11 protein-coding genes and 2 pseudogenes are annotated in these 46674 nt (G+C 68.7%); 7 read left to right on the top strand and 6 right to left on the bottom strand.

Annotated elements, in window-relative coordinates:
- Positions 1–279: 279 nt before the first annotated feature.
- On the bottom strand, positions 280–37392 hold the full coding sequence (locus ABEB12_RS16000; RefSeq protein ID WP_185065993.1) for a preprotein translocase subunit SecA: 37113 nt from the start codon (positions 37390–37392) through the stop codon (positions 280–282).
- 154 nt (positions 37393–37546) lie between these two features.
- Here ABEB12_RS16000 and ABEB12_RS16005 point away from each other — a divergent pair, with 154 nt between their 5' ends.
- The 7 genes and pseudogenes from ABEB12_RS16005 to ABEB12_RS16035 form a co-directional block, all read left to right on the top strand.
- Positions 37547–37705, top strand: coding sequence for a hypothetical protein (locus ABEB12_RS16005; protein ID WP_185065992.1), 159 nt, complete (start codon positions 37547–37549; stop codon positions 37703–37705).
- A gap of 1176 nt (positions 37706–38881) precedes the next feature.
- Positions 38882–39409 carry a TetR family transcriptional regulator C-terminal domain-containing protein gene (locus ABEB12_RS16010; RefSeq protein WP_221498813.1) on the top strand — a complete coding sequence of 176 codons (528 nt, stop codon included), beginning with the start codon at positions 38882–38884 and terminating at the stop codon, positions 39407–39409.
- 77 nt (positions 39410–39486) lie between these two features.
- Positions 39487–40017 (top strand): SDR family NAD(P)-dependent oxidoreductase, encoded by a 531-nt coding sequence (locus ABEB12_RS16015; RefSeq protein ID WP_345702864.1) that lies wholly within the window; start codon positions 39487–39489, stop codon positions 40015–40017.
- Between the two features lie 102 nt (positions 40018–40119).
- A pseudogene (locus ABEB12_RS16020) lies at positions 40120–40389 on the top strand (transposase); the annotation flags it as partial.
- Between the two features lie 32 nt (positions 40390–40421).
- Positions 40422–40562: an SDR family oxidoreductase gene (locus ABEB12_RS16025; protein ID WP_345702865.1), complete on the top strand. Its 141-nt coding sequence runs from the start codon at positions 40422–40424 to the stop codon at positions 40560–40562.
- Between the two features lie 41 nt (positions 40563–40603).
- Positions 40604–40978, top strand: coding sequence for a hypothetical protein (locus ABEB12_RS16030; protein WP_221498812.1), 375 nt, complete (start codon positions 40604–40606; stop codon positions 40976–40978).
- A pseudogene (locus ABEB12_RS16035) lies at positions 40935–41529 on the top strand (integrase core domain-containing protein); the annotation flags it as partial. The gene ABEB12_RS16030 and the pseudogene ABEB12_RS16035, both read left to right, overlap by 44 nt.
- A 665-nt stretch (positions 41530–42194) precedes the next feature.
- Here ABEB12_RS16035 and ABEB12_RS16040 read toward each other — a convergent pair.
- From ABEB12_RS16040 to ABEB12_RS16060, 5 genes are all read right to left on the bottom strand, one after another.
- Positions 42195–42926, bottom strand: coding sequence for a winged helix-turn-helix domain-containing protein (locus ABEB12_RS16040; protein ID WP_185065990.1), 732 nt, complete (start codon positions 42924–42926; stop codon positions 42195–42197).
- Positions 42927–43535: 609 nt separating this feature from the next.
- The gene (locus ABEB12_RS16045) at positions 43536–44912 is read right to left on the bottom strand and encodes a cytochrome P450 (protein WP_185065989.1); all 1377 of its coding nucleotides are present in this window, start codon (positions 44910–44912) and stop codon (positions 43536–43538) included.
- A complete protein-coding gene (locus ABEB12_RS16050; RefSeq protein WP_185065988.1) occupies positions 44909–45982 on the bottom strand; it encodes a terpene synthase family protein in 1074 nt (357 codons plus the stop codon). The genes ABEB12_RS16045 and ABEB12_RS16050 overlap by 4 nt, the downstream gene beginning before the upstream one ends.
- Positions 45979–46323: a hypothetical protein gene (locus tag ABEB12_RS16055; protein ID WP_185065987.1), complete on the bottom strand. Its 345-nt coding sequence runs from the start codon at positions 46321–46323 to the stop codon at positions 45979–45981. Before ABEB12_RS16055 ends, ABEB12_RS16050 begins: the two co-directional genes overlap by 4 nt.
- 142 nt (positions 46324–46465) lie before the next feature.
- On the bottom strand, positions 46466–46674 hold a 209-nt coding region (locus tag ABEB12_RS16060; RefSeq protein ID WP_425572252.1), incomplete at its 5' end, for an elongation factor 1-alpha C-terminal domain-related protein.

Genomic DNA, 46674 nt, shown 5'->3' on the forward strand with positions numbered 1-46674 from the left:
CTCCACCACCACAAGATCGAGACCCTACCACGAAAGATCACGAAGTGCGGCTGGAGTACTAGTCAGGCCGATTGGTCAGCGGCGGCCTGGGCGCCGGGACGGCCGGGCGGACAACGGGTCCTGCGGTCAGTCGTGCTTCGGGTACTCGCTGCGCAACGCGCCGATCTGGTACAACACCTCGTCGGCCAGCTCAACCGGCCTGGTAGTCGGGGTGGTCGGATCGGCGGATCAACTGGTCGCCCGGTCCCCGCACGGGTCGACACCCGTTACTTGCCGTGATCAACGGTCGGTCAGCAGGTGGGTAGCTTCCTCGCGCAGCCGCTCCTCCGCATCCTGGTTTCGAGACGCCCAGACCTTCAGCAGCTTGGCGATCTCGGGCCGCACCGTCCCCACCCGCAACGGTTCGACCGGGCGGCTCGGCAGGTCGAAGAGACCGGCGAACAAGCGCGCGGGAGCGGCGATTACCGGCAACAACTCCTCCGGATCGGCAGTCGTAGCCGTCTCCGGCTGCGCCGTCGGTATACGCAGGTGCAGTTTCGTCTCGTCACGCAGCACGAACCGATCACGGTTCTCAACCGCGTCGACCACTCTGCGCACCGCCTCCGGTGTCACACCAAGCAGCCGAGCTAGCCGGTCCAGCTCCGCCGCACGGCCGGGAATGAGTGTCAGCAGTGCCGTGAGCCGGGCCACCAGCGGCTGCCCGGCGGTCGGGTCGAGCCGCTGATAGAGCGCGGCGATCCGGGCCACCAGCATCTCGATCTGGCGCATCAGCGGGGAGTCGTCGCCGTGGTGCGCATGCAGCCGCCGCGCGGCGGCCCAGATCCGGTGCGCCTGGATATAGACCGACCTCGGCGCGGTGTCGGCGCTGTTTTCCAGGCCGGGTAGGTCGAGCCAGACCCGCGAGACCAACCGGACACCGAGCGGTGTGGCATCCGTGGGGTCGGCCGGGCTGACCACTGCGTTGGCGAGCTGCTGCCAGCGGTCTACCCGCAGATCCAGCTCGCGGCGCAGTTCCCGCAGTGACCGGACCGCGTGGTCGATCTCGCCGCCCAGGATGTCGAGCTCCGGCGCTGCCGCCCGCGCCGAGTCAACCTGCTCGGCCAGCTCGATCGTGCGGTGCACACGCGCGGTGATGTCAATCACCAAGTCGTCCAGCGGGACCGCCCGGCCGGCTTGGGTCGCGATGTCCAGAAGTTCGGCCAGGTCCTGCTCGCGGATCTTGCGGATCTCGGTCGAACGTGGCGACTCCGTCCAGGATCGATCGGTGACGAGCCAGGTCCAGAACTGAGCAGCGATCGAGTCGCCGAGCTGGGGCGTGGACTTAACCAGCAGGACCTGTAGGTCGCCGACCCCGGTGGAGCGGCTCGGCAGCGCGAACTCGGTCCAGAGAGACCGAGCCGCCGCGACCAACAGGGCGCGGTGTTGCGCCCACAACCGGTCCAGCGCCCGGATCGCTCGCTTCCGGGCCGCCTTCTCCCCCGCGATGTGCCCGTCGACCCGATAGGTCCGCTCAAAGGCCAGCCCCCGCTTCCAGAACGCATGCACCTGGGCGGTCGCGTTGGCCAGCGTGGTCGGGCCTAGCAGCATGGCGAGCTGCCTGATCCGCTGGGTCTCCTCCAGCACGGGCTGGGCAACCCCGATCAACACACGCCCCGACGCCGCCTCATCGACCCAGGTGTAGAGGAGCACCTCATGTACCGGCTCGCCGAACTCACCAGCGGCCAGCCGCTCCAGCAGCTCAGTGGGTAGCAGCCGCAGCCCCGCGTCGTCGCTGCCCACGGACTCACGCTGCGGCTGGCTCAGATCGCGCAGTGATCCGACCGCTTGCGCGTGCCGCAGCATCGCATCGACCGCGGCCACCTGGTCGGGATTCAGCGCTCCTGTCCGGGACAATGCACCGGATCGGCCGGATGGTCGGTCGGTGATCTGGCGCGCAAGCCCCCACACCAGCCGAGCCCGGTCTCGGCGCAGCTCGGCTTCCTCCCAGATGACCCGGGTGACCTCAGCGAACAGCTCGATGCGGCGATGTTGCCCCGGGAGGAACCAGTAGGTGTGGGCGAGCTCCATCAGCTCCGTAAACAGTCCCTCGACCTGCCCAACGTGCTCCTCGGCCGACGCCGAGGCGGCCCGCAGGGCTTCGAGTCCTTCCTGAGCCGAGGTAGACGTCTCGACCGCCAACCGGACCGCGAGCAGCTGCCGCGTCCACCACCGAATGTCCTTGATCCGGTCGCTTCGGAGGCCTGTGTATACCGCGCGGGCGAACGATTCCTGTTTCTCACTCCGACCGAACCGGTGCGCGTTCGCGGCGGGCAGGTCCTCAGCATCCTGCAACCACGCCAGCAGGTCGACGGCGCGGTCTTCGGTGCCGGAGGCGGTCCGCAGCTGGTCGGTGGAGATGATAGGCAGACCAGCACCGCCCGCCCCGGCCGCGACCCGCCGACCGAGCTCGCCTACCCGCGCCACAAGGTCTCTGACCGCCCACTCGCGCGCCCACCCCAGCTCCACGGCGGGCGCGACCGGCTCTACGCCGCCGCCAAGCATCCGGTGCCACCATTCCTTGTCCAGCGAACCGCGGTTGATCAGCGCCAGCGACAGCAAGAGCGCGGTTTCGAAGACGAACACGTCGCGGCCGCCTTCCCAACCCACCAGGACGACCTCCGCCGGGCTGGATCCCGTTTCGACCGCCATCTGGTCAACTACCGAGGAAGGCACGACCCACACTCGCGGCCCGCTAGGCATCGCCCGCCGCTCGGCACCGGTCAGAGGGCGCGCGAGGCGGACCAGCCGGGGCAACCAGCCTCGAATCGTGCCCGTCAGGTGGCTATCGTTGACTAGGGCCACGACCCGCAACCGCGCGTCCGCAGGTGGCGCCCTCGGCGCCCGAGTCCCGCGAGCCTTGATCACGATCAGCACGGCGATCGCCATGACCACCGAAACAACGGCGAGGCCGGCCAGCACCGGGTGCGAGCCGACCAGGTCGGCGACCCAGTTGTGTCCGACGAATGCGGCCCCGACCAGTGACGTGGCGTTGTCGCGCCTGTCGGCGGCGTCGTACTCGCCTACCGCCTTTACCTCGACTAGATGTGTATCCAGCAGCCGCACCGTGCGTTCGGTATGGAAGGATATCTGATGATCGCCGGCTCTGATCGGCTCACCGCCTCGCAAGAAGCCCGCGACATTAAACAGCCTTGGGCCCTGTACCCAGTCGAACGTGTGGACCAGGCCTGACTGACGCATAGTGCGCACGAATTCCTGATAGTCACTGGTTGCCGCGTGGAACGTCTTCCCGGACAACGCGCTCAGCCTGGATCCACCGACGAAATGATTGCCGGATGTGTGTCGTGAGGACGGGAGTGTCCTTTGACCTGGGCTATTGCGGGTTGCTGCTGGGCTCAAGCCTTGCGGCGAGGAGACACTTCCCAAGTACGGTTGTGCCTGGGCAGCAGCGCTCTCCAGCCCGCCGACCAAGGGCGACATAGCGGCAATGACCGGCGGCTCGGAATCCTTGGGGTGTTGGTGTCCTCGACTGCCAGCCATCAGGCTGTAGACCCTGAATCGAAGGGGTCGGGCCTGCTGCTCGTGCCGCTTGGGGTCTAGGGGCTCGTGTCCGGGGTGGGCGTGGACCTCGTGAAGGACGAGCCCACGCTGAAGATCAGCGGGAAGGACTTCCCACCATTCAATGGACAGGTACTTTGTGGGGTTGATCGAGTAGCCGAGCACGATGCTGGCCAGCTCATCGGGATCGATGTTGATGTCCGGGTGGTTTCTGACGTACTCGGCGAGATCGCGCCGCAGCTGCGCGGTGAAGAACCATACAAACTCCCCGGGCTCTCCGGCCGCCCGCGAAGAGCGAAGCCCCACGGTCAGCCCAGGCAGCACGGCCTGCAGGGCGTGTTGTTCGAGTCTGGTGAGCTCACGCAGCGCAAACGCACCATCATCGCCAGAGGACTGGTCGGTATCACTATCCCGACCCGCCAGGTCTTGCTCGAAAGACTCACGGATGCCGGGCTCGTGCGGCTGATCCGTGAGACCCCCGGCCTTCGTACCTGAACCGGTTGACAGTTCAGTCGGCGGTGTCTCTCCGAAGGTGGCGATGAGCTGGTCGAGCAGTTCGTCTTGCCGCATCGCTGCGGCCTCTAGCGGGGCGAGCTGGTGAATCTCTCGGTGGACCGAGAAATACGGCAGTTCACGGTTGTGACGCACTATCTGCTTGATCTCATCGACCTTCTCATCAACGGCCCGAGCCGCAGTGCGCAGCGCCAGCAGGTGTTTCACCGCGTCCCGTTCGCTCGGCAGGCCGGCTCGGCGGAGGCTGTGCTTGCCTTCGATGCGGAAGGCGATTTCGAACGCGATGACCTTTGCCAACCACCATGGTCCGAGGTGGAACCGGTCAAGTGCCTCTCGCCAGGCGCTTTCCACGATGACGACATAGCCGCCACCCGGCGCGTTCTTGTCCGGCCAACTGAAGGCGACCAAGCCCGTCAACTCGCCGGTCAACCCCGTCGCTGCCAGCTCGGCGGCGGCCTGATCAGTCAGAAGCCGGACCATGCGCAGATCGGCCTTCAACCCCGCGATTGGCTCCGAGCTCAGCGGCATGCGGTACTGGCGGCCCTGATCCAACCAGTCACTACCCGGCTGTGGCAGCCGGCCGACCCTGGCGGCCAGCGAGATTTGCAGCTTACGTAGCTGCCGGGCGCGCAGCTTCTGTTCCGACAATGTGCCGCCCAACGGGTCTTCACCCTGGTCACGCCGATCTGGGTTGGCGAGGTCCTCGGTGAGCGAGGTAAACGTGACGAGTCGCTCGAGTCCCCCGACCTCTTCCCGCACCCCCCTCGCGTGCTGTCGGCTTTCTGCCAACAGCTCATCGCGGGGGCGGCCAGTCCTTGCCTCCGTGCTCGGGGAACGATTGTGTTCCAACCACCACAGCACAGAAGTAACGACCGAGCCCGCAGGCATGGTGAACCGGATGCTGAGGTCGAGGTTGTTTGCTGCCACCAGCGCGGCCAGTAGCGCGTCGTGTGCCTCGTTCAGCCGAAGCTGGTCGAGCATGTTGGCGGCATGCCGCAACAGATCGATGATCGGCCGCACTGCGTTGACGAGGGTGGCCGGGTCTATCGGCCCATAGCCAAGCTGGTCGAGCAGCCGCAACCGGCCGTTCTCGGCAGTATCGGCCACGGTTCGCGCCAGGGCACGTTCCGCATCGGTCAGGGTGGGGTCGGACGCCGCGCCGTGCAGCTCGGCGATGGCGTGAGCCAGCGAGCGGAGACGCTCTTGAGCCTCCCGGTACTGGTCGGTCCTCGAAGGCGTCGCGGCCGGGTTGGTCAGATAGCCCGCGAGCGCCTCCTCGGCCTCGGCCATTCGAGCAACTGCCTGTTCGATCAGCCGCTCAAGACCCTCGCCCAGCCGCGCTGGGAAGTCCTCATCCACCTGCCGCGCGGCATCCTCACCCGAGTGTTGGAGCGCCCGTTCCGCGGTGTTCACCGCTGGGTCCTCGCCGAGCATTTCCCTGGCCAGGGCTACCACCGCCTCGTTGTCACCGGCGGCGGTAGCGGCGGCAAGGCGGTTGAGCAGCTCGCTGATCAGGTAATCGCCTTCTTGCGCGGCCTTTTCGGCGTGATCAGAAAGCTCTCGCTCGAGGCGCGCGCGCGAGCCGTCGTGGCTGTCGGCAGTGTCCCGGGGGCTGTGGAAGTCCGCTGACTCGTGGCTCATCAGCTGTTTCCACGGTCCTGGGGCAGCGGATCGCAGTGGCGAAGCACCGAACCAGTCCTGCTCACCGTCGGCCCGGCCACCAGAGCCCACGCCTTGGGTGGCGCTGGCGGCGGTGACCGCGTCGGCCAGCTGCGCTGGCCACTCGCTCGGCAACGGCGCCGCTGCCACCGGCTCACCGGTTGCCGAGGTGACGACCTCGTCGCCGGGCAGCCGGAAACGGTGCATTCGGAGCGGACCCGTCTCACCGGTCGCGTCCGAGCTGGCTGCCACCCCGGTGGCGATCGTCCGCAGTGCCCACTCGACCCGCTGTCCGGCGTCCCAGGTTTCGGCGCCGGGGACAAACCGGGCGACGAGACCAGACAGCAAAGCAAGCACCTGCAGAGCGTCGGGACCGTAGGCGTCTCGCATCAGCTCGCCGCTCACCACGAACAGACCAGCCGGACCGGAGAGCTCCAGGGCCAGGTCGCGCCAAGTGAGCGCGGTGAACCCGAACTCCGCCGCGGCCGCCGCTTGGAAGCCGGCAAGACCCTTCCGCAGCTCAGACTCTGTCGAGCGAATCTTCGTCCACAGCTCCAAAGACACCGTGCCGAGGGGCAGCTCGGAGAGCCCCCGGTGCACGTCCCGCAATCGCGCCCAGGCGTCGTCCAGCTGGGAGATCCCGCTGCGCCACTGCTCGCTGGGCAGGCCCCGGGCGTCCCGAACCAACCCGCCGATCAGGTCCAGCCGCTCGACCTCCTCAGCCGGATCGGATACAGCAGCCCGACCGACGGCCAGCAGCCGGTCCAAGTCAAAGGACAACCAAGAGCCAGTGTCAGGTGCCGGGGAAGACCCCTGCGCGGGGGGCGGTGTCGCGGCGGCCTTCGCCCGACCGAACAGGCCGCTGAGCAGCCCACGCGGCCGGGTCGGCCGCTGCGTTTTCCGCAGAATGCGGGCCAGTACCGACCACGCGAGCACACCGAGCACGACCGCGCCCAGTGCCACGATCGCGGTGATCTCCCAGCCCGGGGGCGCTTTGGTCCACTTCGCCGACCCGTCACGCGGGAATATCGCGTGCCCGCTGTGCCCGGTGGCCCAGCTGGTGAATCGGTGACCACCGAGGACCAGGCCCGCCAGCGACATCGACGCCGTTGACCGGTGGCCGGGACCGTCTGACGGACCGGCCCGGCCGAATAGCGGGCGCGGCGACTGCAGGCCTCCGGCAATCGGCGACGGGATCAGCTCGTCGGGGCGGATGCCGAGTTGCTCGGCCATCTCCAGCGGGAAGCCGGAGAAGGTCGCTCCCGTGTCGACCAGGACGGAGACCGGTTCGTTGGACTCGCCCAGGGCCAGGTCCACCATGGGTGCCGCCGGGCGGTCCCCGATGTCGCGGTAAGGGAAGATCACACCAGCCGCGCCGGGGTTGGCCGCGCGGAGCCGGATCAGCGCCACCCGTAGCTCGGTTTCGGTGTCCACACCAGGCGCTGCGGCCTCCGTCTTGCGCAGCCGGTGGACGAGGGTGCGCATCTGCTCGTCGTGCTCGGGGCCGTGGTGCCGGTTGCCGTCGATGTGCTCGTCCCTCTCGTGGCGCAGGACGTCCAGCCACCAGTCCACGAACGTGGGGTCGAACTCGATCAACAGGTCGGCCAGCTCGACCAGCCACATCGGCACCAGGATTTGACGGGTCGGCTTCCAGCCAAAGCTGAACAGCCGGCCGTTCAGCGGCGCCTCGTTGGTGACCCGCAGCATCGCCACCAGCTCGGCCAGCTCCCGAGCCCTGTCCGCATCCAGACCCGGCGGACCCCGCGTCACCCGGGTGAACCGTTCGCCATCGAGCGCTACCGAGGTCCTCAACAGGTTGGGCATCCGCGGGTCCATCTCCTGCTGCGCCTGCATGCTGTCCATGTCCGCGACCAGCGAGCCACCCCGGTCGCCTGCCGCGCCCCCGAGCCCGTTGTCGCCGAGGGCCTGTACGGCGGCTCGGACGTACGGTTCGAGATCGGTGGTCTGCTCGCCGCTCGCCCGGAGTATCTGCGCGCGGCTCATCAGGCCGAGCAACAGCTCGACGGCGAGTCGGGCGTCGGTACCGGGGACCGACTCGGGCCGGGCGAGCGCCTCGGCCAGCCGGCGCCCCTCGTCGGTGACGGAGTACTGCAAGACCTTCTGGTCGGTGGGGTCGTTTGCGGCGTCGGCCAGACCCCACAGCTTGAACACGACCAGCAGGAGCCTGGTGTCGGGCAGAGACACCGAGTCGAGCCACGTTTGGAACTCGGCGGCGATGATGCTGTGGCGGACGCCACCCGTGGCCCTGGCGATCGCGTCGACGGCGTTGACGAACGTGTGCAGCAGGGCCACAGGCGTTTCGGCGGTCGGGGCGTCGGCGAAGGTGATCGTGGGACGCAGGGTGTCGAACGCGGCCCCCAGCTCCGATGCGCCGAGGTCGGGGTGTTCGCCGGCGGGCTGGAAGAACACCGGGGCGAACTCGCGAACCTTGTCCTGGTAGTCGGGGTCGTTGATGCCGCCCGGGCTGGCGGTGTCGCGCAGCAGCTCCCGGGCGTTCGCGGTGGCCAGGTAGCGTTCGTCGCGCCCGCCGTCGGCCGGTTCCCGGGTGAGCAGGTCCAGCTCCTCGAGCACGGTGAGTGCGAGTCCGGCCCACGCGGCGTCCAGACCGGGAACCTCCGAGGCCAGTGCGGCGGCCAGCTCGGTGGCGGTGATGCCCGGGGGCGCCACGGTGGGACGCAGCACCGCCCACCACGAGTCAGCCGGCACGCCCTCGGGCCGGGCCGGCACCTGGGCGTCCAAGACCTCCCGCACCCGGTCGGCCGCGTCGACCACCTGTCCGTGCGACTCGGAGTATGTGCCGTGGGCTTCCTTGTGGCCGAGATCCAGGTTGGGGCTCAGCGCGAGCTGTACCGCCAGCTCCGACAGCGCCTTGCGGCTGTCGGGGTTCAGGTGCCGGTCGTGGTCAGCCAGCGCCGCCAACACCGCGAGACCGAGATCGGTCAGCGCATAGGCGGGCACGCGGTGATCTTGGCCGGGCCGCGTGGTGACCAGGCCCATGCCCGGCTCCTCACCCAGGGCACGCAGGCGCCGGCCCAGCACGGTGGGCGATACCCTGGGCGGCCGTCGCCGAAGCGCAGGTGAGGTGATCCCCGTTGCGCCGGCCTCGCGGAGGGCGATCAACGTGTCGCCGACCGAGCCGGGCGGGAACAGCGTGATCGTGTCGGCCAGCGGGCCACCCCGGATGATGCGGATCAGGGTCAGCAACGGCCCGAGCCCGTCCTCGATCCCCTCCACACGCGCTGGCACACGGGTGCCGTCGTCGGACCGGCGACTGAGCATGGGTTCGAGCAACAGGGCGTAGAACGCCCGTGCCAGCCGCAGTTCGTGGTCACCCCGGTAGTGGCGGCTCGGATCGGCGACCGTGGCCAGCAACAGCTGGATGTGATCCGGTACGACGTAGGCCAACTCCTTGGTGCCGCCGCCCGGCCGGCGGGCCGGGAGGGGCCACAGCAGGCCCAGCCTGACCAGTTGCGGCAACGCCAGGCGCAGCGTCGCCAGGTCGATGCCCGACACGTCCGCCATCTCGTGGCTGGTCAACCCCGGCTGTGCCGCGTCCGGCTCGTACGGGTACTCACCCACCTCTTCGAACAAGGTCCACAGCGACTTGGCCGGCCCGTTGCGCAATGCCGGGGCGGAAATCCCCAGCAGGGTGTGCAGCGCCGAGGCCAACCGCTGCGTCGACTCGGCGCTCGGGGCGAACACCGCCTCTGGCGCCAGCCATTCGCGCACCGCCCGGATATCCAGGTCGGGCCGGTCGGCGGGTGACGGCGTGAGGTAGCCGATCAGCCGGGGAAGGTCCACCTCGGTCGAAAGCCGGTAAGCCCACTCGAGCCCGCTCGCCCCGGGCCGCGGGGTGCGGACGACCAGGCCAACCTTCCGCAGCACCAACAGCCGGGCACGGATCGCATTGCGACGAATGGTGGTGATGCGCTCGGTCAGCCCCAGCTCGGTGATCCCGGCCGTGCCGGCGAGGGCTACCAGGCCGAGGACCGTGCGCAGAGAGTCCTCCCCCGGACCACCGGCGAGCTGGCTAGCCGTCTGCCGGGTCAGCCAGTGCTCGAGCAGCAGCTGGTTGAGGGTCAGGTGCATGCGCAGGTAACCGGGGGGGCCGCGTACGCGGATGGTGGCGGCGTCGGTGAACGCCGCTGAGGTGTGTGGTCCGGCCACGGCGACGGACACGATGTCGTCGCTGCTGGCCCAACGGCCGACCACGGCGTCGAACAGGTGCGGCAGGTGGGCGAGGCTGGCGGGGATTTGACCGGCGGCGATGGTCAGGGCGTCGGAGATGGCGTTGTAGTCGCTGCCGGAGTCGCCTCCGTAGATCAGCAGCGGGCGCACGTTCTCGGGCAGGTCGTTCACCAGTTGTGCGAATCCGGTGATCTTCGACGCCGGGACCTGGGGGTGGGTCAGGTCGAACACGTCGGCGCCGGCTTGGACGTTGAAGCGGAGGTCGTTCTCGCCGGCGGCCCGTAGCGCGAGGCCGAGTTCGTTGGCGCGAGCCTTGGTTTCGGCCGGGGCGTGGATCCAGTCGTAGGCGCGCATCAACAGCTCACCGTTCGGGCCGAGCTTGTCGATGGGTTCGATGCCAGCGGCGGCGTGCTCGTCGGTGAAGTGCTCGTTGTGGAAGCTCTCCAGCGCGGCCGGCCAGGCCGGATCCGTCAGCTTCTCGGCTGTTTCCGGCTCGAGTGCGCCCGGCCACCGGATTTGGGCGCCGAACAGACCAACCACGCTGAGTCGGTCTCCGGGGCGGGCGCCGAACAGGCTCATCAGTTGCGACGCCGCGCGGCCGGAGTTCAGGCCGGCCAGCGCGCCCAGCAAGGTGTGGCCGTGGAAGGTGGCGGCCGCGCCCGGAAGCAACTGGGGGTACGACATAGAAGACTCGGGGTCGGTCAATGCCTCGTCCACGTCGGACAAGATCATCAGCGCTGTGCTCGGGTCCATCCGGGCCACCAACGCTTCGAGCACGGCGCGGATCTCCGCGTCGGTGGAGAACGCATAGTCCGGCGCCCAGCCCGGGTAGACCCAACCATCCAGACCGGTCAACAGGCCCGACAGGCGTTGCTGCGCTCCGACCAGGCCGGTGACGGCGGTGCCGGTACCGTCGCCGGAGTCGATGGCGGTTACGAGGGTGTCGTATGCGGTGCTCAGCTGTTCGCTGGCCTGGGCCAGCCACGTGCGGAGCTGGATGCTGAGGCACTCGACCAGCTGGTCGTTGTCGTGGTCGTGCTCGCGGCCGGTGTGCTGGTTGCCGTTGATGTGGAAGTCGCGTTCGTGACGCAGCATCTTCAGCCACCAGCGGGCGAACCGCAGGTCCAGGCCGATCAGCTGGTTGACCAGGCCTGCGGCCCCCACCGGGACCAGGATCACAGGGCTGCCGTCGCCGCGACGGCCGCCGTGGCCGAGCAGCCGCCCGCCCAGCGGTGCCTCGTCGGTGATGACAACCCAGCCGGCGAGCTCGGCCAGCTCGGCGAGCTCGGCGTCGGTGAACACGCCCGGCGGGCCCCGCGCCAGATGCGGGAACCGTTCTCCGTCCAGCGCGGTCGCGCCCGCCACCAAGCGGGTCACCTCACCGGCTGGTAGCAGTTGCTGTATCTGCTCACCCGGTAGACCGATCACCAGGCCATCGCCAGGCCCGTCCTCGCCAGCGGCGAAGGCGAAGGCGTATGCCTTCGGCCCGCCGAGGCTGATCCGGTCGCCGTCCGCCAGGGTGTGTTCGGTGGTGCGTTTCCCGTTGACGAACGTGCCGTAGCTGGAGCCGATGTCGCGCAGTACCCAGCCGCCCTTGCCGTCGGGCTCGATCTCGCCGTGTCGGCGGGAGGCCTGCCCGTGGCTGACCAGGATGTCGTTGCCGTTGGTGTGCTCGGGTGCGCCCCGCCCGACACGCAGCGCCTGGCCCCCGGTGAGCACGACCCGTTCCCCACCACCGACCGGGTCCAGGCCGGTCGGGCCGAACCGCGCGGCGCCGTTGATCACGGTTTGCCCGGCGGCCAGCGCGGCCACCCGTGCGTCGAGCACCGGGATGGCGAGTTCCAGGAACGCGTTGATCAGCGACCCGGTGACGGCGTAGAGAGTGTCGAAACCGGCGCTGGTGATGCCGGTGAGCAGACCCGCCATGGTGACGGCAGGGCCACCGGACAGGCCGCCGCCGCCCAGCGCCTCGACGTTCAGGTGCCCGGGCAGCCGCTCGCCGATCGGGCCGGGGATGGTGAGCCGGTGGCCCTGCGGGTTGCCGATGAAGGCGACCCAATCCACGGCCTCGACCGCGGGCAGCCCGACGGCGGGCTCGGTGATGTTGTAGACGGCGACCAGCGCCAGGTCGATGTTCGGTGTGCCTGCTTCGGGGGTGCGGACGTGGTTGAGCGCCGCGTTGCCCTCGCTGGAGAGGTCGGCCAGCTCGCCGTAGTCGCGGTCGCGCAGCGTCACCCAGTTGGCGATGGGCTGATGGTTGACGCTGTGCACCCTGGGGTCGGACGCGACGTGCCAGGCGGTCAGTACGTACGCCGGCGTGCCCGGGCCGGCGGCCCGGATCACCACACCGCTGCCGATCCGTTTGCCGTCCCGGTCGTAGAAGTCCACCACCGAGGCCCCGGCGTCGGTCAGCGGGGTACCGGTGTCGGTGAGCTCGAGCGGCGCGCCCGGGGTGACCCCTCGCAGGCCCAGCAACAGCGGCCGGCCGGGTTCGACCTCGTAGGTGATCAGGCTGACCTGGCTGGTCACACCGGAGTCAGCGAGGAGCACCGGCTCGCCCAGATCGACCCGGCGGATCTCCAGCGCGCCGTCGCGCTGGATGACCGGGTTCGGCGTGGCGGCCGCGCGCGCGATCAGGTCCAGCAGCCACCGCGCCCGGTCCGCCTGGTCGAGCACCGTGGGCAGCCCGACGGCGTTGTGCTGGATCAACGCGGAGATGGCGGCCCCCAGGTGGGACTGGGAGACCCAGGAGCTGCGCGCCGCCTGGCGGCCGTCGAACACCAACGTGCCGCCGCCAGCCAGCGGGGTCTCCAGCACCAGCTTGCCGTCCACCAGGCCGGTGGACATGCCGGCCTCCAGCGCGCCCGGCGGCGCCAAGCGCACCACCGGCTCCCCGGAAGCCTCGCCCCGGAGCAGCATCGGCGAGGAATCCACCGCCGCCCACAGCTCCTCCAGGGTGCCGCCGAGCATGTCCATGACCTCGCTGGGCAACTCCACATCGCGGGACAGGCCCAGCCAGTCCACGATCTGGTCGGCCAGCGACAGCCGCTCCCCGTCCGCGCCCTCCCGCCGGACCTGGTCCGCCTCGCGCAGCTCGGCCAGCGCGTCCGACCCGTCGGCCAGCGCGGCCTCCAGGACCGGGTCGGACAAGCCCTGCAGCCACAGCTCCGCACGCCCGAACGCGGCAGCCGCCCTGACCAGCAGCTCCTTGCCCATCCACCACTGCTCGGCCGACAGATCCCGGAGCTCGGCGAGCAGCGTCAGGGCGTCCAGCAGTTCGAGCGTGGCGCGCGCGTGCCGGTCGTGCTGCTCGCCGTCCCCGTGCAGCTCATGGTTGATCACCAGGGCCAACGCGTGGCCGTGTGCGGACGCCAAGTCCTTCTGGCCCAGCCAGTGCTCGAGCAGGAGCTGGTTGAGGATCAGGTGCATCCGCAGGTAGCCGGGTGGACCGCGCACGCGGATAGTGGCTGCGTCAGTGAAGGCAGCGGAGGTGTGTGGTCCGGCCACGGCGACGGAGATGATGTCGTCGGCCGCTGCCCAGCGGTCGACGACGGCGTCGAACAGGTGCGGCAGGTGCTCCAGGCTGTCCGGCATCTGGCCGTTGGCGATCCGCAACGCATCCTTGATGGCGTTGTAGTCGCTGCCGGAGTCCCCGCCATAGATGATGACCGGCCGCACATTCTCGGGCAGGTCGTTCACCAGTTGCGCGAATCCGGTGATCTTGGAGGCCGGGACCTGGGGGTGGGTCAGGTCGAACACGTCGGCGCCAGCCTGCACGACGAAGCGTGGATCGGTTTCAGCGGCGGCCTTCAGCGCGGCGCCTAGTTCCTTGGCCCGCGTCTTAGTTTCGGCGGGCGCGTGGATCCAGTCGTAGGCGCGCATCAGCAGCTCGCCGTTCGGGCCCAGCTTGTTGATGGGTTCGATGCCGACGGCGGCATGCTCATCGCCGAAGTGCTCGTTGTGGAAGGCCTCCAGAGCCGCGACCCAAGCCGGGTCGAGCAGCGGCGCCTGGGTGTCCGGCTGTGTCTCGCCCGGGCGGCGCAGTTGGGCGCCGAACAGGCCGGTCACGCTCAGCGCGTCGCCCGGCTGGGCGCCGAACAAGCCCATCAGCTGGGAAGCGGCGCGGCCGGAGTTCAGCCCGGCCAGCGCGCCGAGCAGGGTGTGGCCGTGGAAGACGGTCGCCGCGCCGGGCAGCAGCGAGGGGTGGGACATGGACGACTCGGGGCCGGTCAGGGCTTCGTCGACGTCGGACAGGATCATCAGCGCGGTGTCAGCGCCCATCCGGGCCACCACCGGGGCGAGCACGGCACGGATCTCCGCGTCGGTGGAGAACGCGTAACCGTCCGGCTGCCAGCCCGAGTAGGCGAAGGCGTCCATGCTGACCAACAGCCGCGACAGCCGCAGTTGCGCGGTGACCACGTCGGCGACGGCCGTGCCGATACCGACGTTCGCGTCGGCGGCCGCGCCCAGTGCCTGGTATGCGTCACCCAACCGCTCGCCGGCGTAGCCCAGCCAAGCCCGCAGCTGGTCGAGGAGCTGGCCGACGAGGTGGTCGTTGTCGTGGTCATGTGCCTGGCCGGTGTGCTGGCCGGTGTTGATGTGGAAGTCGCGTCCGTGGCGCAGGGCGTCCAGCCACCAGCGGGCGAATCTCGGGTCGAGGCTGATCAGCTGGTTGACCAGGTTGGCGGCCCATGCGGGGACCAGGATGACCGGTGTGCCGTCGCCACGGCGTCCGCCGTGGCCCAACAGCCGCCCACCCAACGGCGCCTCGTGGGTGATGACGACCCAGCCGGTGAGTTCGGCCAGCTCGGCGAGTTCGGCGTCGGTGAACACGCCCGGCGGGCCGCGTGCCAGATGCGGGAACAGTTCCCTGTTCAGCGCGACAGCGCCCTCGAGCAGCCGGGCCACCTCGGCGGCCGTCAGCAGCAACTGGACCTGCTCACCCGGCAGACCGATCACCAAACCACCGCCACCGCTGCCAGTGTTCAGCGCGGTGAGCAGCTGGCCGACGCGCTCGGCCTGCGCGGTCGCCTCGGCAGCCAGTCGATTGACCCGCTTGACCTCACGGTTGATGTTGAGCCGCAGGTGGTTCCAGTCCGCGTAGCGACCGGCTCCGGCCGCGGCATCCCGAGCCTCCTGCGCGAGCTCGAACACGCGGGTCTGCTCGTCGCTGAGCTGTGCGATGCGCAGCGACCCGCGCGGGTGGTCCGGCCCGTCGCCGAACAGGTCGATGACGGCCCGGGTCCAGCGAGCAATGCTGGCGTTCAGCGCCTGCAGGCGCACCGCGTCCTCGCCCTTGGGCTCGTACTGGGCCGGCCGCCAGCTGCCCTCGTCGTCGAGGATGTGCACGATCCCGCCCTGGTTGGCCTCGGTGAGCCAGGTGTAGAGCAGCTCGATCGCGGGGTGTTCGCCGAGCCGGTCCAGCAGCTCCCGAGCCGTGACCCTCGGATCCGCGGGGCCTTCGTTGCCCACCGCCGTGTTGTGGTAGCTGAGCGCCAGCTCGTCGGCGGCGGTGCGGATCTGGTCAAGCAGCCTGGCGTCGCGCAGCCAGTCCAGCAGGTACTGGGACTCCGCCTTCTCGCGCATCATGCCGACGCGACGCGGGCCGTCCCTGTCCTGGATGCGGTACGCGATCTCGAAGTCAAGGACGCCGGCCAGCCAACTCAGGCCGAGGCCGTTCCGCGCGAAGGCCTCCAGCCAGGCACTCTGCACGATGACGATATGGCCGCCACCCGGCGCGTCCGCGTCCGGCCAGCTGAACGCGACGAGGCCTTCCAGCAGCTGGCCCAGCCCCTTCGCGGTCAGCTCGGCCACGTGCTCGTCGGTCAACAACCGGACCATCTCGAGGTCCTTCAGGAAGGCGTCGAGCTCCTCGGTCCCCAGGCCCTGGCGACGGCCGATGTGCCGCGTCCAGTCGGTGCCCGGCCGCGGCAGCCCGTCCAGCATGGCCTCCAGCTGGGTCTGCAGCTTCCGCCGCTGCGGTGCGAGCAGCTTCTGGGTCGAGAGCGTGTCGCCAAGCCCGGTGCCTCGGGTGCGGTCCAGGAACTCCCGCAACGAGATCTGGCCGGTGGCCAGCGCCGGGGACAGGTCCTCCCAGTCGTAGCGCGTGTTGACCTCGCCGGTGACCCGGGCCAGCCGTTCGTCGGTGGCCCGCTCGCGCAGGTGGGCGAAGGTAGCGATGATCAGTTCGGGCGCGGTGCGGTAGCTGACGCCGGGGCCTTCGTAGAAGCCGTAGCGGCCGATCAGCTCGACGGCAAGCGCGGCGATGCCGAACGACTGCCCGCTGGCGTCGTGGGTGATCCGGTAGTCGGCCGACCCCAGCGACCCGAGCTGGTCACCGAACGGCGACTCGACGTAGCCACGCCACTGGCTCTTCCGAATGGTGTAGACCTCGCCGCCGACGATCACTTGGGTCAGGCCGAGGCGGGCGGCCACGACCACCGTCTGCAGGGCCCGGTACAGGTCGGCGTGGGTGAGCCCGAGGTGGTGCACCAGGTCGTTGTCGCGGGCCAGCGTGCCCAGCAGCGTGTCGGTGTGGCCCAGGAAGCCGCTCGCCGCCATGACCCCGGCGGTCATCCGTGCCTGCAGTTCGGCGACCGAAATGCCGTTGATCTCGGTCAGGCCCAGGATCAGGGCGGTCTCGTTGTCGCCGCCCCGCACGAAGCCGCTCGGCTCGGTGTGTTGCCGGACCGGACCGTCCAGCAGGCGCAGCTCGTCGGCGGTGGGCTCACGGCGCAGCTGCACCCGCAGGGCGCCCATCATGTCCAGGGTGATCGTGTACTGGAGCCAGCCTCCGTCCAGGCGCAGCCCGGGGATCAGCTTCTCGCCGTCTCGGGTCCGGACGAGTGCCCGCTCCGAGTCATTCTTGGTGATCTTCTCTTCGTCGATGACGCGCGAGCCGGCGATGAGAGCGTTGAGCGCGCGGTTTCTACTCAGCTGGTAGAAGTCGGCCAACCGGCCCCGCTCGTCGATGAGGGCGAAGACCTCTTTCCCCTCGAGGTGATAGCTCCACAACCGGGGGCCGACCTGTTCGAACCCGGCGCGGGACAGCTGCCAGGTGATCGGCAGGAAGCGGCGCAGCTGCAGGCGCACCGCCGTACCCCGGTGGTAGATGTGTCCACCGCTGCCACCGGCCGTGAACTCGACGGGGCTCAGGCGACCGCCGCGCAGCAACTGGATGGTCGGTGTTCCATCGGAGGGCCCGAACTCGCCGATCTCCACCGCGACGACGCGCGGGGACCGCCCAGAATAGATTCCGTGCCTGGTCGGCACGTACACCGTCAGGCCCGACGGACCCTCGGTGACCAGCAGCCCGGCCCGCAGGTCGTAGCCGTCGGCCACTACCTCGCCTCGGGTGTGCAACATCGAGCGGAGCGCCAGGCCGACCAGAGAGACAGAGCCGGTCACCAGGCCCAGCGGGCCGCTGATCAGGATCGCCAGTGCACCGCCGGCGACGGCCGCGATCGGCAGGTTGAGCACCGTCGCGAGCAGCATGGCCAGCGCCGGCGGAGCGCGCGCCTGGCGCGGGTTCCAGATCGGCCGAGCCGCCACGGTGATCAGGCCGGCGAGCAGCAGACCCGGGAACAGCAGGGCGGCCGCCACGGCCGCACCGGTCAGCGCGACCAGGCCGCCGGCGCCGCCGACCACGGCGGTGGTGAACCAGGCGGCCGTCCGCCATTGGTGGATGGACGGCCCGCTGATCCAGCCGCCGGGGGCGCGCTCGCTCGACCAGCCGTACGCCTCCGGAGTGACCCTGCGAAGCGACCCAGCGGCGGACAGTGAGGCCCGGAGCGCCGGCTTCCACGCTTCTTTCAGCCGCCGGGCCAGCGCGTGTTCGTGCGCCGACGCCTTGCTCTGGGCCTTCTCGGACAGCGCCAGTGCCCGCTCCTTCTGGCTGCCGGCGAGTGGGCCCCGGCGCAGGATCGCCGACAGGATGACGGTCGCCATGACGGCGAGGACCCCGGTCAGCACGGTCGTCGCGGATGGGGAGTCCAGCCACATCAAGCCGGCGGACGCGATCAACATGGCGCCGTCGTCGAACCAGCCAGTCCGCCTCGCCCCCGGCATCTTGTGACCAGCGTTGTTGCGGATCTCCCGGAAGAAGCCGTGGTAAGCCTGGTAGCCGATCGCGACGGCCATCGAGGTGACTGTCAGCAGGATCGCCGTCCGCAACCAGTGCCCGTGGAGCGCCATCTCCAAGTAGCCCTTGTCGAACGCAAGGCGGATTAGCCACGACCAGTGCGCAATGTCGAATAGGACCAACGTGGCGAACCGGCCCCACCGGCGGTGCATCGAGCGGGCGTTACGGTCGAACTCCGCCCGGTCGCCAGCGGCCAGCCTCGGCAGCGTGAACGCGGTGACGAACCCGACGTGCGAGAGCGCGAAACCAAGCGTCTCCCAGAACGCCCACGCACTCATATCCGACGTCGGGATGTTGGCGTGGATGCTCAGGATAAACGTGGCGGTCAGCCCGCCCAGCACAAACAGATGCAGCCAACGCACATTGGCCAGCCGGGTCGACCAGTCAAACGGCAGCACCCGCATCAGCTGGAACACCGCACGGATGCTCATCCCGAACGTGGACGCAAGCGGAATCACCAGCGCCCACACCGGGCCGGCGACGATCGCCAGCACCGACAGACCCAACCCGGCGGTCAGCACGGTCGCCTGAACCACCCGAGCCGCGCTGAACCGGAACTCGTCGCCGAAGAGTCGTTCCACCGCAACGCGGGTGTCGACCAGCCACACCCACACCGAGAAGGCGGCGTTATGCAGCCGGTTCCGCCCGCGCGGTGGGCCACGGTTCTTCGGCGTCTCCTCTCTGTTCCGCTTTGGCTTGTTGTCCGACTGCGATGGGGCCAGGTCGTGCTCGGGCTTCTGGGTGGTGGCGCCGGGCTCCTCCGCAGCACCATCTCCCGGGCCACCGGCGCGAGACTCCGCCATCGCCACGGCAAGGCCCGGGTGGTTCAGCGGGCCGAGTGGCTCGCCGGGCAGGCCGCGCAGCCCATACCGGAGCCGCCGCTTCTCGCCGATGCTCCAGTCATCCCAGCCCTTGGCCGTGATGAAGTCACCGATCACCTGGGCGGCCTGGGCGTGCTTGGTCCACTGGCCGGTGGCCAGCAGCCGGTGCAGCTCGGTGGCGGCCAGCTCGCCGGCCAGTGCCCGCCCGAACAACTTCCGGGCCACTGGGGCGGGGGCGTCGCTGCTCAACAGCCGCTCGAGCTGGTGACGGAGGTCCAAGCCGACGAGCACGGTGGCCGCCCGACTCGAGTACACCGACAGCTCCCGCACCAACACATCCAGTCGAGACATCACCCCAGCCAGCTCGTGCGCGTCGGCGGCAGGAAGCGACGCGGTCCGCGCGTCCATGCGTATCCGCTGCATGCGCTGCACGATGGCGACGGCCTGTCCGGCGGTGGTGTGCACCCAGCCCATCGCCTGGGTTTGATCCTCGAACATCCTGCCGAGGTACGCGGCGCTGTCCATCAGGTTGGTCAGCACGTCGATCGCGCCGGAGAAGTCACCGTGCGCCCGCCGCAGGTACGCGAACCGCACATGGCTCGAGGTGACACCGACAAACTCACCGCCGAGTTGGTCGAACGCGGTGGCCGCTTCGCTGAGCGGTTCCTCGGAGGCTTTGTTCGCCGTGTGGTCGGCCATCATCGCCTGGGTGCCATGCTGCTTGGCCGCCTCGACGCCGGTCGGGTCAGACCGCTCCGGTTCGGTTGCCGCTCGGTATCGGCGCTGCGCGTCGCGCATCGCGGACTGCGCGGCGATCAACTCCCGGACGGCGTCGCGCAGCGCGGCGGTCTCACCGTCCCGCTCCGTGTGAGCGAGCTTCTTCTCCCACGTCGCGCGCAGCCCGTCCTGCTCGACGTTGTCGAGTCTTTCCCTCGCCGCGCGCAGCCCGTCCCGCAACGCAGCGTTCATGTCCTTAACCAGCTCGTCGAGATCTGCCCGCCGCGCCGAGTCCGCGGCGTCGGCCTGCTCCTCGGCCTCGGTTTTGATCGTCCGGCGGATCGTCTCGCGCGCCACTGCGCTGTCCACCGAGCCGGCACCGTGGCCAGTCGTACCGTCTACGGTCGCGGTCACCTCGGTGTCCGGCTCAATCTCGCCGCGCAGCGTCGCCTTGAGCTGTTGGGCCTGCCTCCGCTCCAGGGTCCGGGTCGTCTTCTTGATCAGCCGGTTGGCCACCTCTTCCGGCAGCGGGCCATCACCGTGCCGCTTGCGCAGCCGCTCCAGCCGCTGCTCGCCGATCACTCTGCGCACCATGGGGTCGCTCAGCGAGAGGAACTCGCCGACTGATCCGGGCTGGCCTTGGCGGGCGGCCCGGCCGAAGCCTTGGCGGGTGGCCCGATAGGACTCGAAGACACTGGCGGTGGTCACCCGCAGACCGCCCGCTGCGATCACCGTGTTGCCGCCCAGCTTGATGTCCACACCCCGGCCCATAATGTTGCTGGCCACGGTCACCGAGTAGGGCTCACCGGCAGAGTTGATGACCATCTGTTCGTTGCGGCCGAACTGCCGGTGGTCCAGCGCGTTGAGCACCTTGGGCTGTACCCCCTGCTCCGCCAGCTTCTTGGCGAAGTGCTCGACCTCGGCCGCGGTCCGGAACAAGATCAGCTCTGGCGCGAGGTCGCCCTTGCCCTGCTTGATCCGAAGCGCGCTCTTGCGGCCGGCGATGTCAGCGGCCAGCGCGTTGAGCTGGGCTTCGCCGCTGGTGTAGACCACCCGGTCGCGCGATTTCATCCTGTCCACGAACGGCGAGGGCAGGACGCGCACGTTCATCCCGTACAGGTCACGGAACTGGGCGTCGGTGATGTCTCGCCACGGACGAAGCCGCGTACCGATCATGCTCCGCGCGGTGCCGGTCATGCCGACCCGGGAGCTGTAGATGTCCAGGAACTCCGCCAGGGTGGTGTCCGCGCTGGTGCGCTGGGCATCCCCGATTCCCAGGCCATGCTTGGCCTCCAGCGCCTCGTGCAGCCCCTTGCTCCACCGCCGGCCGGTCATGGCGCGCCCGTTGCGGTTGTCCATGATCTCGATCCGCGCCCCATCGGCAATCATGTAGTCGTGGTTGAGCCTGCGGGCCTGTGCCCGCAGTGCGTTCTGGACGTCGGCCAGTTCTTGGGTGTTGATCCGCCGGCCGAGTCGCTGGGAGATCCGGTCCCGCTGCGCGTTGCTGACCTGGATGTCGCCGTCGCGTCGGCGGAAGGAGAATTCTGCGTTCAGGTGTAGCCGGCTGGCGAACTCGCGGGCGGCGATCAGCTCGGCGCGACGGGCCGACCCGGCGATCGGCTCGGCGATCCGGAATGGGCTGCCACCCCAGTCCAGCAGCACCATGTCGGCCTCGTCGATCAGCGCGAGGCTGGGGTTCTCCATCATGACCCGCTGGTCGTTGGGGACCCGCTGGTCGTAGAGGTGGTCGAAGACGAAGTCGCTGGGCGTGCCCCAGGTCACGTCGGCCTCGTGCGCCGCGCGGCGCTCGGCCAGCTCGGCCTGCTGTGCCCGGCGATCGGTCAGGTGGCCGGTCCGCTCCGGAAGCACCTTGACGTCCAGTCCGAGCGGTTTGGCGATCCGCTGGTGCTGTCCCGCGTCCCGGATAGCCAGCTCGCGGGATGTGGTCATTACGTGCACGCCGCGTTCGCCGGTGTGCTTGTTCTCCATCGCCTTCTTCAGCGCGATGACAATGCCGGTGTATGTCTTGCCGACGCCGGTGCGCATCTCGAGCACCACGCCCGCCCACTTGCGCGAGCTCGTGCCATTGATCACCCGGTCGGCCTCGATGATGCCGGCCAGCTGCACGTCGGTCAGCCGGGGCCCCAGGTCGGTCTTCGGGTCACCCTCGACCCGCCGGATGGTCTCAGCGATCAGCGCGTGGTATTCCGCGTCCTTGAGCGGCTTTTTGCCGTTCCGCTGGCGCTTGTTGAGCGCTTCGTACTGTTCTGGTCCCAGTTCGGACCAGACCCGTTTCGCTTCCTTCGTAGCATCGTGGTTACGACGGAGCAGCGTGAAGTTGTTGTATTCGAGTTTGGCTTGTTCGAGCGTCCCTTCGGCGTCCTCGACATTCGGGTCGTGCTTGTTCCGCTGTTGGTCTAGCTCCTTTCGGCGCTCCGGGTCGGCGGTCCGTTCGAGTTCCTTCCCAAGGCGGTCCAGGAAGTCCCGGCGCTCCTGTTTGACCTCTCGCAGCCGCTTCTCGGCGTTCTTGCGCTCCTGCTTGAGGTGCTTCTTCGTGGCGAGAGGCTCGTCCCCGGTGGGACGGGATTTCCAGTCGCTCGAGGAGACCTTCGGTGGGTCTCCTCCGCTGTGCGAGGTTCCGTCGTGCTGGGGTGTACCGCCGGGGCGGTTGGTCTGAGTGGGGCCGCCCGATCCGTGCGACCCGCTCGAGCGGCCGCTGGCAGGCATGCCGCCCGGGTCGTTTCCGCCGCTCTTGTTGCTCGAGCCGCCGCCACCCGTGTTCGAGCCGTTCGAGCCGTTCACCGGTGGGGTGCCGTCACCGGGTGGGGAGGGGTCGCTGTGACCGGGCCGGGTGAGGGCGCTGGTCGCGCGGTCGCTGTTCGATCCACCGGCCCGCTCCACCCGGGCCGGCATCCGATTGCCGCCAACAACCCGCAGGTTGCCCTCCGGGCTCGGAAGCGCGTCGCCGGCCACCACCTGGGTGTTGTGCCGTTCGATCGCGGACCGGATGTGGCTCTTCTTGACCCCGAGCTGGCGCGCCAGTTCGGCCACCGGGATCGACGCGCCGCCGTTCTTGCTGACCGCCGTATAGATGCGGTCGATCAGCGAGGGCTCGGCGCCAGTCGCTCCGGCCAGCGAGCCTTCCAGCCCGCCGGCCCCCGCCCGCTGCCCCCACGCGAGGTTGGTGGCCAGATCGGCTTCGGCCCGCAGGTCCGTGGCCCGCCGCGCGGCATCGGTGGCGGCGTGCTGCTCGGAGGCCGCCGAGTACGACGCCCGGGACGCGTTCGTCTCCGCTCGGTAGGCCTCCCGTCGTGCCTGCCATGCCGCATCGGAAGCGGTCTCGGCCCGTGCGACCAAGGCTGTTCCACCGCCGGCCACCTTCGCGGCCTGCCGCGCGGTGACCGCCCTGGCCTCCAAGCGCTCCGCCTTCGCGGCGCGCTTCTTCGCTTCCTTCGCGGCGACGGTCGCCGCATCCCGGGCGACGTCCCGGGTGGCGGCGAGCTTCTTCGCATTCGCCTCGGCTTTGTCCGCTTGTTTGCGCGCTTTCGCGGCGTCCTTGGCGAAGCCGCTGGCCGCGGCCGCGGCTCGGTCTCGCTCGACCACCTCCAGCGCCCGGTCCAGCCCTCGCTGGCGGGCCGCCCGTACCGGGTCCTCGAAAACATTCCGGGTCGCGAACTCATGGCCTCTGTGGGTGGTACGCGGATTACCGACCGCGTCGTATTCGTTCGGCCGGCCGTGGAGCCGGTTGCTGGCGGTGGTGTAGGCCTGCTTGGTCTGGAAGTCACTGTCGGTGTGGTTCACGCCCAACCGGTGCTGCGCGCCGTGCCGGCCGACGAACCAGCTCCGCACGCCGCCCGCGGCAACGGCGCCGAACCGCTCGGCGCCACCGGCGATCGCGTCAGACAGGCCGTGCAGCTTGTCCGAGGCCTTAACCCAGCCGGAGCCAGCACCGTCCGCGTCGATCAGCCCGCCAAGCTTGCCTTCCCGCAGGCTGGTCTTGAGCCCTTGCCAGGTGGCGCCGTGGCCGAGCGCGTTGACCCCGCGCGACGTAAGTCTCAGCCCGCCCTGCGCCCCCAGCGCGGCGGCTCGGACCGGGAGCTCGAGGGCCTTGACCGGCGCCCGGGCCACCATGTTGGGTGCGTCAACCACCATGGCCCAGTTGCCCCAGTTATAGGCGCGTTGCTCCCATGTCGCGGCCTTGTGCTCCAACGAGAGCCTGGTCTTGGCTGCGGCGCTCGTCGGCAGGTCGGCGAGCTCCAGACGCAGGGTTCCCGCCCTGCCTGCGGCACGGCCCGCGACACGGCCCAACATGCCGGCGACTGGGCCGGTGACCATCAGTACCGGTCCAGCGGCGGTAACTATCGTGCCCAACGGATCGGTGAACATCATGTGTCCGAAATTGCGCCATCCACCGGTGGCGAGGTGGACCGGCTCCATCACCAGGTTCTTCACCTCGGCGTTGAACGGGTTGATACGGGTCCAGTACTGCTCGTCGGTCTCCCCGGATTGCCTCGGCAGACCCGGAGCGCTCGGCAGCCCCGCCAGGTGCCACGCCGTGGCGCCGATATGGACCCCGTGCAGGTTGATGCCGTGCTGGAATCCGTTCCCATACTGGATGCCAAAGGCACCGACCAGCCGACCAGCCATGCCGGAGAGGCTATCGATCACGTTGATCCGGCTACGTTGCCAGTTGGTCTGGAAGTGATTCGTGCCGGCACCGTGCCTGTTATTGAATTCAACTAGGTCGTTCTTTGCGACGATCTGCGGGTGCTCGTAGTAGAACCGGAAGAACCCGCCGAAGCTGTTGCCTTCCTTCCGCTGGTCCAGCCGCGTCTGTTGGTCGGTCGCCATCATGGCGCGGAGTCCGTTGTAGCTGCCCTCTCGTTGGTTGGCTTTGCTGTAGAAGTTGGCCAGGATTGCCTCGCGTCCGGGGGTGCCCGGGGCGCCCGCGATGACTGATTCGAAGTCCTCGACGCTGGTCGGGTTACCGGGCAGGCGCGCGATCTTCGCCATCGTCGATGGGTCGGGCGAGAACGGGTCGTTGGCCAAATCTGACATGCTGGCCGGGCTCCAGGTGGCGGCCCGTTCGGACAGCTCGTCGGGAGTCCAGTAGATGTTGTTCTCGTGCACAAACGGGCTGTTCTTTAAATGCTGTAGCGCGACGAGCGTGTCGTAGCCCACCGCCGAACGCATAGCCAGCGCCAAGTCCGGCTGGCCGGTAGAAGGCAGGTTCATGTCGTGCAGCCGGCTGGTCGGCAGGCGGGGCGCGACCGTGGCGGCGTCATAACCGGCCTTAATCGAATCAGCCATGGCCGCGACTCGAGCGTTGGCATCCACTTCAGCCTGCGATGTGGGCTCCGGCAACTTGTCCACGAATCCGGCGACCGCGTCCGCGTTCTGCTTGGCCAGCCCCATGTGCCGCGCGTACACCGGATCGTTGGCCAGCCCTGCCGCCGCCAAGTCGTATTGCTCAAGTACCCCCTGCGACTTGTCCAGCTCCGCGCGGAGGGGAGCTTCCTGTTCCTTGAGCGCGTTCGCGGCCATGTCCAGATCGGCGTGGCTGATCTTGCCCTGCTGGTAGTCAACGACGGCCTGCTGGTAGGCGTCGCGCAGTGGCTGCAGGCCGGCAAGCTGGTTCTGCAGCTGGCTCGATTTCGCCTGCTGGTTGAGCAAGATATTCTTGGCTTTCTCGATTTCCCCGACACGGTTATTCGGGTCGAAGGGGCGCCCGTTGATCGCGGCCACCAGGTTCGGGTCACCGCCCAGCTGGCGCTCAATATCCTCGGTGCTCTGCCGCTGAGTGGCGCTCACCGCCATGAATACGGCGAATTCGTCGCGGTTTTTCGCCATCCGGGAGACCAGTGTGGGGTCGGCCATCTGGGAGATCGCCGCGACCTCGTCCGGGGTCAGGTAGCCCTTAGCCAGGGTGTCCTTCATAGCCTGGGCGACCGGTGCCATCGCATTATTGCCTACCTCGGCCACCCACCGGGTATGGCTTTGTGCCCCGGTGTAGCGGGCCACCGCGGTGGCGCGGGAGATCAAGTCTTGTCGGCCCATGCCGTCTTCGGACATGCCGAGCGCCGCGGTGACGTCTTGGGTCGGGTTGACCCATTTCAGCCGCAGGTGCTCGCCTGGCTTGCCGGTGGGGTTGACCGGGTCGGAGCCTGAACAGCCGCCCCCGACCGCCGACCCCGCGGAACCGCCCGCGCAAGACTGCCCCTGGTTGTATCCGTCGGCCATCATGTAGCGCAGACTGGTGCCGCCGCCGTTGCCCTCAGCACGGATCCAGTTGCCGTAGGCGTCCTGGCCTTGGACGTAGCCGTTGCCTCGGGTGAAGGCGACCGCCCAGCCATCGCTGCCGTCCGCGCCGCGCAGTTGCTGGATGAACTCGAACTTGCCCTTGCCGTCGCCGTGGAAGTCCACAGCGCCGTACTGCTCGTCTCGTAGGTTGGAGCCCGGCACTGGACCGCCCCGGCCCGTGCAGCTGCCACGAGTTGAGCTGCACGCGTTCATGCCGCCCTTGCCGACCTCGGTCGGCATGAAGTGGGTGGCGTAGCCAGGGTCATCGCCATCGCCGGTGCAGAGGTCGCAACGCAGCGTGGCGCCCTCGGCACTGGTGATCTCGCCGGTTCCCGGTGTGCTGCCCACGCTCCGCACCGTGAGGTGACCACCGACCCCGTCCTTGTTACGGGTGTGGATGTCCGCCGCGCCCGAGATCAGGTTGAGGCGATCGCCCTCGGCGGAGCCGAAGCGCCCGGAGCCGTCGAACTCGAATCTCGCCTGACCGTCCGGCCCGGCGCCGAATCGTGCCCAGGTGCCGAAGGTGGTGAGCGTGTCCACGCCGGGGGCGCCGGGGTTGACCGCTTTCACGCTGGGCGGCAGGTCGATGTTGGGGCCGGTGTAGCTCTTGACCCAGCCGTTGAAGGTGCCCTCGAACGGCGCGCGCGGCCGGTCCAGGATCTTCATCGTGCTGACGCCCTTCGCCGGGCCTTGTGTCACGTCGATGCGCGCACCGGTGCGGCCGTCGACGATGTGCCCGTTCGCTCCGCCCCAGGAGGCTTGGGTGACGCCCGAGGCCTGCCGGGTGATCCGGGCGCTTGTCTCGCCGCCAACCTCGTGGCGACGCGCGTCGCCTTGGGCCACGGGCACGGAGGCGACGAATCGGCTGTCGGGTGGGGCGCCTGGGTTGTAGCTGGCCTTGGGCCCGCCGTCATTGCCCACCTGGTGTGGCTGGTTGTCGTAGACCACTACGGCAGGGTTGGGGTTCGCCTGGCCGGCGTCCTTGGTCTGTAGGGTCGGGCGGGCGACCTGCTTCGGCACCGCGCCGACCACCAGGTTGTCCCCGGTTCCGTCGTCGACCGGCTCGGACTGTTCCACCATGGCGGCGCTGGCCCAGCTGTCGTCGACGTCCCCACCTCCGCCGTCCTCCGAAGTCGCCTCGGCTTCAGCCGCCGCGGCAGCCGCCGCCTGCGCCGCCGCCACTTCCCGACCAGATGGACTGGTCTGGGTGAAGCCGCTGGGTCCACCCGCTTCCTCGACGAAGTTCGAGCAGTCGCCGCTGCAGCTGGCGCCGCCGCTCCCGCCGGGGCCGGCACTGGCCCACGCGCTGACACCACAACCGCCGTTGCCCGAGCCCGAACAGGTGCCCGAGCCGTCGGCACTCCAGAACCCACCCGGCTCGTCCCAGGTCGGGGCCACGTCGTAGCGGTCATGGGCCTCCGCGTGCGCGGCGTAGGTGGAGGTGCAGTTCTCCGCGCCAACACACGACGCGGACGCCTGCGCCTCGCTCCCCTCGGCGTGCGCCTCAGCGGATACCGCGACTCCGCCGGCGCCCATCTCGCCGCCCCCGGAGCCCGCCGCGTAGGCGGTGGCCCACGCTCCCGACGCGGGGTCCGAGGCCGAGGCCGACGCCGACGCGGAGTACGAGTACGAGCAGCTGGTGCCCTCGCTGCCCTGGCACGACGCCGAGGCCTCCGCGTACCCCGAGTCTGCGATCGCGGACGCGGAGGTGGCCACCTGGCCGCCACCGATTCCGCCCTGGCCGTACCCGACCGCGTCGGCCTGCGCCCCGGCCGCGGCGGCGTGGCTTTCCGACCGGTAGGAGTACGAGCAGTTCGAGCCATCACCGCCGCAGCTGGCGCCGGCCAGCGCGTACTCGTTGCTCGCCGCGACGCGGCTCAGGCCGGTGCATTCGCCCTTCGCGGCGGCGGTGCAGTCGGTGCCGGAGGTAGCCGTGTTCGTGCCGCCCTCGGTGGGGGCGCTGGCGCTGCCTTCGGTGTGTGTGGCGCAGCCGGTGCCCGCACAGCCGGCGGTCACCTCGGCGAAGTCCCGCGCGGAGGTGCCGCTGGTGCCGGCTTGGCAGTCGCCCGTGCGCTGGCAGGTCGCGGTGGCTTTGGCGTGCACGTCCGTCCCGCTCGCCACCTCAGTGGCGCTGGTGGCGCGAGTGGCGCAACCTTCCTCGCGCTCGTTCCTGCAGGCCACCGATACGTAGCTGGTGGCGGTCCCTGCCCCGGTGCTGGTGCCGGTGGTGGCGACCGAGGTGGTGGAGCCAACTGTGATGCTGGCCTGGCAAGGAGTGGTGCCATCGCAACGGGTGTCGCCGTCGGCGCTGGTCCGGGCCTGCTGGTCTGCTGGCCCGGCGGTGGGGTGCGAGGAGCCGGTCGCGGCGCCGGTGCAGCCGGCCTGGGGGCAGGCGATTCGGGAGGTGGCCTGCCCGTTGCCCATGAATCCCGGGACGGGCTTGCCGTCCTCGCCCTGGTCGGCGTTTCGCGCGGTGAGAGCGGTGGTGTCGCTACCGGTCGAGCACCCTTGCGCCGCGGCGGTGCAGGTGGCGTCGGTGTGCGCGTTGCCCGGCAGTCCAGAGGTGTCGCCGGTGGTTCTAACGGTGCAGTCGCTCTGCCCACAGCGCGCCAATGCTGTGGACTGGGCCAAGGTCGCCGGCGGGTTGGTAACTGGTTGTTTGCTCAGGTCAGTGGCCGCCGTGGCGGCATGTTGTGCGTCGTCGAAGGCCTTGGCGGCATCGGTGGCCGCCTTCTTCTCTTCGTCGGTGGCGCCGGGCCGCGCGGCGGCGTTCGCCGCTTGGTCGGATCGCCGCCGGGTGTGCTCTGCCTGTTCGCTTGTCTGCTGGACAGCGGTGGTGCGCTGCTCGGCGATGATGTCGGCCACAACTTGGCCGGATCCCGAAGTGGAGCTGGTGTGCGCCTGGCAGCCGCCCTGACCGTCCGCGCAGCTTGCGGATGTGCTGGTCTCGCCCTCGGGTGGTCCGCGAGTGCCGCCCGCGCCGTTGAGGCCGTCCGGGCCGTCGCGCCCGGCCGCGGCGCTGCGTGCGGTGCCTGAGCAGCCCTGAGCGCCGCCTGCGCAGTCGAGGGTGGCCCAGGCGCTGGACCAGCTGGAAGCGCCTGCGACGGTGGGGCCGCCGGCGTTGGCGGAGGAGCCGGGTGCGGTGGCTGGCTGGTGCGGCACCGGTCCACCCTGGCCGCGCGGGTTCTGGTCTTGTGGGGCACCAGTCGCGCCCTGACCTGCGCTCGCATCCGCGTTGGCGCCCTCGCCGCCCTGGCCGCCGCTGATGTTGTCACTGGTCACAGCGGCGTTGCTGGTTGGCTGGTCCTGGACCATCGGGGCGATGGAGCTGGCGTCCGGGCTGGAGGAGGCGGCGCCGTTGACCACTGCGGTGCAGGCGCCGCCGGAGGCGTCGGCGCAGGAGCCCTCGGCGCGGTTGCCGCGCGGCGCGTCGGAGACGCCGGGGTTGGTGGCCAGTGCGGTCAGGGTGATCTTCGCGCCGCCGCACTCGCCGCCCTGTCCGCAGACCAGCTTGCCGCCCGCGACTGACGCGGCCGACGGGCCGGTGTCGAGTCGCTCGGCGTTCGGGGTGGCGTCATCACCGGCGTAGGTCAGTGCGGCGCCGGCGCCGGTCCAGGCGTTGGACAGGGTCTGCACCTGGCAGAGGGTGGCGCCCGCTTCGCAGCCGACGGTGGACTCGGAGGTGCGCGGCTTGCCGCCGTCCACCGCGCCGTCGAAGGCGGCGGAGGCGGTGTGGGCGCTGCCCTGGCATGTGGTGGTCTGGCAGTCCACACTCGCGGCGGCGCGGGAGGTGGAAGTCGGGCCGGCGGTAGGCTGGCCGGGCAGCGGCTTGCCGTCCGCGCCGAGCTTGATGTAGTCGGTGACCGTGGAGGCGTCGGAGGAGACCTGGCCCAGGCATTTGCCGTCCTTCACGGTGCAGTCGCTGGCGGTGGAGGAACCGCGCCGGTGCGGGGAGACCGCGGTGTCCAGCGCGGAGGTCTCGGTGAACGAGCGGCCGCCGCACTCGGCCTCGCTGGTGTTCGCGCAACGGATCTGCGAGTCGGCGTGGCTGGCACTGACCGTGCCGGCCGGGGTGGCGGGCTCGCCGTTCAGCCCGGCCTCCCTGGCCTCCCGGTAGGCAACCTCGGTGGACACGGCCTGGCTGCAGTCGGCACCAGCACCGTGCGCCTCGCACTTCGTGGCGCCGACGCTGTCCTTCGAACCGGGCACCCCACCGGAGGTGGAACCGTTGAGGTTGCCCTTGCAGTCGGCGGAGGTGCAGTGCAGGGCGGCGTAGGTGTTGCTGTTCGCGGTCAGGCCCTTGGCGAGCTCGGTGGGCACGTCAACCGGGGCGGGCGCGGGCAGACCGGCGGTAGTGGCGGGCTGGGTGGCCAGGTCGACCGGGGTGCCGTTGTTGGTGGCGGTCGAGGAGGCGTCCACCGCGCACTCGCCGTCGGTGGCGTTCGCGGTGCACTGGTGGAAGGCGCCGGTGGCCTGGGTCGCCGTGGTGTTGTTCAGGCCCGCGGTGACCTCGGCGTGGGTGGCGGCGTTGGCCGCGCCGCCACAGCCGGCGGCCTGGTCGCACTTGATGTTGCTGGCGCTCAGCGAGCCCTGGCCCTCGTCACCACCGGAGGAGGCGACGCAGTCACCGCCGTTGATCTGGCAGTTGGAGGCGCCGTTGCGGGACTGGACGTCGGTGTTGGTCTGCTCGGCGGTGGCCGGGGCAACCTGGGCGCCGGCGCTGTTGAGCACCGCCGGCTGCGCCTTGGTGATCGTGGTCTTCTCGGTGCGGCCGTCGGTGTTGGTGGCGGCGTTGCCCTTGCAACCGGTGGCACCCTGCGCGCAGCGGGCGGCGGCCTCGGCCGTCGGTGCCGGCGCGTCGCTCGTGTCAGCGCTGGTGTCGCCGTCGATCGGCAGGGCCTGCCAGCCGTAGCGGCCGGTGGTCTCGTCCAGCTTGGCCGCCACTGTGGTGGTGGTGTCACAGCCGACGGTGGTGACCTCGCAGTGCGCCTTGCTGGTCGCGGAATCGTTGGCCTTGCGGCGCTCGGCTGCTTGGGCCTTGGTCTCGTCGTCCGGGACGTCCTCGCGGGTGCGGGCGCCGGTGGAGGCGGTGTCGCAGGTGCCGTTGCGGGTGGCGCAGTCCGCGCCGGCCTCGGTGATGGTGGCGTAGCCGGCCAGGGCGCAGTCCTTGGTGCAGGCGCCGGTGGTCTGGGCATACCCCTCAGCAGAGCCCTCCTTCTTGCCCGCGCTGATCAGACCGGCCAGGTCGGTGTCGTCCGGCAGGGTCGGGGTGCGGCCGTTCTCGGTGCAGCCGTTGCGGGCCTGGCAGAACGTGTCCACGCCCTGTGAATCGGCGGTGCTGCTGAGGTTGCACTCGCCGACACCGCAGGTGGTGTTGGCGGTGGTGGCACCGGCCTTGGTGTCGGTGCCGCAGCCCTTGGCCGGGTCGCAGAACGCGTTCGCCGTGCGGTCGCCGGCGGTGACGCTGCTTGAGCAGCCGGAGATGCCGACCAGGCAGAAGCTCTGGTCGCGTTTGACTCGGCCGGTGGCGGGGTCGATCGCGGCGACCGAGCACTCGGCGAACGCGCCGGAGTTGGAGCAGGCGGCGCCGGCACCGTCGTAGCCGGCGTTGGCGCTGGGAGCCCGGCCGTACCCGGTGGCGGCACGTAGTTCGGCGGTCTGGTCGAAGACGGTGTCGCGGTGGTCGTTGTAGGCGGCGGCCTGCTCGTCGTACGCGGCCTGGGTGATCTTGCCGGCATCCAGCTGCTTGCGCGCCTCGTCGAGCTGGCCCTTCGCGGCGCCGAGGTTCTGCTGGCCGGACACGACATCGGTGAGCAGCTGCGCGTTGTAGGGGTCGAGCTGGCCGGCGGACTGGTCGGCGGTGGTCCGCAGCGCCTCCTGGGCGGCGACCTGCTTGTCGTAGTCGGCCTGGCTGAGCTTCTTCTCGTCAAGCTGGGCCTTGGCGGCGTCCAGGCTCTTCTGGCCCTGGATCACCGCGAGCCGGTCGCCCAGCGCCTTGGCGGTGGAGGCTTCAGTGTCCCACCAATAGACGGGCTGGTCGCTGTTCTGGTTGGCGGGATCGTTCAGCAGCTGCGGCGGGCCGCGGTTGGACAGCGACCGCGGCTGGCGGGACTGCAAGTCACCGTTAGCGAGAACGCATTCGACGTCACCCTCGCACTGCGTGCCGGCGAACTGGCCGTCGTTGTTCAGGCTCCAGCTGTTGTCCTGCCCGGCCGGGTTCTGCCCGGCGCCGCCCTGCCCGGCGCCTTGGCCGTAGCGGCCGCTGGCGGCCAGCGCGTCGAGGACGTCCTGGGCGGCGGCGGTCAACAACTGGCGGGCCTGCTCGCCGGCCTGCTGCCCGGCCACCGAACCAACCAGCCCGGACACCACATCGGTCATCCCACCCAGGAGTTGCGCGAAGTCATCCAGCGTGGCCGGCCGCGTCCCGTTCCCAGTGTTCGAGCCGCCACCGGAGCTGTTGTTGCCGTTGCCGTTCAAGTTGCCGCCGGACACGCCGCGAGCCTTGAGCAGGTCGGAGACGAAGTCGTTGGTCAGATCGGTGATCTGCTCGGCCAACCCACCCCGCTGGCCCTGGCCCTGCTGGTTGTGCTGTTGCCCGGACTGGCCCTGGCCGTTGTTGGACGAGCGGGACAGACCCACAGACTTGAACAGATCGGACAAGAACTCATCCACCGAGTCACCGATCGACCCCGGCCGGTCCTTGCCGCCCCGCATCGAACCGGTGATCTTCCCGACCGTGTTGTGCTGAGCCCGCACCGACCGCCGACCCTCACCCCGGCCCTCACCGTGGCCGCGCAGGATGTCGGTCAACTGCTCACGCAGCTCATCGAGAGCCTGCTCGGTACGCCGCCCCGCCTGGCCACCGGCGATCTTGGACACCATCCCGGACGCGCCGTCGACGAACCGCGACAGCAACTCGTCCAGGCCCTCCAGCTCGTCACCGTTCGCGAAGCGGGACTGGCGCCGGTCGCCACCTCGGGCATCCGCGCCCCGGCCGGTGCTCCCGCGGGAAACGCCGAGCGCCTTGCGCAGGTCTGCGGTGAAGTCCTCGGTCAGCTCATCGACCGAGCCGGCCCGGCGGGTGGACTGGCTGGCGCCGCCCCCATTAACGGCGCCACCCGCCCCACCACCGCTGAGCAGCTGCCCGAACATCCCGTCCAGCGCCTGCCCGGTCTGCTGCCCGGCGTCGTCACCGGCGACCTGGGACAGCAGCCCCGAGGCCAGATCGCTGAAGTTGCCCAGCGCCTGCTCCACACTCATCGGCTGCTCGGCCTGCTGCTGACCCTGCTGCTGGGCCTGTTGCTGCTGGCCGGCGGCCTTGGCCTCGGCCATGAACGCGTCGTAGTACAGGCCCTCCCAATAGTCCGGGTCATCCGAGAACGGACCCGGGTCATCCGACCCGCCGTGCCGGCTGCTCCGGCCGCCACCCGACAGCAACTGGCCGAACATCCCGTTCAGTGCCTGCCCGGTCTGCTCCCCCGCCTCGTCGCCCGCGACCTGAGACACCAGACCGGAAGCCAGGTCGCTGAAGTTCCCCAGCGCCTGCTCCACGCTCAACGGCCGCTGCTGCCCCGAACCCCCGCCGTTCCCGCCGATGTTGGCGGAGCCATTACCGCCGACGCCGAGCAGCTGCAGCAGATCGGACACGAAGTTGTTGGTCAGCTTGCCGATGGCCTGGCCCAGGTTGTTCTGCTGGGTCGGCCGCTGCTGGGACTGCTGACCCTGGCCCTGGCCGTTGCTGTTGCCGCTCGGGCGGGAGATGCCGAGCTTGCCGAACAGGTCGGACAAGAAGTCGTTGACCGACTCGCTGATCGCCTGACCCAGACTGCTCTGCTGGCTGTTGTTGCTCGGCTTCTGCGCGCTCTGGCCAGAACCGGTGTTGTTGCTGTTGCCGCCCTTGACGCCCAACAGCTTCAGCAGCTCGGAGACGAAGTTGCTGGTCAGCTTGGTGATCCCGGCGGCCAGCTGCTGGCCGGAGCCGCTGTTCTGGTTGCCGTTGTTCTGGTTGGCGGACGGGCGCTGCTGTGCGGAGCTGTTCTGGCCGCCACCGTTGTTGGCGGAGCCGTTACCGCCGGCGAACAGTTGCTGGAACAGGCCGGCGAGGGCCTGCTGGGTCTGCTCGCCCGCGTCCTTGCCGGCGACCTGGGACACGATCCCGGACGCGAGGTTGACGAAGTTGCCCAGGGCTTCATCCAGGCTCGGGCGCTGGGTCGGCTTCCGCGTGCCCTGACCGGAACCACTGCCGTTACTGGCGGAACCGTTCCCGCCCTTGACGCCAAGCAGCTCCAGCAGGCCGGAGACGAAGTTGTTGGTCAGCTTGCCGATGGCCTGGCTCAGGTTGTTCTGCTGGGTCGGCCGCTGCTGGGACTGCTGACCCTGGCCCTGGCCGTTGCTGTTCGGGCGGGAGATGCTGAGCTTGCCGAACAGGTCGGTCAGGAAGTCGTTGACCGACTGGCTGATCGCCTGGCCCAGGCCGCTCTGCTGGCTGCTGTTGTTGCTCAGCTTCAGCGTGCTCTGGCCGGAACCACTGCCGTTGCTGGCGCCACCGTTGCTGTTGCCGCCCTTGACGCCCAGCAGCTGCAGTAGCTCGGAGACGAAGTTGTTGGTCAGCTTGCCGATGTTCTGCGCGACCTGCTGGCCGGCACCGGGATGCTGGCCAGCGCCGGTGTTCTGGCCGGACTGCCCGCCGCCGTTCTGACCGTTCTGGCCGCCGCCGTTGTTGCCGGGCCGGCCGCCGTGGCCGAACGCTTGGGTGAACTGGTCGGCCAGCTCGTCCAGTGCCTTGTTGACCCTCTTCGCGGCCTTCTTCCCGGCGACGTCGTTGGCGATCCCGCCGAGGCCGATCTGGTCGAACAGGTCGGACTGGAAGTCGGTCACCGAGTCACCGATCGACCCGCCCCGGTCCTGGTGGCCCCGGACCAAACCGGCGATACTCCCTCCCGCCTTGCGCTCGGCCTGCACCGGCCGCAGACCCTGCAGGCCTCCGGGCAGCCGGTCGCGCAGCTCGTCGAACGCCTGCTCAGTCCGCTGCCCGGCCTTGCCGTCGGCGATCTTCGACACCATCCCGGCCGCTCCATCGACGAACCGCGACACCACGTCATCCAGGCCGTCCAGATCGTCTGTGCCCGGGGAGCGGGACTGGTGGCGCCGCTCGCCCCCGCGGCCATCCGAGCTCTGGGCACCGCCCGGACGCGACCCGCCGAGTATCTTGCGCAGATCCGACAGGAAGCCTCCGGTCAGCTCGTTCAGCTTGTCCTTCTGGTTGGTTTGGTTGCCGCCGCCCCCATCAACAGCGCCACCCGAACCACCACCGGCCAGCAACCGCTCGAACACCCCGTTCAGGGCCTGCTCGGTCTGCTGTCCGGCGTCCTTATCCGCGACCTCAGAGACGGTGCCCGAGGCGCGGTTGACGAAGTTGTCGAGGGCTTTGTCTAGGTTCCGGCGCTGCTGCGGCCGCTGGTTGGCCCGACCGGAACCGGCGCCGTCGTTGCCGCCGTTGCCGTTCGAGCCCTCGCTGACGCCGACCTGCTCGAGCAGCTCGGATACGAACCCATTGGCCAACTCGGCGATACCAGCGGACAACTGCTGCTGGGCGCCACTGCCGTGGCTGGCAGGCAGACGATGCTGCCCGGAGCCACCCTGCCCGTTCCCGGTGCCGGGATTACCTCCGCCGAGCAGCTCCAGCAATCCGGACACGAAGTGGTTGGTCAGCTGGTTGATGGCCTGACCAAGATTGCCCTGTTGGTTGCCGGTGCTCGGCTTCCGCGGGGTCTGGCTGGAGCCGCCGCCGTTGCCGGTGGAGCCCTTGTCGACGCCAACCACCTCGAGCAGGTCGGAGACGAACCCCTCGGTCAGCTTGCTGGCGGTCTGGCCGAGGTCCTGTAGCGAGCGCCGGGACTCGTGCTGGCTGTGGCCGGTGCGAGGCGTCTGCGGCGTCTGGCCCGCGCCGCCGGTGCTGCCCTTGCCGTTCCCGATCGGCTCGACCCGGTCGGTGACGAAGTCGCGGGCCCGGTTAATGATCTGGTCGGTGTGGCCACCCTGGTGGGAGGGCCGGTCGTGGGCGCCACCACCGTGGGGGAGGCTGCCGATTAGGTCCCGAACGAACCCCAGCGTGTCACCGAGGATCGCGCTGATGAAGTTTTCCGTGCCGCCAGGTCGGGAGCGGTTGCTCGACCAGGAAGCCGGGTCGTTCTCGGAGGGATTGTCGTGGTGGTGAGGACGCTGCGCGGCCGGGGGACCGCGACCGCCACCGATAGCGGGGTGGTGGCCGATCAGGCTCGGGTCACGGTCGGTGCATCCCGATGCCAGGCACACCATGGGCTGCTGGGAGCTCTCCGGCACGAGACCCGACCCGGAGTGCGAGATGTGGTTGGGGGCGCGCTCGGGCATGGCGAGCTGGTCAACGCTCGAGCCGGTGCCGGCACCGCTGTGCTTGTTGAGCTTGTTGCCGACCGCCAGCGCGGCGGACACCCCCCCGGTCAGCTCAGTCAACGCGGTCCGGGTATGTGAGCCAGCCTGCCTACCGGCCACGATGCCCACGACGCCTGAGACCAGATCAACGACGCCGTCCATCACCCGATCCACCTGCTCGGCCGCCGGCGCCTTCAACATCACACCGCGTCCGATGCCCTGGTGCGCCACCGTCCGCACCGTGGGCCGGGTGGAAGCGCCGATGTCTGGGTCGGTCGTGGCCAGTTGTCCGGCCCACGAGCGCAGCCGCTCGGTGTCGGCGACGCCGCCATCCGTCAGCTTCTGGTTAGCTTGGACGATCCGGTCGGCCTCTCCCGCTGCGTCCGTCCCGTCAGCGGCTGCCTGGGTACTGACGTCCCGCGTGGGGTTTGCCGCGTACGCCGCGGATCTGGTCGGGGCGTGGCCGTTGGTGAACTCGTTGATGCCGTCGGGGACTTCCTGAGACGTCTGCTCCAGTCGGCCTGGCACGAGCGGCGCCACCGGGCGAGCTACCGCTTCGAACTCGTCGCGGGCAGCCACCCGGGAGCCCTGTCGCTCACTCTCCACGGGCGCCGCGAGCGTCCGACTCGGCGCGCCGACGATCCCGGCATTCGCTTGCTCGTGTTCCTTGACCCGCTCCGGCTCGTAGAGCGCGTTACCGTCCGACGACGATCCTTTGCGGCCGCTGATGGGCGGACCATTAGCGGCCGCGTTGGCGATCCTATCGATCAGATTGGAGACGAGCTCCAGCATCGGGTCGATCGCCCATCTACCCGTCTGGAACTTGGCCTCGCCGGAGCCCGCCACACTGTCCGCCGACGGGGTGGCGACCGATTGCTGGCCACCGGCCGCGTGGCCATCGTGGCCACTGAGGAATGGCCACTCGACCGACTCTGTGGCCACCTGCTCGGTGGCCACAGACTGGTACCGGGAGCGCAATTCGGCCAATGACCGCGCCGACGTGGCCGTGGCCATCGTGGCCACGTGGCCATCCAGTCCAGTCGTCCGCTGGCCGCCGCTGTTACTCACCGGCGCCTGCTTGGGCTCGCCGCCGCTGAAAGAAAACGACCAATCGGATTCCTCAGCGTCCGCGTTGGAATCCTGGTCCGAGTAAGCGACCAGTTGAACGGTGCCTCCCTCGGCCACATTCGACACCGTCGAATCAGAAGCAACCTGAGCGGAAATGAATGTCGCCGCCATCCACAACATCGCCGCGCCGAGCAACATCTTCCCGAACGACAGCGACCCCGCCGCCGACAGCCACCCGCGCCGCAGCATCGACACCACGGCGCACGTACGCCGCGTGTCTGCTGTGGTGGTAGCCATCGAACTTCTCTCCTAGGGGGGCCAAGACGTCTGAACTCCTAGCAACGGCTAAGACCTCACGACGAAATCCTGTGTGGTAATGCTGGATTGATCGGAACCAACCACGGTGCCATCACGTGGAGGAACATCCTCGCGGGCTCGGAAGCATATTCCGGAAGCATTGCGAGTCGATCCGCCCTCACCCACACTAGCGGGCCGAAGGCGCTAAACCCCAATCGACGCTAACCACGGTCACATCACGTGGAAACGAATCCCTGGCACCCTCAAGCGCCAAGTCGATCAGCCGTGCAGCGGCGACTCTACACAGCACGCAAGAAAATGTCCACGCCACTGAAAAAATTCCTGAACCGCTCAAATAAAATACCTCCAAAGCTCATATAGAATTGTTTGCGAATTATTGCAACTCAAAAGTAGAATGGATGTAGTCTCGCTAGAATTCAACAACTGAGGAGATTGACCTCTCGCCGCTTGTCGATGTGCTGATGCTTCCCCGTCAATTGAAGCCGCTTATAAATCGCGCGACCTGTTCCACCAACCCGACCGAAATTCTCCCACCAAGAACACTCCGGGACTGTCCGAATTGAACAGCGAGCCCTTTTTCGCACGACGTATCCCTTCGCGGGGTATAGGCGGATCAGCAAATTCTTTCCCCCTTGAACTTTGGACTACCTCTTTGGTCGGCAGTCCAGCCTGATGCGCAGATCAACGCGCGGACAGCCCAGGACTAAGTGGGACCGGGTGGCCAGATGTGGGCTAGCGGCCAGTGGGGTTGACCGCTCTCGATGGCCACCCGTGTCACTACCGGGTGGCCATCGTTGGCCACACGGTGGCCACCCACTGACCGTCGTTGGCCACTCGCTGGCCAGCCGATGGCCACACAGTGACCACCCCCCTGGCCTCCGCTGGCCGCGGTGGCAAGGATGACTGACCGACGCAGGGCCCTGTCGCGGCCGGACGGATGGCCGTACCTGATGGCCGGCAAGCCGAACCCGTCCGTGTACCCACCATCAGGCCCAGCGGAGCCACCTCAACGCATCTAATTCAACCGATTAGGACGAAACTCAGCCGCCCTAGATGGTGCTGACTATGAGGCTGTTGGCGCAGATTCTTGACCCAGAGGTCTAGAACTGGGTACGGTCGACTAGTGGGTAGGCCGAGAGCGTTCGACGACAACGTTGTGTTGTCGCGGGCGATGGAGGAGTTCTGGAGTCACGGGTACGGCGGTACGTCGCCTGCTCAGTTGGCCGCGGCTACCGGAGTTGCCAAGGGCAGTCTCTATAACGCCTTCACGAGCAAGCGAGAGCTCTTCAACCGCTGCCTGGACCTCTATCACCAGCAGATCGCCGAGGTGGCTCAGCAACTCCTCGACCACCCAGGGTCCACCCGTGAATGCCTGCGCAACGCACTGAAATCGGTCGTCGACTCCGACCTGGCTCAACCACAGCGCCGCGGCTGCCTGATTGGCAACACGGCGGTCGAACTGGCCGGCGAGGATGCCGAGGTCGCCCAGAAGTTGCGGCGCATGCAGGAAGAGTCGACCGGCTGGTTCGCAGCTCGGATACAAGGTGGTCAGCGCGACGGGGACGTCTCGCGTGATCGCGATCCTCGGGCGCTCGCCGAGCATCTGGCTAACACGCTCGCCGGGCTGCGCGTGATGGCGATGACTCACGAAGCTCCCGCTCTCTATCGAATCATCGACACAGCCCTGAGCGTCCTTTAGGGCTGCCCTCCCAGCGGTTCCAACCGGGCATCTTCAGGCGCATGTTTTAGACCCGCCGTTCAAGAAGGGTGTGTGGAATGGACCTGGCACTCACAGGCAAGACCGCGATCGTCACCGGCGCAAGCCGCGGCATCGGGCTAGCGACCGCCCGCGCGCTCGCAGCAGGAGGCCTCCGGGTGATCGGCGCGGCACGCGCCATCACGCCCGCCCTGAAGGAAGTGGCACCCATGAGCGTCGCCGCCGACCTGTCCACACCCGATGGCGCACAGACCGTGATCGACACGGCCATCGCCGAGACCGGGGGCATCGACATCTTGGTCAACAACGTGGGCGCAGGCGACGTGGACAAGCTGAAACTGGGAGGGTTCCTTGACGCGGGCGATGACCAGTGGCACGACCTACTCGATCTCAACCTGTTCAGTGCCGTGCGGGCATCCCGCGCGGCACTCCCGAGTCTGATCGCTCGACGCGGGGCGCTCATCAACGTCTCCTCGATCAGCGCCCGAGTCCCCTCGACAGGCCCTGTGGGCTACAGCGAGGCGAAGGCCGCACTCAAGGCGTTCGGCAAGCGTCTGAGCGAGGAGTTCGACCCCAGGGCGTACGGGTGAACACGGTCTCACCCGGACCGGTCGGCACTGGCCTTTGGCGCGACCCCGGCGGCTTCGGGGTGTGGCTGATGAGGTACTTGCCGCACTCGTGGCTTGAAAGCCCAGGACTCCGGCTGCGTCACCGGGAACCTGCGCCGCCCCAAGCGCTACAACCGCAGGCTGCGTCGAGTGTTCTACATCGCCGCGCTGTCCAGCATCCGCGCCGGCGGACCCTCGCGTGCGTTTTACGACCGCAAGCGCGGCGAACGGCTCATCCATACCCAGGCCCTGCTGGCGCTGGCGCGCCGCCTGGTCGACGTGCTGTGGGCGCTGCTGCGCGACGGCCGAACCTTCACACCGACCGCGCCACAACCCACTACCGCGGCGGCTTGACACGATCATTGAGATTCCTTGCCGCGCTCCCCGTGACATTCGGCGTCACCTCGGGTCGCATCGCAGAGCCCGAGGAAGTCGCGACCCTCACCGCCTTCCTCGCGTCACCCCTCGCCGCCGGCGTTCTCGGCGCAGATCTCGTCATCGACGGCGGAACCGTCAAGACAACCTAACGACCAGCACACCCGCACGACCCCTGACGAGGAGCACCCAGATGAACACCGATGTACTCACCGCCTTCCAGAACGACTACCTGACGACCTGGACCGAGCCCGACCCCGAGCAGCGCCGGCGCAACATTGAGCGGGTGTGGGTACCCGATGGCCGCCTCGCGGTCTCGTCGCTGGGCATCACCATCGAGGGAGTTGGTGATATCAACGCCCACGTCAGCCGAGTTCACGACGACCTGATCGCCGGCAAGGGACTCACCTTCACCTACGACCAGCACATCGAGTCTGACGACTCCCTACTGCTGCGCTGGTCGATGCTCGCGCCGTCTGGCGACGTCGTCGGTCGAGGCGTCGACGTCGTGTTCCGCAGCCCCGATGGACGCGTGCAGACGGTCTACATGTTCATGGGCGTCAGCTGAGCTCGCCGTCGTGCACGCCAACGCTCCACTGTCAGCCCAAGGTCGACTCCGGCTGGTGCAGCGGTGTCAGACCCGTCCGATCGCCCACGTCGCTGCCGAGCCGGCATTCTCACGCTCCGGCGCCAGCAAGTGGGTCAACTGTTACCGCCGCAATGGCAAACTAGGCCTCCTGGACCGGTCCTCGGTCCCGAAAGCCGACGCAGCGAGGCCGTGCCGGGTTCGCAGCCCACGGCATCAGCCGCATCGAGCGGATCGTCACCGACAACGGGGCCTGCAATCGGGCGACGGCGTTCGCCCAAGCCCTGCTCGGGTCACGCCACCAGCGAATCACTTCCTACACCCCACGCCACAACGGGAAAGTAGAACGTTACAAGCGGATCCTCCCCGAGGAGTTCCCCTACGCCCGGACCTGGCTGTCCGAAGACCAGCGCCAGGCTGCCCTTGGCGTGTGGAACATCCACTACAACTACCACCGACCCCCCAGCGCCGCAGGAGGGCTGCCGCCCGCCACCCGGCCACCAGATGGCGTGACGAACGTCGTGGCCTCCTATATCCAGACAGCCCGTGCACCGTCGGCGCCGTCGCGTTCGTGTTCGACGCGTTCGTCCTCGCCGCGACGGTCATGCAGGCTGGCGCCGCCGACTGGAAACCGCGCCCACAGCCTACGTAGGCCGGCAGCGCACGCGGGATCGGCAGGCAGCTCGCACCAGACGATATGTGGCGTGATGTGTGACCAGAACCAGGTGTCTCTTGCCTTGAGCGTGGGCGCTTGGTCACGCAATGAGCGCAACCAACGTGGCCTCGTCGCGACCACTTCAGCGGGTCTCACCGCTGACTGGCCAGAGAAGAACTTCGACAACAGGCACTGCCGCACCCGTGAGGCCGGACGTTGTCAGAGTGGTTCAACCGGCGAGCGGCCCGCAGTACTGGGATTGTCGAGATCCTCGCCCGCTGACACCGCTTCTCGTTGCCCAGGTTGACCTCGCCAGCGGTGTTACGCGAGTGAGTGCGTCCCAAGCAACACGACGGACGGACCGAAGGGGCCACGATCTCGGTCTCACTATCGGCACGTGCGGCTGCCACACCGTCCTCTCGAGGACTAGCGCCGGGGAGGCTGATCACGACCGAGTCCATTCCGGCGCTCTCGACGCCGAGCCGGCACGGTACGGGTCAGGCGTTCGGGCACCGCGCTACCGGACGTAGCGGAGTCGGTCCGTCATTCGCGCGGTAACCGCAGGATGTAGCCGACACGACGCAAGGTATGGATCAGCGGGAGACCCACCCGATCTACTTTCTGCCGCAGCCTGAAGACGTAGCTCGCTACGATTCGCTCGTCTCCTGTGTGGTCATAAGGCCAGACATGATCCAGGATTTGAGCCCGAGTGAGCACCCGCTCTGTGTTGTTCATCAGATAGCGGAGCAGTCTGAACTCCGTGAGCGTGAGTTGGATCGCTTCACCGGCGCGGCTCACCTCGTAGGTGTCTTCTCGAAGCTCCAGGTCTGCAAAACGTAGTACGCCGTCACTATCTGGACCCGCGGTGTCGGCGCCGCTACGACGCAGCACAGCACGGACACCGGCGACGAGCTCGTCTGGACTGAATGGTTTAGCGATATAGCTCCCGCCGCCGACGGTCAGCCCAGGCAGTTTGCCATGAAGTTGGTCGCCCGGGGTCAAGAAGATCGCAGGGACGGTACACCTGCGTCCGTGCAAGTACCGAGCCACTGTGAAGCCGTCCTGAACCATCAGAGCGGGCGCCCATTCTTCGGTGGCAGTGCGAGCGTTGGCGCCAGAGGAAGCGATGCGCACCTGGTATCCGGCGAACCGCAGTACCGATGTCAGTAGCTCAACCATGTCCGCGTCCTCGGCTACAACGAGGACGCGGACTGCCCCGCCCGTCGAATGCCCGTTTCTCCCAACATCTGGCAGGATCACCGAATTGGTCCTCATGATGCTTACTCTCGTTACCCTTGGCCGAGTTTCACTGCACCTCTGCGACCTTCGAACGCAACGAGGCGGCGTGGTCAGCGGGCGGCCAGCCGAAGGTCAAATCTTCCACGGAAGCGAGCCTCGTTCATCCGCTTCCACCATCGCCTTCTCGTCGCGATGTGGATGCTGATAGCGGCTCACCGTCGCTCGCGGAATCAAACGCATGACCCGGCTTACGACACGACAGCCCTGACGGCAACCTGCCAATACACCACTACGGATAGTCCCCTCCGCTGTGCGGTCCTATCTCGTGAACTCTAGGTGCGGCTTTCGTGACTTACCAAACGGTTCGTAATGGCCTGCCCGGGTCCGCGCGACAACATCCCTTGCCTGCGCTGTCACAGTCAAATTCCCGGCAGTCCTGATCTTGGTCTGGTTGGACCTGGGCCTCCGCCAGCAGGTACGTGCCATAGTTCACCACTTGGACGTCGAACAGAATTCGGCCGGCCGCATTGATTCACGAATGGTGCCGTCATCCTCATCGTGAACGGTGGGTAGCTCCCGGGAGCCGAACCCATGGGTCCGGCGCGGATCTTGGAGCGATTATGACGGCGGGCGGCTGACCTCACGTCATTGTGGTGGAGCACCGCGAGGCTTCCTCGGGCCTGTCGCGCCTCGCGGTTCGAGCCGCATGGGCATGGGGCCGGTGGCGAGGGAGGTCATCGGAAGTTCTTTCACCCGTACGCCACGCGCGGGAGGGCGCAGACGCCACCGGGCCGCCACGGCGGCCACAGTCAGCACCGTCTCGATCATGCCGAACTCCTCGCCTACACATTTGCGGCTGCCCGCCCCGAAGGGCAGCCAAGCCCCCCTCGGGATGTTCTGGGCTCGCTCGGGCAGCCAACGGCCCGGATCGATCCGGGTCGGGTCGGGAAACATGCGCGGGTTCCGGTGTAGAGCGTATGGACTGACGATGACACCGCTTCCGGCCGGAACAGTCACCTCGCCCAGCATTGTTTCGGCCATCGCGGTACGGGTAAGCACCCAGATCGCCGGGTAGCGGCGCAGCACCTCGGTGACGTACCGGCAGGTGTAGTCCAGTCGGGGCAGGTCAGCAAGCTCGACGGGTCGTCCGTCGCTCAACACGGAGTCCACCTCAGTGTGCAGCGCCCGCTCTACCTCCGGATTCGCAGCCAGCGCGTGAAAGGCCCACGCGATGGTCGTAGCGGAAGTCTCGGCACCGGCCAGAAACAGCACCACGCTGTGATCGACGAGCTCCCGCTCGCTCAGCGGACGCCCCGACTCGTCTCGGTAGGCAAGCATGTCCGCCATGACACAGTCAGAGGGCATGCCGCCTGATGAACATTCCGCGATCACCTGGGAGATCGCAGCGCGCAAGCAGACGGTAGCCCGCACAAAGCGGCGGCTGGACGGCGTAGACAACCGTTTCATCACGCTGACGGGGTGTGTCATCCGCCGATAGACACCGAGGGAAAACTCAGGCAGGTGCCGCTCCACCGCCCCCATGGCGGCGTCGCTCAACCCGCTGGAGAACAGCGCTCGGGCGACAACACGTAGCGTCAACGTCCGGCACGTCCGCGCGAAGTCCACCACCCGGCCTGGCGCGAAGGTGGCGAGCATCTGGTCGATCTCCTCGGTCATCACCGAGGCATAGGCTGGCATGCGGGAATGCTGGAACGAGGGCTGCACCATGCGCCGCTGCCGGCGGTGTCGCTCGCGCGTCGAGGTTGCCAGGCTGTCTCCAAGTAAGCTGGCAAGCTCCCGGTACAGCGGGCCACCCTTCTCGAATGTCCGAGCGTCCAGTAGCACCTGGTGGGCGACCTTCGGATCGCCCACCAAGTAGGCCGGCGCGGTTCCCAACCGCAACTCCACAACCGTCCCATGCTCGGCGAGCTCCGCGAGGAACTGCAGCGGTCGGAGCCTGAGCTGGATCGCGTGGCCCAGCAACGGGACGTGTCCGGGTGCTCGCGGAGCGACGGCGCTCACACTTCCCACCACCAACCGATTGAGGGCACGCCGATCGGTGGCGCATCGGCCGAGTCCAACGGGCTTTCGGTCCATATCAGCGCGTGTGTGACACCTGTCGGCCCCTGTACGCCGTGGCCCTTGGCCAGGCTGCGGTAGCGCGCCGCGCGCTGACCCCAGATCGCGTTGCCGACGATTCCGTGGCCCAGGTCCTCCAGGTAATGCCGCAGCTCGGTGCTCGCTGGCCCCATCCGGTCACGGACCCGCAAGAACCGACAGAGCACCCGGTCCCGTAGCCGGACTGCTTCCGCGACCGCGCGATCCGCCGGAAGGCCCTGGTGGCACAGCACTGTGAAGATGTTCTGGTCTGTTTGATTGCGTTGCCTTTCCCTGGCGAAGGAATGCCGGTCGTTGTCCAAAGCCGCGACCAGGATCGCCATCTCAGTCAGCGCGAGCACCCGAGGCGAGTACATCTCCCTGGCAGGCACCTCGATGGCGTTGGCGATCTCCAACAGGGCGAAGGTCGGCTCGCCGCCCGCCGAGTGCAGACGCATGGTCAGGTAGTCATCCAAACTCGGCATCAGCCCCAGCGCACGGTTGCTGATCTGCCAGTGCACCCCCCACAACCAAGCCCGATGCGCCTGGACGAACCGCCGCACCGCGACCGGCGAAGCAAGCGCCCGGAACATCTGGCCCAGATCATTCATCGCCGCCGCGTACCTGTCCCGGAAGCACCGTTTCCCCGGAGTCTCGAGCGCCCGCTGGACGCCGGCGGCACGCGCGCAGAATTCAGCCGGCCGCACGCTGACAGGCCCCTCGTCGCATACCGCATCGTCGAACGCGAACCCCCAGTACACCCAGCAGATTGCCGCGACCAACGGCTCCAGATCTGCTCGCGGGGCGAACCGACCGTAAAAATCCGCACTGCCGGTCGCGATCATCAACGCTCGTTCATTCCCCATTGCGCAGAACCCAGCCTGGTCTACCCAAGCGATCGCGTGGCGCTCCGCTTGCTCGGCATCAGGGTGCATCGCCGCTTCGATCGGACACCAGAACGGCTGCACAACGGGCGCATCCCAATCGATCATCATCTCGGCGCCACCTCGGCACACCACCCCACGTGTCGGCCAAAGGCCAACCCGTAGGCCTCGATCGGTCTCCCGGCAGCCAAGCACACAACCTGCCGCAGGCTGAGGAACAAGACGCCGACCGTCTCGAGGTGCTGGCTCAGGCCGCCGGTGCTCACGACCACCACCGCATCGGGGAACACTCCGCCCAAGAAAGGCGTGTCCTCCCCCAGCTCCTCCGCTCGGACGTCGACCGGCCCGGATCTCGATAACGCACGCGGGGACAACAACGTCGGTTTGCCCGCCTGATCGGCGAAATCGCGCTTCCGCTGCCCGATCGGCGGCGGGACATAGCTGGTGACCACGAACTAGCCTCGCCACGAACCCGCCGGCGCCGGCCCCTGCTGGCCAGGGCGAACGGACCAGGCGCATCCTTACCGGCTCGACCACACGCAGTGACCGATGCCGCAACGAGGACCGTTGCCAGGGCGCCGAACGGACAGACCATTAGGGGCTTGCCGATCGAGCCGAGGCGCGCGGTCCCGGCGTCGCTGGCGCACATGACGCGCACTGGTGTGAGAGCGCAAGTGGGCGGCCGACCAGCCCGGCGGCCAGCGTGTTGCCGGTCGGCGGGTCGATCAGCAGGAAGGAGCCGGTGGCCCGGCTGTCCGCGTAGTCGTCGGCCGGCAGCGGGTCGGCGGTGCGGATGCTCACCC

It is taken from the genome of Actinospineispora eucalypti (assembly GCF_039543365.1).
Classification (GTDB): Bacteria; Actinomycetota; Actinomycetes; order Mycobacteriales; family Pseudonocardiaceae; genus Pseudonocardia; species Pseudonocardia eucalypti.

Bases quoted from the DNA above. Each gene is read 5' to 3' on its own strand.
- ABEB12_RS16005 (WP_185065992.1), top strand. From the start codon at position 37,547: ATGAATGTCGCCGCCATCCACAACATCGCCGCGCCGAGCAACATCTTC.
- ABEB12_RS16010 (WP_221498813.1), top strand. From the start codon at position 38,882: ATGGAGGAGTTCTGGAGTCACGGGTACGGCGGTACGTCGCCTGCTCAG.
- ABEB12_RS16015 (WP_345702864.1), top strand. From the start codon at position 39,487: ATGGACCTGGCACTCACAGGCAAGACCGCGATCGTCACCGGCGCAAGC.
- ABEB12_RS16030 (WP_221498812.1), top strand. From the start codon at position 40,604: ATGAACACCGATGTACTCACCGCCTTCCAGAACGACTACCTGACGACC.
- ABEB12_RS16040 (WP_185065990.1), bottom strand. From the start codon at position 42,926: ATGAGGACCAATTCGGTGATCCTGCCAGATGTTGGGAGAAACGGGCAT.
- ABEB12_RS16050 (WP_185065988.1), bottom strand. From the start codon at position 45,982: ATGATGATCGATTGGGATGCGCCCGTTGTGCAGCCGTTCTGGTGTCCG.